Here is a 56,119-nt window from a genome sequence, read left to right on the forward strand (position 1 = left end):
GCGCCCATCTTCGGCGTGGCCGACTACGGCCTGGTCGGCGACCTGTTTACGGTCGTGCCCGAACTGACCAACGCGCTGTAAGCGCAAGGTGTCTGACACCCTGCGGGAGTCAGACACCGACATCTCACTCGGCGACGGTCGGATATTCAGGTGTCAGGCTCCGAAGGTGCCTGACACCCCCTTGCGTCTTACGTACCTCCGAAGGTGTCTGACACCCTGCGGGAGTCAGACACCGACATCTCACTCGGCGACGGTCGGATTCGGTGTCAGGCTCCGAAGGTGCCTGACACCCCCTTGCGTCTTACGTACCTCCGAAGGTGTCTGACACCCTACGGGAGTCAGACACCGACATGTCATCCGGCGGCGGTCGCACCGACGCATCGCCGCGAGTCGGCGTTACGGCCGGCGCCAGATTCCGGCATTACCCAGCGAAGTTCAACACCCAAGCCCGGCGCCTTGCCGCGATGCCGGGGCGTGGCGCCGCTTGCCGGCCCTGCGGGTTGCGCCGTTGCGTCACCTGCCGCGTTCGGCTTTCGCCCGCCACGAGACCGCCAAGGGTTTAAGATTGGCGAAGGAGAGCACCGCCACCGCGAATTCATCCAGGAGACACAATGCCCTACGTCACACCGTTGCAGGATTTCCGATTCAACCTGAAGTGGCTGGCCGGCCTGGATGAGGTTCTGGCATTGCCCGGCTTCGAAGAGGTTACGCCCGACCTGGTCGATGCCATCCTGGACGAGAACGCGCGCTTTGTCGAGCAGGCCATCGTGCCGCTGAACGTCGCCGGGGACACGCAGCCGCCGCGGTGGGACAACGGGCAGGTGTCCACGACGCCCGGTTTCCGCCAGGGGTTCGCCGATTACGCGGCCAGCGGCTGGCAAGGGTTGCAGCATCCCGCGCAATGGGGCGGGCAGGGGCTGCCCAAGCTGGTGGCCACGCCGCCCAGCGAGAACATCCAGGCGGCCAGTCTGGCGTTTTCACTGTGCCCCATGCTTACCGATGGCGTGATCGAAGCCCTGCTGACGGTGGGTTCCGACGCCCAGCGCCAGACCTATGTGCCCAATCTCATCGCCGGCAAATGGACCGGCACCATGAACCTGACCGAGCCGCAGGCTGGATCCGACCTGGCGTTGGTAACCACCCGCGCGGTGCCGCAAAGCGATGGCACGTACCGGCTCAATGGCCAGAAAATCTTCATCACGTACGGCGAACATGACCTGGCGGAGAACATCGTCCACCTGGTGCTGGCGCGCACGCCCGACGCCCCGCCCGGAGTCAAGGGCATATCGCTGTTCATCGTGCCCAAATTCCTGGTCAACAAAGACGGCAGCCTCGGCCCGCGCAACGACGTCTGGTGTGCTTCGCTGGAGCACAAGCTGGGCATACACGGCAGCCCCACGGCCGTGCTGCTGTACGGATCGGGGCACGGCGAAGCGGGCGAGGGCGCGGTGGGCTACCTGGTCGGCGAACAGAACCGCGGCCTGGAATATATGTTCATCATGATGAATGCCGCACGCTTCGGCGTGGGGCAACAGGGCATTGCGGTGTCCGAGCGGGCCTACCAGCATGCCCTGGCCTACGCACAAGAGCGCGTGCAGGGGCGGGCCATCGAGGGTTCGGCCGGACCGGTGCCCATCGCACGGCATCCGGATGTGCAACGCATGCTGCTTACCATGCGCGGCCTGACCGAGGCGGCGCGCGCCGTGTCGTTCGTGGCGGCCGCCGCGCACGATAAAGGCGTGCATCACCCCGATGCCGAAGTGCGGGCGCGCAACCGCGCGTTCTACGAATACCTCGTGCCGGTCGTCAAGGGTTTTTCAACCGAGTCCGCCGTCGAGGTGGCCTCGCTGGGCGTGCAGGTGCATGGCGGCATGGGGTATATCGAAGAAACCGGCGCCGCGCAGTATTACCGTGATTCCCGGATCCTGCCGATCTACGAAGGCACCACAGCCATCCAGGCCAATGACCTGGTGGGGCGCAAGACGCTTCGGGATGGCGGGGCCACGGCTTACGCCATCATTGCGGCCATGCGCGAGACGCTCAAGGCGCTGGATGCCGCGGTTGGCCGGGCGCCGGCCACCGGGCGCGACAGCCTGGGGCTGCTGCGTGTGAACTTCGACCAGGCCATACAGGCCTACGAAGGCGCGGTGGCCTTCATCCTGGAGCACGCGCAGTCCAACATACGCGCGGTGTACGCGGGCAGCGTGCCCTACCTGATGCTGGCCGGCGTGGTGCATGGCGGATGGCAGATGGCGCGGGCGGCACTGGTGTGCCAGCAGCAACTGGCCGACGGCAGCAGCGACCCGTTTTACCGTTCCAAGCTCGCGACCGCGCTGTTCTACGGTGCACAGATCCTTCCGCGAGCCCAGGCGCTGTCGGCCGCCGTGCAAGCGGGGCACATCGCGGACGCGTGCGCGGCGCAGGCCGATATTACTTAATGTAATTAAGCAATGTCGCTTACGTATTTCCAGTAATACTGGTTTGGTGTAAGAATCGTCTGAATCGATCCCGGGTTCCGGGGTCGCCTTTTGCAGTCCACCGGTGCAAGTGGCCGGTGACACCAACCCCGCACGGAGACTTCCATGAGCCAACTTCGCCTGGGCGATACCGCCCCTGATTTCGAGCAAAAATCCTCGATTGGTCCGATTCGTTTTTATGAATACCTGGGCGACAGCTGGGGCGTGCTGTTTTCGCACCCCGCGGATTTCACCCCCGTATGCACCACCGAGCTGGGCTATACCGCCAAGCTTGCCGACGAATTCGCCAAGCGCAACGTGAAGGTGCTTGCGCTGTCGGTGGACGGCGTCGACTCGCATACCCAATGGATTGACGACATCAACGACACGCAATCCACGACGGTGAATTTTCCCATCATTGCCGACGAAGACCGCAAGGTGTCCGAGCTGTACGACATGATTCACCCCAACGCCAGCGCCACGGCCACCGTGCGCTCGGTGTTTGTCATCGACCCCGCCAAGAAGGTGCGCCTGATCATCACGTACCCGGCCAGCACGGGGCGCAACTTCAATGAAATCCTGCGCGTCATCGATTCGCTGCAACTGACCGACAGCCACAGTGTCGCGACCCCGGTGAACTGGGAAGACGGCGATGACGTCATCATCGTGCCTTCGCTGAAGGACGAAGAAGTCATCAAGCAGAAGTTCCCGAAGGGCTACAAGGCCGTGCGCCCGTACCTGCGCATTACGCCACAGCCGAATAAGTAAATTACCCGGGCGCGGACGGCCTACTCGCCGCTCGCGCCAGGTGCCGCTTGCCGCGCCCTTCAGGCGCGGTTTTTTTTGGGGTGCCGGTTGGCGCCTTATGCCCACAAGCGATGAGCAACCAAAAAATGATTCGTTCTATTTAGGCCTTGCAGCCCGCAAACTTGCCTGCATTGCACATAAATATGGGAATGCCGCAGCATGTTTGCCAAAAAGAACGCCTGGATCGCACTGGCTACGCTGGCCGCCGCTTTTGTGCTGGGCTTGCCTGCGCAGGCGCAATCTTCTCTGACGCTGCTGAATGTCTCGTACGATCCCACGCGCGAGTTGTACCGCGAAGTGGATGCGGCATTCGCCAAGGCGTACAAAGAAAAATCCGGCGTCGATGTCCGTATCCGCCAGTCGCATGGGGGATCGGGCAAGCAGGCCAGGTCGGTCATCGACGGCCTGGATGCCGACGTGGTGACGCTGGCGCTGGCCTACGACATCGATGCCATCGCTGCCCGCGGGCTGCTGCCTTCGGATTGGCAAAGCCGCCTGCCGCGCAACAGCTCGCCCTATACGTCGACCATCGTATTTCTGGTGCGCAAAGGCAATCCCAAGCAGATTCACGATTGGGGCGACCTGGTCAAGGACGGGGTGGAAGTGATCACGCCCAACCCCAAGACCTCGGGTGGAGCCCGCTGGAACTATCTGGCCGCGTGGGCCTATGCGCTGCAGCGCGGCAATGGCAGCGAGGCGGAGGCGAAGGCGTTCGTGGCCGAGCTGTTCCGTCACGTGCCAGTGCTGGACACCGGCGCGCGCGGCGCCACCACCACGTTTGTGGAGCGTGGCGTGGGAGACGTACTGCTCGCCTGGGAAAACGAGGCGTTCCTGGCACAGAAAGAACTGGGCCCGGACAAGTTCGACATTGTCGTGCCGTCGCTGTCCATTCTTGCCGAGCCCCCCGTGGCCATCGTGGACCAGAACGTCGATCGCAAAGGCACTCGCGAACTGGCCCAGGCCTATCTGGAATTCCTGTATACGCCGCAAGCGCAGGAAATCATCGCGCGCAACTACTACCGTCCGAGCGACGCACAGGTCGCGTCGCGCTTTGCCGGGCAGTTTCCGCAAGTGAAACTGGTGACCATCGACGATGCGATCTTCGGCGGCTGGCAGAAGGCGCAACAGACGCACTTTAACGATGGCGGGACGTTCGACCAGATCTACCAGCCCAAATAACCGCATGGCAGATATGGCGACCATGAGCAACGGCACCTTTGCGGCAGGGGCGGCGCCCCTTGCCCGTCGACATAAACGGCCAGGCGTCCTGCCGGGCTTCGGGCTTTCGATGGGATATGCGGTGCTGTACTTGAGCCTGCTCGTGTTGATTCCGCTGGCATCGTTGCCGCTCAAGAGCGCGGGCCTGGGCTGGGACGGCTTCTGGGCTACGGTTACCGCGCCGCGGGTCGTGGCTTCGTATCGTCTTACGTTCGGCGCGGCCTTGCTGGCGGCGCTGGTGAACCTGGTGTTCGGCCTGCTGGTGGCGTGGGTGTTGGTGCGCTACCGGTTTCCGGGCAAGAAGATCGTCGATGCGCTGGTGGACCTGCCATTTGCGTTGCCTACTGCGGTGGCCGGCATCGCCCTGACGGCCCTGTATGCGAAGAATGGCTGGCTGGGCGGGCCGCTGGAATCGTGGCTGGGCATCAAGGTGGCTTTCACGCCGGTGGGTATCGTCGTAGCCCTAATCTTTATCGGCATCCCGTTCGTGGTGCGCACTGTGCAGCCTGTGCTCGAAGACGTGGAGCGCGAACTCGAAGAGGCCGCCTCCAGCCTGGGGGCAAGCCGCTGGCAGGTGATACGCCGTGTGCTGCTGCCCACGCTGATGCCGGCGATGCTGACGGGTTTCGCCCTGGCGTTCGCGCGGGCCGTGGGCGAGTACGGGTCAGTGGTGTTCATCGCCGGCAACCGTCCCATGGTTTCGGAAATCACGCCGCTGCTTATCATCGCGAAACTCGAGCAGTTCGACTATGCCGGGGCTGCCGCGATCGCGACCGTGATGCTGGTGTTTTCCTTCGCGCTGCTGCTGCTGATCAACTTGCTGCAGGGATGGCAGGCGCGCCGCGGCGGGAGGCCGGCATGAACACGCTTATGTCTGCAGGCCCGGGCCTGCCCGACCACCTGACCGAGCCGCGCTGGGTGCGCGGCGTGGTGCTGGCGTTGGCGCTGGGCTTTCTGGCCCTGTTCCTGCTGGCGCCGTTGGCGGCGGTGTTTGCAGAGGCTTTCAAGAAAGGCTGGGAGCTGTACCTGGCTGCCATCACCGAGCCCGATGCCTGGAGCGCGATCAAGCTGACTCTGTGGGTGGCGGCGGTGGCGCTGCCGGTAAACCTGGTGTTCGGCGTCGCCGCGGCCTGGGCGATCACCAAGTTCCAGTTTCGGGGCAAGCAGTTCCTGATCACGCTGATAGACCTGCCGTTTTCCGTGTCGCCGGTCGTGGCGGGGCTGGTGTTCGTGTTGTTGTTCGGAGCACAGGGTTGGCTGGGCGACTGGCTGCAACAACACGATCTGAAGATCGTGTACGCCGTGTCCGGCGTGGTGCTGGCCACGTTGTTCGTGACGTTTCCGTTCATCGCGCGCGAACTGATTCCGCTGATGCAGGCGCAGGGCAGCGAGGAAGAACAGGCCGCGCTGACGCTGGGCGCGGGCGGCTGGCAGATTTTCTGGCGCGTCACGCTGCCGAATATCAAGTGGGGCCTGTTGTATGGGGCGATCCTGTGCAATGCGCGTGCCATGGGCGAGTTCGGCGCGGTATCGGTGGTATCCGGCCACATACGCGGCCTGACCAACACGATGACGCTGCACGTCGAGATTCTTTACAACGAATACCAGTTCTCCGCGGCTTTTGCGGTGGCGTCGCTGCTGGCCCTGCTGGCGCTGGTGACGCTGCTGATCAAGAACCTGGTGGAGTGGCGCAGCGCCCGGCCGGATATGGCCGATGCGCCGCTCGAAGCGGGCGCCGTGCCCGCGCCGCTGGCCCGGCCCGCGGCCGCATGAGGGAGTTGCTTCGCATGAGTATCGAAGTCAGGAATCTGTCGCGTCGCTTCGGCGATTTCCGTGCGCTGGATGATGTGTCGCTGCATATCGAAACCGGTGAACTGGTTGCCTTGCTCGGCCCGTCGGGATGTGGCAAGACCACCTTGCTGCGCATCATCGCCGGCCTGGAAACCGCCGACAGCGGCAGCGTATTGTTTGGCGGCGAAGATGCCACCGGCGTGGATGTGCGGCATCGGCAAGTGGGTTTCGTGTTCCAGCACTATGCGCTGTTCAGGCACCTGACAGTATTCGAGAACGTGGCCTTCGGCCTGCGCGTGAAACCGCGGGCCACCCGCCCGTCCGAGGCACAGATACGCGCCAAGGTGCATGAGTTGCTGGGCCTGGTGCAGCTTGACTGGCTGTCCGACCGGTATCCCGCGCAGCTGTCGGGCGGGCAGCGCCAGCGCATTGCCCTGGCGCGTGCGCTGGCGGTGGAGCCGCGCGTGCTGCTGCTGGACGAGCCGTTCGGCGCGCTCGACGCCAAGGTGCGCAAAGAGCTGCGCCGCTGGCTGCGGCGCCTGCATGATGAATTGCACGTGGCCAGCGTGTTCGTGACGCATGATCAGGAAGAGGCGCTGGAGGTGGCCGACCGGGTAGTGTTGATGAACGCCGGCCGCATCGAGCAGGTGGGCACGCCTCGCGAGGTCTGGGAATCGCCAGCCACGCCGTTCGTGTACGGATTCCTGGGAGACGTCAATCAATTCAACGGCCACGCCAGCCACGGCGTCTGGCGCGCCCACGGCATTGAGCTGCCGGCGCCGCACCTGATGCAGCCCGAGCATTGCCCGGCCGTCGCCTATGTGCGGCCGCACGAGATCGATCTGGCGCGCGACGGCGGGCCTGGCCGGGGGATTCCGGTGCGTCTGCAGCATGCCTACCTGGCCGGCCCGAGCGCGCATCTCGAGCTGGAGCGCGAGGACATGCAGGCCGTTATCGAAGCGCAGGTGCCCGAGCACCTGTACCGTGAACTCAACCTGAAAGAAGGCGAACGCCTGCTGGCCCGGCCCCGCCGCGCACGCATATTCGCCGCACAGCCATGACGACATCCGACACGTCTATGACACCCGCCCTGGCAAAGCGATGGGACGCGCTGCGCTCGCGCCTGGCCGACATTGCCCGAGAATACCCTGATGCGGCACTGGCCTCGTCGCTGGCCGCCGAAGATATGCTGCTCACGCACGCCATCTACGACAGCGGAATCGCACTGGAGGTTTTCACCCTGGATACGGGCCGCCTGCATGCCGAGACGCTGGGCATGCTTGATGTGGTGCACGCCCGCTACGGGCGGGCGGTCACGGTGTACCGCCCTGACGAGTCGGCCGTGCAGGCCCACGTGCAGGCGCACGGCGCCTATGCGTTCTACGAAAGCGTCGAACTGCGCAAGGCATGCTGCCAGATCCGCAAGGTAGAACCCCTGACGCGCGCGCTGGCCGGCCGTGGCGCCTGGATAACGGGGCAGCGCAGGGCGCAGGCCGCCACGCGCGGCGAACTGCCCGAGCAAGAACACGACGCGGTGTTCGGGCTGCAAAAGTTCAACCCCCTGGCGGCATGGAGCGAGGACGATGTCTGGCAGGCCATCCGCGCGCTGGGCATTGCCTACAACCCCCTGCACGACCAGGGCTATCCGTCGATAGGGTGCGAACCCTGTACGCGAGCCGTCCGCCCGGGCGAAGACGTGCGCGCGGGGCGGTGGTGGTGGGAATCATCCAGCTCTAAAGAATGCGGCCTGCACGCAGGCAATCGCGTCATCCCCGTGGCCGTCGAGCCCACGCACGCAGCTTCTGTGTAAAGGAAGGAATATGTCTGTTGTGATCAATCGCAGCCACCTGGATTGGCTCGAATCCGAAGCGATCTACATTCTGCGCGAAGTGGCAGCCGAGTGCAGCAAGCCCGTCCTGCTGTTTTCGGGCGGCAAGGATTCGGTGGTATTGCTGCGGCTTGCCGAGAAGGCGTTTCGTCCGGGCAGGTTTCCATTTCCGCTCATGCATATCGACACCGGCCACAACTACGACGAAGTGATCGCGTTTCGCGACCGGCGCGCGGCAGAGCTGGGCGAAACCCTTCTGGTGCGCAGCGTCGAGGACTCGATCCGGCGCGGCAGCGTGGTGCTGCGGCGCGCGACCGATTCGCGCAACGCCGCGCAGGCCGTCACGCTGCTGGAAGCCATCGAAGAATTCGGCTTCGATGCCTGCATAGGCGGCGCGCGCCGCGACGAAGAGAAAGCGCGCGCCAAGGAGCGGATCTTTTCGTTTCGCGATGAGTTCGGGCAATGGGATCCGAAGGCCCAGCGCCCGGAACTGTGGAACCTCTTCAATACCCGGGTTCACCAGGGCGAGAACATGCGCGTGTTCCCGATCTCGAACTGGACAGAGCTCGACGTATGGCAGTACATCCAGCGCGAGCAGCTTGCGTTGCCGTCCATTTACTACAGCCATCGCCGCGAGGTGGTGCGCCGCAACGGGCTGCTGGTGCCGGTGACGCCGCTCACGCCGCCGCGCGATGGCGAGCGGGTCGAGAGCCTGGCGGTGCGGTTCCGCACCGTGGGCGACATCTCGTGCACCTGCCCCGTCGCATCCGACGCGGCCGACCCCGCGGCCATCATCGCCGAGACCGCCGTCAGCGACATCACCGAGCGCGGCGCCACCCGCATGGATGACCAGACTTCCGAAGCCTCGATGGAGCGCCGCAAGAAAGAAGGCTATTTCTGAACTGACTGAGCATCGGACTTATCACCATGAATGCTGTGAATGATTCTTTTCTTTCAGGCGCCGATAACGGCGTGTTGCGCCTGATCACCGCCGGCTCGGTCGATGACGGCAAATCCACCCTGATCGGCCGCCTGCTGTATGACAGCAAGGGCGTGTTTGCCGACCAGCTCGATGCGATCTCGCGCGCGAAATACAAACGCGTGGCGGGCGACGGCATCGACTTCGCCCTGTTGACCGACGGCCTGGAAGCCGAGCGCGAGCAGGGCATCACTATCGATGTCGCATACCGCTATTTTTCGACCCCGCTGCGCAAGTTCATCGTGGCCGACGCGCCGGGCCATGAGCAATACACGCGCAACATGGTCACCGGCGCTTCGACCGCCGATGCGGCCATCATCCTGATCGACGCCACCCGGGCCGCCGACGGCAAGCTGCTGCCGCAGACCAAGCGGCACAGCACCATCGCGCGCCTGCTCGGCATCCGGCACATTATCGTGGCGGTGAACAAGATGGACCTGCTGGACTGGGACAGCGCCGTGTTCGCACGGATCAGCGACGCCTATGCAGAACTTGCGCGGCGTCTGGATATCTCGCGGTTCCATGTGCTGCCGCTGTCGGCGCTGGAAGGCGACAACGTCGTCCACGCGTCGCCGCGCACACCCTGGTATGACGGGCCGCCGCTGCTCAGCCTGCTGGAGCAACTGGGGGTGGAAGATTCCGCGGCGGCCGGGCCGTTGCGCTTTCCGGTGCAGTGGGTGGCCCGCCATGGCGGCGACGGTCCCGACGATTTCCGGGGATACGCCGGCCGCGTGGCCAGCGGGACATTGCGGCCCGGTGACGAGATCGTTGTGCAGCCCTCGGGCGTCACGGCGCGCGTACAGGAAGTCCTGGCCTTCGACCGCAGCGTCGCTGCGGCGGTGGCGGGCGATTCCGTCACCGTGGTGCTCGACCGCGACGTGGACGTGTCGCGCGGCGATGTGCTGTCGCACGCCGATGCCCCTGCGCGGGTGGCGCGGGCGTTCGAGGCGGAACTGTGCTGGCTGGATGGGCAGGCATTGAATCCCGCGCGCAGGTACCTGCTCAAGCACGGCACCCGCCTGACCTCGGCAAAGGTCCGCGAAGTGCTGTCGCAGCGAGATATCCATGAGCTGCAGGAAGTCGCCAACGCAACCGGCATGCTGACCATGAACGACATCGGCCGCGTCACGCTGGTGACGCGTGAGGCGCTGGCATTGGACAGCTATGCGGACGCCCCGGCCACCGGCGCCTTTATCCTGATCGACGAGGCCACGCACCAGACCGCCGCGGCAGGCATGGTGCGGTAGGGCGGCGCTGTTGTTTTTCGGCTAAACCCAACAGCCATGCGGGTTTACGGGGATTTAACCGGGGCCGGATCGATTTCCCCGGACGGGCGGCGCGTCTTGCGGTAAAGTGAGACGTCGCTTTTTCAGGGCATGGGGCTTGCCGGAAGTACTGGTTTTTTGTACAGTACTTTCATGCAACGCGCCAATCACGCTTTTTTCGCCGGTTCTGGGTCCCCGGCTGCCGCCCCCGCCGCCTCGCGCGGCCGGGGAGCGGTTACTAATGTGGCGCATCGGTTTCTTCAAACAGAGCGCACGCCCGCCGATGACGGCTGGGCCGCCACCCACCTGCCGCCCGATAACCTGGAAGGCCAGGGCGACGCCACCCCCGATGTCACCGGCCAGGCCGGCTGCGCTACCGGCGCCGCCCCCGCGCGTCATATTCCCATCGCAGCGGAACCGCCCGTCCTGAAGACTTCGGTGCAGGCCGAGCAGGCGCGCAAGCTGCTGTCACGCAACGATTCACCCGACATCCCCTTCGACGTGGCCGTCAACCCGTATCGGGGCTGCGAACACGGCTGTGTCTATTGCTATGCGCGCCCCACCCATGCCTATCTGGGCTATTCGCCCGGGCTGGACTTCGAAACCCGCCTGATCGCCAAGGCCAATGCGGTGGATGTGCTGCGGGCCGAACTGTCCCGGCCGGGCTACCGCGTGTCGCCTATCAACATCGGTTCGGCCACCGACGTTTATCAGCCCATCGAACGCCAGTGGCAGTTGACGCGCGGCGTGCTCGAATTGCTGCTGCAAACGGGCCACCCGGCCACGCTGGTCACCAAGAACGCCCTGGTCGAACGCGACCTCGATTTGCTGCGGGCGCTGGCCGAACGGCGCCTGGTGACGGTCTACGTCAGCATCACCACGCTCGACACCGACATGGCGCGCACGCTCGAGCCGCGTGCGTCCGCGCCGTGGCGGCGCGTACAAGCCGTGCGCACCCTGGCCAATGCCGGTGTGCCGGTGGGCGTCCTGGTGGCACCCGTCATTCCGTTCATCAACGACGAATCCCTCGAACACATTCTGCAAGAAGCCAGCCAGGCGGGCGCCTGTTATGCCAGCTATACGGTATTGCGGCTGCCCTGGGAAGTGCGGGCCGTGTTCGAAGAATGGCTGCAGGCCCATTTTCCCGATCGCGCCCAGCGCGTCCTGCATCGCATCGAAGATCTGCGCAATGGCCGGCGCAATGATCCCAATTTCGGCACCCGCATGCGCGGCACCGGCCTGTGGGCCGATCTGCTGCGCCAGCGCTTCGGCCTGGCCGTGCGCAAGCACGGGCTCAACACTACCAGGCCGCAGTTGGCCACGCATTTGTTCCAGCCGCCCGTCGCCGCGGCCCTGACGGGCGCTGCCCGCGGGCAGGGGGGCGCACGGCCCGGCCATGCGCTGTCGCAGTTATCGCTATTCTGAACGGAGCTCTCATGACCACCGCTACGCTTGTCACCGATTCTCTTGCGACGCTGCCGCCCTCACGGCTGTCGGCCTGGGCGCCGCGCAGGCTGGCGCGCCGTGCCGCCGGCGCGCTGCGCCTGGCTTCCAAATGGCCGTTCTCGGCAAGCGGGCCGCGCACCGGCCACCCGGCAGCCCTGACGCCTTCCCCTGCGATGGCCCGGCCGGCCGGCGTGGTGGCGCCGGTGCCTGCCGCCGGGCCTGCGGCAGGCGCCTTCGGGGTGCACGGCGCCGGCGTGCGCAGTGCCGACGCGCGCGGCCAGCAAGCCGCCCATAGCCAATCGCTGGGTACGGCGGCGCAGGCTGCCTCGGCGGGCGTCCCGGTTCGCCAGATGGTAACGGACGTGCTGTTGGTTGCCATGTGGGCGGCGTTGATACCCGGCCTGATGTGGCTGGGCGCTGCCGCCGGGTTCTGAGGCGCCGACGCGCTCAGCTCGATCCCAGCAGAACCACGCCCGCCAGGATGGCCGCGCAGCCGGCCAGCCGCCCCAAGCTGACTTTTTCGCGCAGCAGGAACCACCCCGCCAGCGTGCCCAGCATCATCGACATTTCCCGCGCCGGGGCAACCAGGCTAAGCGGCGCGCCGTTGCGCAGGGCGTACAGTACCAATATGTACCCCAACGGTGAAAGCGCGCCCACGGCGATAGCCAGGTGCCAGTGTCCGCGCATGGCCTGCCAGTTTTCGGCGCGTCGCTGCAGAATGTGCGGCGCGATGATCAGCGTGCGCGCCACACAGGTCAGCCAGTCGAACAGCACCGGCATGATGAGCAGCACCTTGACGCCATAGGCGTCCACCACCGTATAGGCGGCAATGAACACGCCGATCAGCACGCCCCATCGCACGCCGGTCCAGGCCTGAGGTTGGCGAAACAGCGACAGGCGGCCCTGCGTCGCGATCAACAGTACGCCGCCCACCACGCACAGCATGCCGGCAATGCCGGTGGCGGTCGCCGTTTCGCCCAGCAACAGGAAGGCCCCGGTGGTAGACAGCAGCGGGCCGGTGCCGCGGGCGATAGGGTAGACCACCGACAGGTCCGCAACCTGGTAGCCGCGCTGCAGGCAAAGGCTGTAGGCCAGGTGCAGCGCGCCGGACGCGAGTATGCACAGCACCACGGGCCAGGTCCATGTGATGCCTTCGTCCACCAATATCCACGTCACCCAGGGGGCGTATAACAGTACGGCGCACAGGCCGTACGAAAATACGAACACGGGGCCGACCATGGCCGCCCGTTTTGCCAGCAGGTTCCAGGTGGCGTGCGCCATCGCCGCCAGGATGACTAACAACAGGGACGTGGACGACATGGCAGGCGGCGGCCGGGGAAGGTTACGGGTTTGTTACAGTGCGCGCGAGGGCTAAGGGTACCCCGATTCGCCAGGCAGCGAATGCTCGGTTTTTATTGTAGAATGCTGGGTTTACCAAACCTCATCCTCTACTTTGCGCACACCACGAATGGCCGTCGCGGCCGACAGTAGCGTCATAACGACGCAAAGCACAACGCAAAGCACGATGGTCTCGGAGTTCATATGAACCTCATCGCTATCCTGGAACAGGAAGAAATCAAGCGCCTGACCGGCGACAAGACCCTGCCCGAATTCGCCCCTGGCGATACCGTGGTGGTCAGCGTCAACGTTGTCGAAGGCACCCGCAAGCGCGTACAGGCCTATGAAGGCGTGGTCATTGCCAAGCGCAACCGCGGCCTGAATTCTTCGTTCATCGTGCGCAAGATCTCGTCGGGCGAAGCCGTCGAGCGTACGTTCCAACTGTATTCGCCCCAGATCGCCAACATCGAAGTCAAGCGTCGCGGCGACGTGCGCCGCGCCAAGCTGTACTACCTGCGCAGCCGTTCGGGCAAGTCGGCCCGCATCAAGGAAAAGCTCGTCATCAAGCAAGCCAAGTCGGCTGCCTGATGACGCTGGCGCGGCCCCGGCTTTGCCGGTACGGCCGCGCTGGTCAGCGATCCGGGTTAAAAAGGCACCTGCACAGGTGCCTTTTTCACGTTAGCAGCAGGTATGTCTGACCCTACCACTCGCCCCCGGCGGCCTCCGGCCGGCCCTTCGTTCGACCCCGCAGCGCAACCCTGGCAAACCGCCGACGCCGAGCTGGCCCCTGTGCCGCCGGCTTTGCTCGCGCCCGACCTGTTGCGCAAAGCGCTTAGCCAGCCGGGCCCATGGCCGCAAGACGCCCTGGGTTCCACCGAGCATCGTCATCCGGGCCGCGAGGGCGCGCCTGTGCTGGCGGCCGTGCTGATCCCGCTGGTAATGCGCGAGGCGGGCGTCAGCGTCATGCTTACCCAGCGTACCGCGCACTTGTACGATCACGCCGGGCAGGTCAGTTTTCCGGGCGGGCGCATCGAAACCTTCGATGCATCGCCCGTGGCGGCGGCGCTGCGCGAAGCCGAGGAAGAAACGGGCTTGCCCATCGACCACGTGGAAGTGCTGGGCAGCATGCAGAACTACCTGACCGCCACGGGTTTTTCGATTACCCCTGTGCTGTCGCTGGTGCGGCCCGGCTTTACGCTGGCGCCCGACTCATTCGAAGTGGCCGAAGTTTTTGAAGTGCCGCTGTCGTTTCTGATGAACCCGGCGAATCATCGCCTGTATCGCGCGCCGTTGCCCGACGGCCGCGAGCGGCAATACTACGCAATGCCCTGGCAGGGGCACTTTATCTGGGGCGCCACGGCGGGCATGCTGCGCAACCTGTATCACCTGGTGCGGCAGCGGCTCGCGTCAGAACGCTGACGCGGCAGCGCGCGGGTAACGGCCCGGCTGGTCAGTAGCGTTGCTGCGCGGCTTCGCTTTCTTCGAGAATGCGGCAGTACAAGGCGTAACGCCCGGCATCGACGGCGCCCGCCTTCAGCGCCGCCACCACCCCGCACCCCGGTTCGTGGCGGTGCGAACAGTTGTAGAAGCGGCAGTGCTCGATGTGTGGCGCGAACTCCGGAAAGCCACGCAGGATGTCGGCGCCGGACAGATGCTGCAGGCCGAAAGCCTGGAAGCCGGGCGAATCGATCAGATCGCCGCCGGGCGGCGGCAAGTGATACAGCCGGGTGCTGGTGGTGGTGTGCCGCCCCATGTCGAGCGCGGTGGAATGTTCGCGCGTGGCCGCGTCGGCGTGGGGCGCCAGTGCGTTGAGCAGGGTGGATTTGCCCATGCCGCTTTGGCCAAGCAGCAGGGTGGTGCGCCCGGCCAGGCGCGCGGCGAGCTGCGAGCGGACGGTGGCCGTGTCGTGCGCACTGAGTTCGATGACCGGCACGCCCAGGGCGCGCACCGGCGCAAGCCTGGCTCGCGCTTCTTCGACCCCGGCCGTCAGGTCGACTTTATTGAGCACCACCAGAGGTTCGATGCCTGCGCTCCAGGCGCCGGCCAGCGCGCGTCCGGCCAGGTCGTCGGAAAAAGTGGGTTCCACCGCCACCACGATCAGCAACTGGTCGACGTTGGCGGCAAACTGCTTGGACCGGGTTTCGTCCGATCGGTACAACAGGTTGGTGCGAGGCAGGATGGCGTCGATGGCGCCTTCGTCGCGGCCCTGCGGGCTGATGCGAACCCGGTCGCCCACGGCCGCCCCGGCTTTTTTGCCGCGCGGGTAGCATTGCCGCTGCGATCCGTCGGGAAACTCGACCACATAATGGCGGCCATGCGCCGAGACGATGCGTCCTTCCAGCAGGGCTGCGGCGGAACTCATGCGGCCTGCATCAGGTGGCGGATGCGCACGGCGGCGGGCGGGTGGCTGTCGTAGAAGGCGGAATGCACGGGATCCGGCGTCAGGGTGGCGGCGTTGTCATCGTACAGTTTGACCAGCGCCGACACCAGCTTGCCGGCCGAGCTTTGCGCGGCTGCATAGCGGTCGGCTTCGAATTCGTCGCGACGCGAATACCAGCTGGCGACCGGCGTCAACATGAACGTGAATACCGGCGTGACCAGGAAGAACAGCAACAGCGCCATGGCGTCATTGCGGCCATCCAGGCGCGGCAGAACGCCCAGGCCCTCGTAGAACCAGGGCTGCTGCGACAGCCAGCCCAGCAGCGCGAAGAACAGCAGGGCGGCGGCAAAGCTGAACACAATGCGCTTGATGATGTGGCGCTTGGCAAAGTGGCCCAGTTCGTGCGCCAGCACCGCCTCGATTTCGTCGGCGTTCAGGCGCGCCAGCAGCGTGTCGAAGAACACAATGCGGCGCGAGCGGCCGAAGCCGGTGAAATAAGCGTTGCCGTGGGCCGAGCGGCGGGATCCGTCCATGACGAACAGCCCGTTGAGCGCGAAACCGCAACGCTGGGCCAGTTGCTTGATGCGGCCGGCCAGTTCGGGGTCGGACAGCGGCGTGAACCGGTTGAACAGCGGGGCAATGAAACTGGGGTAGATGAACAGCAGCAACAGGTTGAAGGCTGTCCAGAGGCCCCATGCCCATACCCACCAGAGGCTGCCGGCCTCGGCCATCAGCCACAGGATGGCCGCCGCGAGCGGCGTGCCGAGCACCAGCGCGACCGCCAGGCCCTTGAACAGGTCGGCCGCGAACAGGCCCGGCGTCATGCGGTTGAAGCCGAACCGGGCCTCGAGCCGGAATTGCCGCCACAAGGTGAAGGGCAGGCCCAGCAGCCCCAGCAGCAAGGCCACGCTGCCCAACAGGAGCAGTTGTCGCAGCAGGTCGTGCGTGGTGACCTGGGCCACCAGCATGTCGATCGCCTGCAGGCCCCCCAGGAGCGTCAGCCCCACCAGCAGCGCGGCATCGTATACCCGTTCGAACATGCCCAGCCGCACACGTGCCACCGTGTAGTCGGCCGCCCTTTGGTGGCTCGCCAGCCCGATGCGGGGCGCGAATTCCGGCGGGACCTGGCCGCGGTGCCGCGCCACGTGGCGGATCTGGCGCGATGCAAGCCACAGCCGCACGCCGATATCGGCAAGCAGGAAGGCGACAAAAAGGAAAGTAAGCGTAGTCAATGGCACGGCGGGGCAGGGGGTATGAGAAAATGCAGTGTTTTAAAGGCAAATTATATGGCTGCGAACGAAAACCGCCTGGTCTGGCTCGATATGGAGATGACCGGGCTCGATCCCACCAAAGAGCGCATCATCGAGGTTGCGGTAGTGGTCACCGAGCCCGATCTCAGCGTGGTGGCCGAAGGCCCCGTGCTGGTGGTGCATCAGCCCGAAATCCTGCTCGAGGCGATGGACAACTGGAACAAGTCCACCCACGGCAAGAGCGGCCTTATCGACAAGGTGCGCGCTTCCACGCTGACCGAGGCGCAGGCCGAGCAGATACTGCTCGATTTTCTGTCGCAGCACGTGCCGGCGGGCAAGTCGCCGCTGTGCGGCAACACCATCAGCCAGGACCGGCGTTTCATGTACGCCTACATGCCCAACCTGGAACGCTTCTTCCATTACCGCAACCTGGATGTCAGCACGCTGAAGGAACTGGCGCGCCGCTGGGCGCCCGCGGTATACAAGGGGTTCGAGAAAAAGAGCCGCCACGAAGCGCTGGCCGACATCTACGAATCCATTGAAGAAATGAAGTACTACCGCGAGCACCTTCTCAAGGTGTAGCGGCCGCGCCGCGCCGCTCGGGGCCTGCATCCGGCCGGCCGCCGAAGCGGCTGTATACGCTGGGCGCCAGCGGCGTGTAGCGTTCATTGTCGCGCCCCGCCACGGCGTCCAGATGACGCTCGGACGCGTCGAACAGTTTCCAATACAGCCGCCCGCACAACTGCCGGGCGGCGTGCCCGGGCCATTGCTCCGGCAGCATGGGAACCGGCAGCTGCGGATCGTGCAGCACGATGCGGCGCCACGTGTGCAGCAACAGCATGCGGGCGGCAAAGGCGTCGGCAGGCTCCAGCGCGCCTTCCAGTAGCGCTTCCAAAGGCCCGAATTGCTGCAAGAAGTGGCGGTACTGGCCGGCCAGTTCATCCAGGTTCCAGCATTGCGGCGCCAGACTGGCGATAGGCAGGCCGGCGGGGCCGGCCTGGTCGCGCCCGGACAGCACCAGCGCCTTATCGGCGATGCCGAGTTTTTCCAGAATGTCGTGCGCCGTGTGGGCGTCGGCGCGAGGGTGGGCGAACAGCCCGGGCGCGATCATGCCGAAACCTTCCCAGTCCAGCTCGCGGCGCAGTTCGGTGCGCTCGGCCAGGCCGCTGTTGCCCAGGCGCGGCAGCGCCACCAGCGTCCATTCGCCGTTCCAGTCGGCCGCCGGCCCGACGTAGATGCGCTGCGAAGCATGCTCGGTATGGCGCAACCCCTGGTCCGACAATTGATACAGGCTGCGCCGCCCATGGCGCTCGGCCTGCAGCCACCCCTGCGCCACCAGGCGGAAGACGCTGGTGCGCAGCAGGCGTTCGTTGATGCCCAAAGGCTCCAATAGTTCGATGATGCTTCCCAGCCAGATGGCGCCGCCGTGGCAGGCCAGCGCATCGCCCAGCAGACTGACGCACAGCGACTTGGCGCGGGGCGGATCGTCCGTGAGCAGGTGGGCGACGTAGCGCGCCAGGGAAGACGAGGTGGGCGGGGAGTCAGCCATCGGTTGTGCGTATGACATTGCGCAATATGATACACATATCTAATGTGATACAAAAATAGGTTTGACAATTGAATTTGTGTATTAAATAATCGTCTCATGCTTGGCCATGCCTATGGCTGGCGCGCGCCGTCGCAGCGGCGCCGACCCACAGGAGACGATCATGTACGCTCAACTGGTTGATACCGGCGTAAAGCAGGTTCGCAGCCTTGACCAGCTTTCTGCCCAGGAACAGGCATTCCAGCGCCGCATCGACGAAGGGGTGCGCATCGAGCCGCAAGACTGGATGCCCGAGGCGTACCGCAAGACGCTCATTCGCCAGATATCACAGCATGCGCATTCCGAGATCGTGGGCATGCTGCCCGAGGGCAACTGGATCACCCGCGCGCCGTCGCTCAAGCGCAAGGCCATTCTGCTGGCCAAGGTGCAGGACGAGTGCGGCCATGGGCTGTACCTGTACAGCGCGGCCGAAACCCTGGGGGCGTCCCGCGACGAATTGGTCGACGATCTGCACGCCGGGCGCGCCAAGTATTCCAGCATCTTCAATTACCCCACGCTGAGCTGGGCCGACATCGGCATGATCGGCTGGCTGGTCGACGGCTCGGCCATCATCAACCAGATTCCGCTGTGCCGCTGTTCATATGGCCCGTATGCGCGCGCCATGGTGCGCGTCTGTAAAGAAGAGTCTTTCCACCAGCGCCAGGGCTACGACCTGCTGATCCAGATGTGCCGCCATGGCACGCCCGAGCAGAAGCAGATGTGCCAGGATGCCCTGAACCGCTGGTGGTGGCCGGCGCTGATGATGTTCGGCCCCTCCGATGCCGAGTCGACAAACAGCGCGCAGTCGATGGCGTGGAAAATCAAGCTGTTTTCCAACGACGAGCTGCGCCAGAAGATGGTGGACCAGACCGTGCCGCAGGCGGAATACCTGGGCCTGAAGGTTCCCGATCCCGACTTGAAATGGAACGCGGAACGCGGCCATTACGATTTCGGCGAAATCGACTGGAACGAGTTCTACGCCGTGATCAAGGGCCATGGCCCGTGCAATCGCGAACGCCTGGCGGCGCGCAAGAAGGCCCACGAAGCAGGCGCCTGGGTGCGCGACGGCCTGGCCGCCTATGCCGAGAAGCACGAGCGCCGCAAGGTAGCCTGACCCGCGCCGCGCGACGGGCAACATTGTTTTCGGGCCGGGCCTGCCGGCCAGTCAGTGAAGGACACGCATCATGAGCAAGGAATGGCCGCTGTGGGAAGTCTTCATCCGCAGCCAGCACGGCTTGGCCCATAAGCATGTGGGCAGCCTGCATGCCCCGGACGCAGAAATGGCGATGAACCACGCGCGCGACGTATACACGCGGCGCAACGAAGGGCTGAGCATCTGGGTGGTGCGGGCCTGCGACATCGTGGCCAGCAGCCCGGGCGACAAGGAACCCCTGTTCGATCCGGCCAACAACAAGGTGTACCGGCATCCGACGTTTTTCCCCATGCCCGACGAAATCAAGCATATGTAGGGCGGCTACATGGACAAGCCTTTTTTCGAGTTCCTGCTGCGCATGGGCGATACCACGCTGGTGCTGTCGCAGCGCCTGTCCGAATGGTGCGGCCATGGCCCGGCCCTGGAAGAAGACCTGGCGCTGACAAACACCGCGCTCGACCTGCTCGGACAGGCGCGCATGTGGCTGACCCTGGCCGGCGAAGTCGAAGGCGCGGGCCGCGACGAGGACGCGCTGGCGTACTGGCGGCACGCGCACGAGTTCCGCAATGCAACGCTGGTCGAGCGCCCCAACGGGCACTACGGCGACACGATGGCGCGGCAGTTCTTCTTCGATGTGTGGCATTACTTCGCGCTCGGGCAGCTGAGCCGCTCGAGCGACGAACGGGTGGCGGCCATTGCGGGCAAGTCGCTGAAAGAGGTCACGTACCACGTGCGCCGGTCTTCCGACCTGGTGGTGCGGCTGGGCGACGGCACCGCAGAAAGCCATGCGCGCATGCAAGAAGCCGTGGACGACGCATGGCGCTACACGGGCGAACTGTTCCTGGACGACGCGGTCGATCGCGACCTGGCCGCGCGCGGCATAGGGTGTGAACTGGCCTCCTTGCGCGCACCGTGGCTGGCCCATGTGCGCGAAGTGCTGGACGAAGCCACCTTGTCCATGCCCGACCCGTCCGAATCCGGTCACGCCGCGCTGCAGGGCGGCCGCCAGGGCCGGCACACCGAAGCCTTGAGCTATCTGCTGGCCGAGATGCAGTCCGTGCCGCGCGCCCATCCGGGGGCCGTGTGGTGAGCGCTGCCGCCAGCGCCGCTGCGACCCCGCGCCAGATCATGGCGTGGTTGCAGAGCGTGCCCGACCCCGAGATCCCCGTGCTGTCGGTGGTGGACCTGGGGGTGGTGCGCAACGTCGCCTGGGACGGCGCAACTTGCGTGGTGACGATCACGCCTACGTATTCCGGCTGCCCCGCCATGCGCGAAATCGCCCATGACATCGAGCGCACGTTGGCCGGGCATGGTGTGGCGCCGGTGCGTATCGAGACCCGGCTGGCGCCCGCCTGGACAACCGACTGGATAACCGAACGCGGCCGCCAGGCGCTGCGGCAGTATGGCATCGCGGCGCCGGCGGAACGCGCCATCGACGTGTCCGGCATCAGCCGCCGCCTGCCGCAGCCCACCGTGGCCTGCCCGCACTGCGGCTCGACCCGCACGCGCCTGGTCAGTCATTTCGGATCGACTTCATGCAAGGCCCTGTATCGCTGCGCGGCGTGCCGGGAGCCGTTCGACTATTTCAAGACACACTGAGCAGGGCAGCATCACGCCATGAGCCAGACATTGTTCCATCCCTTGAAGGTCGCATCGGTTGCGCGCAACACGCGCGATGCGGTGGTGGTGACCTTCGACCTGCCCGATGACCTGCGCGCGCAGTTCGCCTTCCGTCCCGGCCAGTACCTGACGTTGCGCACCGAGCTCGACGGCCAGGAACTGCGCCGCTCGTACTCCATCTGTTCGGCGCCCGGCGACGGCATCTTGCGCGTGGCGATCAAGAAAGTCGACGAGGGGGTGTTTTCCAGCTGGGCCAATCACGAGCTGCAGGTCGGACAGACGCTCGAAGCAATGCCGCCGGCCGGCAGCTTTACCGTGGATTTCGCTGCGGAAAATCGGCGCCACTATGTGGCGTTCGCGGTCGGCAGTGGCATCACGCCGGTGTTTTCGCTGGTGAAAACCGCTCTGGCCACCGAGCCGCACAGCCGTTTCACGCTGTTTTTCGGCAATCGCGCGTCGTCGTCGGTGCTGTTTCGCGAAGAGATCGAAGACCTGAAGAACCTTTACATGGAACGGTTTTCGCTGGTGTACATCATGAGCCGCGAAAGCCAGGATATCGAGCTGTTCAACGGCCGCCTGGATGGCGACAAGGTGGACGAACTGTTGTCTTCCTGGCTGCGGGTCGACGAGATCGATTACGCCTTTGTCTGCGGCCCCCAGACCATGACCGAAAGCGTGGTGCAGCGCCTTCAGGACCGGGGCATACCCAAGTCGCACATCAAGTTCGAACTGTTTGGCGCGCCGCGCGGGCCGCGCGCGCTGCGCACCGGGCGCGATCAGCCGCCCGCTCCCGGCAAGGGGCAATGCGAGGTCACGGTGGTGCAGGACGGCCACCGGCGCAGCTTCTTTATCGACAAGAACAAGGACAGCGTGCTCGATTCGGCGCTGGCCCAGGGCATCGAACTGCCTTACTCATGCAAAGGCGGCGTCTGTTCAACCTGCCGGTGCAAGGTAATCGAAGGCGAAGTGGACATGGATGCCAACTTCGCGCTCGAAGATTATGAAGTGGCGCGCGGTTTCGTGCTCAGCTGCCAGAGCTACCCGGTCACAGACCGGCTGGTGCTGGACTTCGATCAGGAAACCTGAGCCGCCTGGCCCACACCCTACATTCAAGCCATACTCACACGGAGACTGCCTGTGTCATCAGAATTCTTTGAACGCCACAAGCCCTTGCTGGAGCGCGCGCTGGCCGCTGCCGCCGACAGGGGCTACTGGAGCCCGTTTGCCGAGTCGCCCAGCCCGCGCCACTATGGCGAGACGGCCGCCGAGCAAGGGCAGGCGGCTTTCCAGGCGCTGCGCGGCAAGGCTTTTGCAATCGAGCTGAGCGGCGCGCAAGGCGCCGTGGGCGGCGAGCAGTCGCCTTACGGCTTTGCGCTGGACATCGCGTATCCGCGCGTGCCGCCGGCCACGCTGGTGCGCAACGCCAGCCGGGCTCTGGAGCAATGGCGGCGCGCCGGCGCGCAGGCGTGGGTGGGTGTGTCGCTCGAGATCCTGACCCGGCTGAACCGGCGCAGCTTCGAAATCGCCCATGCCGTGCAGCACACCACCGGCCAGGCCTTCATGATGGCGTTTCAGGCGGGCGGGCCGCACGCGCAGGACCGCGGCGTCGAAGCAGTGGCCTATGCCTGGCAGGAAATGTCGCGCATCCCCGGCGTGGTGACCTGGGAAAAGCCGCAGGGCAAGCACGATCCCATCAAGATGGAAAAGCGCTTCACCATCGTGCCGCGCGGCGTCGCGCTGGTGATCGGCTGCTGCACATTCCCGACCTGGAATGGCTATCCGGGGCTGTTTGCCAGCCTGGCCACCGGCAATACCGTCATCGTCAAACCGCACCCGGGCGCAATATTGCCCCTGGCGATCACCGTGCAGGTGGCCCGCCAGGTACTGGCCGAGGCGGGCTTCGATCCGGACATCGTGCAGCTGGCCGCGCATGCCGCCGATGACGACACGGCCCGGCAGCTGGCGCAAGATCCCGCCGTAAAGATCATCGACTTCACCGGCAGCAATGCCAACGGCGACTGGCTGGAGCAAAACGCCCGGCAGGCGCAGGTGTACACCGAAAAGGCGGGCGTCAACCAGGTGATCATCGATTCCACCGACGATCTCAAAGGCATGGCGCGCAACCTGGCGATATCGCTGGCGCTGTATTCGGGCCAGATGTGCACGGCGCCGCAGAACATCTACGTGCCCCGCGGCGGCATCCGGACGGCCGACGGCCACGTCGGTTTCGACGATGTGGCCGCGGCGCTGGGCGACGCTTTGCGCAAGGTGTGCGGCGATCCGGCCAAGGCAGTCGAGCTCACCGGGGCCCTGCAGAACGAAGGAATCGCCGCGCGCATCGAGCAGGCGCGCTCGCTGGGGCTGCCGGTCGTGGCCGACAGCCAGCCGTTGGCACACCCGCAATTCGAAGGCGCCCGGACCCGCTCGCCCCTGCTGCTGCGCGCCGACGCGGACAACGCGGCGATCTGGAAGGAATGGTTTGGCCCGATAGCCTTTGTGGTGGCCACCGACAGCACCGCGCACAGCATCGACCTGGCGCGTGACAGCGTGGTCCGGCATGGCGCACTGTCGCTGGCAGCGTACACGTCTGACGACGACGTGGCGCGTCAAGTACAGAATGCCGCCGAGTTGGCGGGCGTGGCCCTGTCGATGAACCTGACCGGCCCCGTGTTCGTGAACCAGACCGCCGCCTTCAGCGATTTCCACGGCACCGGCGCCAACCCTGCCGCCAATGCGGCGCTGTCGGATTCGGCGTTCGTGGCCAACCGTTTCCGCGTCGTGCAGACGCGCCGCCATATCTGACCGGAAGCCTGCCATGACTTACGAAAGCATATTGTTCGAACTTTCGGGCGGCATTGCGCGGCTGACGCTCAACCGCCCCGACAAACTCAACAGCTTCACTGCCGCCATGCACGGCGAGGTGGCCGATGCGCTGGCGCGCGTCGAAGCCGAGGGTGCGCGGGTGCTGGTGATCACCGGCGCCGGGCGCGGCTTCTGCGCCGGCCAGGACCTGAACGAGCGGCAGGTAAGCAACGGCGTGCCGCCAGACCTGGGCGAGACCGTCGATAAGTACTACGCGCCGCTGGTGCGCCGGCTGCAGGCGTTGCCCATGCCCGTGCTGGTTGGCGTCAACGGCGTGGCGGCAGGGGCGGGCGCCAATCTGGCGCTGGCTGGCGACATCGTCATCGCCAAGGAATCCGCGAGCTTCATCCAGTCGTTCTGCAAGCTGGGCCTGATTCCCGACACTGGCGGCACTTATGCGTTGCCGCGCCTGGTGGGGCGCGCGCGCGCCATGGGGCTGGCGCTGCTGGGCGACAAGCTTTCCGCGCGCCAGGCGCAGGATTGGGGGCTGATCTGGCAGTGCGTGCCCGATGACGAGTTCAACGCCACACTGGAGCGGCTGGCCGCGCATTTCGCGGCGGCGCCCACGCGCGGCCTGGCCGGCGCCAAGCAGGCGCTCAATGCCAGCCTGCAGAACGACTTGTCTACCCAGCTGGACCTCGAACGCGACCTGATGCGCGAGCTGGGCCGCAGCGCCGACTATGCGGAAGGCGTGGCTGCCTTCCTGGGCAAGCGCGAACCGCAATTCAAGGGGCGCTGATGAGCACGTCTTTACCGGACACCGACATCCCCGCCGATCCGCGGGAACTCGCGCAGGCGGTGGGCGCCACGATGTATGCGGCCGACGCTGCGTCGCAAGGCCTGGGCATGGAAGTGGTCGAGATCGGCCCGGGCTATGCGCAATTGACCATGCGCGTGCGGCCCGACATGCTGAACGGACACAAGACGTGCCACGGCGGGTTCATCTTTGCGCTGGCCGACAGCGCGTTCGCATTTGCGTGCAATTCGCGCAATGTCAGCACGGTGGCCTCGGGTTGCAATATCGATTACCTGGCTCCGGGCCTTGCGGGCGACCTGCTCACCGCCGTGGCGCAGGAGCGTTCGCTGGCAGGCCGCACCGGCGTCTATGACGTGACCATCACCAACCAGGAAGGCCGGCAAGTGGCGCTCTTCCGGGGACGCTCGTACCGCATCAAGGGGCAGATCGTCGGCACGCCTTCCGATACGTGAGCGCAGTATTTTCTGTGTAGCCAGACTCAATACGATAAAGCGGCCAGGCGCCGCCAAGCATAACCAGGAGACGTTTCATGTCCATCACCGACAGCAGGCCCGGGCTGGATCCCATCGAACATGCCAGCCGCGACGAAATCGAAGCATTGCAGCTCGAACGCCTGAAATGGACGCTGGCGCATGCCTACCGCAATGTGCCCCATTACCAGCGAGCCTTCGATGCCGCCGGCGTGCATCCGGACGACATGAAGCAGCTCTCCGACATCAGCAAGTTTCCGTTCACCACCAAGCAGGACCTGCGCGATAACTATCCCTATGCAATGTTTGCCGTGCCGCGCGAAAAGGTGGTGCGTGTCCATGCGTCCAGCGGCACGACGGGCAAGCCCACGGTGGTGGGCTATACGGCCCGCGACATCGAGAACTGGTCGGGGCTGGTGGCGCGCTCGATCCGCGCGGCCGGCGGCAAGCCCGGCGACATCGTGCACGTGGCCTATGGCTACGGCCTGTTCACGGGCGGGCTGGGCGCGCATTACGGCGCCGAGCGCCTGGGCTGCACGGTGGTGCCGATGTCTGGCGGGCAGACCGAAAAGCAGGTGCAGCTGATCAACGATTTCCGGCCTGACATCATCATGGTCACGCCATCGTATTTCTGCAACATCATCGAAGAGCAGCGTCGCCAGGGCATCGATCCGCGCCAGAGTTCGCTGCGCATCGGCATTTTCGGCGCCGAGCCCTGGACCGGCCAGATGCGCCAGGACATCGAATCCGAGGCCGGGCTCGACGCGGTCGACATCTATGGGCTTTCCGAAGTCATGGGGCCGGGTGTGGCCAGCGAATGCGTCGAAACCAAAGATGGCCCGGTGGTGTGGGAAGACCACTTCTACGCCGAGATCGTCAACCCCGATACCGGCGAGCCGGTGGCCGATGGCGAGCCGGGCGAACTGGTGTTCACGTCGCTTACCAAAGAGGCGATGCCCGTCATCCGCTATCGCACCCGCGACCTGACGCGCCTGCTGCCGCCCACGTCGCGCAGCATGCGGCGCATCGGCAAGATCACCGGCCGCAGCGACGACATGCTGATCGTGCGCGGCGTGAATCTGTTTCCGACGCAGGTAGAAGAGCAGGTGCTCAAGATCGCGCAGCTGGCGCCGCACTATCAGCTGGTGCTTACGCGCGAGGGACACCTGGACCAGCTGGAGATCCTGACCGAAGTGCGCGATGAGTTCGCGCACCTGGGCGAATCCGAGCGCGAGGCGCTGGCCGGGCAGCTTCAGCACGCCGTAAAGTCTTATATCGGCGTGACGGCCCGCGTGCGCGTTGCCGCCGGAGGTTTCGTCGAGCGCACGCTGACGGGCAAGGCCCGCCGGGTGATCGACAAGCGTCCGCGCTGAGCGCTCAGGCGGGCCGTATGGTCAATGCGGCCGCAGCCGGCGCAGCCTGTTCCAGCCCCAGCATGTCGGCCAGGCTGCGCTCCGAAGGTTCCTGCACGAGCCGGATATGCGCTTCCAGGTCGCGCAGGTGCGTGTCCATTTCGGCAATGGCCTGAGCCACGCGCCCCTGTTCCAGGTGGTCGAGCACGCGCGCGTGCTCGTCGTGCTCGCAGGCGGCGTTGCCCGGCGGCTGGAAAATGGCAACGACGAGCGAGCAACGCGATATGGTTTCTCTCAGGTAGCGCGCCAGCAGCGGGTTGCCCGAGAGTTCGCCCAGTTTCAGGTGGAATGCGCTGGCAAGGGGCGCCCAGTGAGTTTGCGGCGCATGATGCATGGCGCGATGCTCATCGCGCAATTGCCGTCGCAGCATCGCGTAGTCGGCCCGGCAGGCCGACCGCGCCACCAGAGGCAGAATCGCCGCCTCGAGAGCGCGCCGCGCCTCGAACAGCTGGCCCACTTCTTCGCGCGTGGGCAGGGCCACCGATGCGCCGCGGTTGGGCCGCAATTCCACGACATGGTCATGCGCGAGGCGCTGCAATGCCTTCTGCACGATGCTGCGGCCCACGCCGAACAGTTCGCACAATGCCACCTCGGGAAGCTTCGTCCCGGGGCGCAGGCGTTGGCTCATGACGCCGTCTATCACCGATTGATAAATGTGCGCCTCGGCGTGGTCGGCGCGGCGCGGCTGCTTGGAGGACTTGGCAGTCATGGTCGTGAGTCCAGCGCGCGTCGTCACACCGCGGCTTGCGCCGAGGTTCCCAGAGCTGCCGTGGTTCGTCCTGCCGCGCACGCCAGGCGGATCAGCGCCAGGTCGCTGCCGGCCGGACCCAGTAGCGAGATGCCCGCCGGCATGCCGTCGGATCCGATATAGGGGATATTCACCTGGGGCAGCCCCGCCAGCCCGGCGATCGCCGTAATGCGGAAGGTGCTGGCGCGTATGGCGTCAACCGAGGCCGGGTCCGCGTCGCGTGCAATCGCGATACTGGAAGCGGAGGGCAGGATGCCTATCCTGTCTGCACCAAGCAGGCCGCGCACCTCGTCGCGCAGCACCGCCTGCATGGCATAGGCCTGTGCGGCATCGCCTTGCGTGACGCGGGACGCCGCGTCCCAGCGGCCCTGTATGGCGCGGTCGAACACGGGGCGGGCGCTCGCGATCCAGTCGCGATGTGTCTGCCAGGCATCGTGGGCGGATGCCGTGATGTAGGTCTGCCGCCAGGTATCCAGGTGGTGCGACGATGCCGGGGCGCGTTCAACGCGCAGCCCGGCGTCGCGTTCCAGCGCTTGGGCGACTTTGTGCGCGAGCGGCGCAAAAACGGCGTCCGCCTGCGCCAGTGCGTCGGTCAGCAGTACAGCGCCGCGCCACGTTCTGCCGGCTTCGTCGTTCAGCAGGACGCTTCCCACACGCTCGAAAACGTGGGCATCGGCGGCCATCCACGTCATCGTATCGAACCGCGGCGACAACGGCACGACGCCGGCGGCGCTGAGGCGGCCGTGCGTGGTGCGCAGGCCCCACAGGCCGCAGTAACTGGACGGAACGCGCGTCGACCCGCCGGTGTCGGTGCCCAGGGCGAAATCCACCAGGCGCGCGGCGGCCGCGGCGGCAGAGCCGCTGGACGATCCTCCCGTCACGCGGTCGGGCGCGCGCGTGTTCAGCGGCGTGCCGTAATGCATATTGGCGCCATGAATACTGTAGGCCAGTTCGTCGGTCAAGGTTTTGCCGTGCAGGGTCGCGCCCGCTGCAAGCAACCGGGCCACCAGCGCGCTGTGCCCGGCGGCCGGCGCGTGGGTGTCGAGCCAGGCCGGGTTGCCGGCGCCCGTGCAGTAGCCCGCCACGTCGAACAAGTCCTTGGCGGCGAAGTTCAGGCCGTCGAGCGCGCCGCTGTCGGTGGGAGAAACGGTGAAGTGGCCGTGCGGCACCCAGGCGCCGACGGTGTCAGAAAAAGGCAGGGAGTTGGAGCTGGAAGTCATGGCAGGGTTTCCGCAATGGTGAGCGCGTCGACATGGGCGCAGATGGCGCCCGGCGTAGTGAACCAGACATGGCCGCCGTCGCGCTGGCGGGCGATATGAGCCAACGCGCGGCGCAAGTGGCGCAGCCGGTATGGCTGGCCCACCAGGTAGGGGTGCAGGGCGATACCCATCACCAGCGGCTGCCTGTGCGATTGCTCGAGCATCTCATCGAAGTTGTCGATGATGAGCTGGGCGAAGTCCTTTCCGTCCAGCTGGCGGGCCACGATCATGGGGATATCGTTGACTTCCTGCGGGTACGGCACAGCCCATAGCGGCTGTCCGCCGCGCGTGCGCAGACGCGTGGGCTGGTCATCGTGGCACCAGTTGAGCGTGTAGCGGTAGCCGGTTTCGGCCAGCAGGTCGCAAGTCAGCGTCGATTCTGCGATCCATGGCGACAGCCAGCCGGCAGGCCGCATTCCGGTAAACGCGGCGAGGCGGTCTGCGCAGTGGGCCAGCAGTGCGCGTTCGGTTGCTTCGTCATAGGCGGCCTGGTGTTCGGCATTGGTGTGGCCGTGCGCGATCAGTTCATCGCCGCGCGCCATGAACGCGCGGATCAGTTCCGGACAGTGATCGAGTATTGCCGTATTGGCAATGACGCCGGCCGGCAGGCCCAGGGATTCAAACAGTTCCAGGCAGCGCCAGGCGCCGACACGATTGCCGTATTCGCGCCAGGCGTAATTGAGCACGTCGGGTTCGCCGAAGCTAGCGCCCAGCCGCGCGCCCAGGCCGCCGCCAAACGCGAAATGCTCCAGGTTGAAACCCAGGTATACCGCCAGGCGCGCACGGCCCGGCCAGTGATAGTCGGGCCGTGCATGGATCGCGGAATAGTCGAAACGTCCGTGGGTGGGCGGCGGCACGAAGGCATGCGAGGCTTGCCGGGTTGCCGTCATAGCGTGGCCAACCCCGCCCTGGCCAGCAGCCATTCGGCGCTGTCGTTCCAGACGTCCATCTCGGTGATCAGGCCATCGCACACCACGTAGCGATCGATATAGCGATTGCCTTCAAAGGGCGTGCCGTCCAGCCATTCGCCATACAGGGTGCCGCGGTTGTACACCACCGAGCGCGCGGGCGTGGCGCCAGCCACGACATCAGTGGATTCAAAGCGCTTTTTGACCCACGCATAACGCGAGCGGTTGAATGCCGCGCATTCGGCGGGATCACGCATTTCGCGTCCGCCCGTAAAGCGGATACGCAACTGCGGGCTGACGTATCGCCGCGCGCCGTCGGGGTCCGGCTTCATCAACGTGGTCAGGTAAGTGTCGACGATCCCGGCGGGGTCGAAGCCGTCGCCCTCGACGGGTTGTCCTGGTGCGTCATGCATGGTTTTCTCCCATGTTTGCGTCATTGTGGTGCATGGCTGCTGTGGCAATGAAGGGCCGGCGTGCAGTGTGTCGTTGCGTGGCTGCCGCGGTGGCCCCGGTTCCTCGAATCGTCGTCAATAGATGCGGCCGGATTGACGACAAAACCTATTGAGCATTGAAGCAAACAACATGCCAGTTTGTCGGCAAAAAGTCTGAAGTTGGCATAGGTCTTGCTTGAAGCAGGGCAGGGTCTGCAAAGGCCTTCTACACAAACTGCCCTACAGGAGAGCGCCATGTCCAGATTCCGCCGCACCTTCTTCAGTGCTGTATTTTCAGTGGCCTGCACGAGCCTGGCCGCTGCGGCGCAGGCGGCCGAGCCTATCAAGATCGGCTTGATCACTGCGTTGTCGGGTCAGTCCGCCCTGGCAGGCGAGGCTATCAGCCGAGGCCTGCAGGTGGCCATCGACGAGATCAACGCCGCGGGAGGCTTGCTGAACGGGCGCCCCGTGGAACTGGTGCGCCGTGACGACGAGGCCAGCCCCGCCAAGGGCGTGGTGGCCGCGCGCGAACTGATCCACAAAGAAAAGGTCGCGGTGATCTTCGGCGGGCTCGACACGCCGGTATCGCTGGCGATCGTGCCGCTGGTCAACCAGGCCAAGGTGCCCTTCATGGGCCCTTGGGCAGCCGGCACACCCATCACCAAGAACGGTGCACAGCCCAACTACGTATTCCGTGTTTCGGCGGTGGACGAAATCGTCGACGCGGCGATGGTCGACTACGCCGAGAAGACCTTCGGCGCGACGAAGTATGGCCTGATCATGGTCAACAACCCCTGGGGCGAGTCGAACCAGAAAGGCTTGGTGGCCGCGCTTGCCGCCAAGGGCATGAAGCCGGTGGGCAGCGAGAAATTCGACGGCAACGAGGTTGACGTGGTGCCCCAGCTAAGCCGCCTGAAGACCGCCGGCGCGGACGTGCTGATGATGGTGGGCAACGTCGGTCCGTCGGCCCAGGTGGTGAAGTCGCTGGATCGCATGGGGTGGAAAGTGCCCGTGGTTTCGCATTGGGGGCCCGCGGGCGGCCGCTTCACCGAACTGGCCGGCCCCAATGCGAAGGACGTGCATTTCGTGCAGACGTACAGCTTCTTCGGCGAGCAATCGCCCGTGGGCCGGAAAGTGATCGATGCGCTCAAGGCCAAGTACTCCAACGTCAAGGGCCCGGAAGACATCACGCCGGCCGTGGGCGTGGCCAACGCCTATGACGCCATGCACTTGACGGCGCTGGCCATTCAGAATGCCGGCTCGACCGATGGCGACGCCATCCGCCAGGGCTTTTACAAGATCGACAACTACGATGGCCTGATCAAGCAGTACAAGAAGCCATTCGCGGCCGATAGTCACGACGCCATCACTGCCCAGGACTACGTGTGGGCCCAGTTCATCGATGACCGCATCTTGCCCGTCGGGCTGGTGAAGTAAGCGCCGGGGAGCGGATGATGCAATTGCTGGCGGCGTTGATCAGCGGACTGGGCCTGGGCAGCATGTACGGCCTGATGGCCCTGGGCTTTCATATCACCCATTCAGTATCGGGAACGGTGAACTTTGCCCAGGGCAGTTCGATGATGTTGGGGGCGGTGCTGTGCTTCACGTTTGCGCAGACGCTGGGCTGGGGCCTGGCGCCCGCCATCGTGCTGGCGCTGCTGTGCTGCGCGTTGTACGGGCTGCTGGTGGAGTTCCTGGCGGTGCGGCCGTTCGCGTCGCGCGGTTCCAATGCCTGGCTGATGTCTACCGTGGCGCTGGGCATCGTGCTCGACAACGTGGTCATGCACACCTTCGGCAAGGAGCCGCGCAGCCTGCCTTCCCCCCTGGCGGTGACGCCTATCGAGGTATCGGGGCTGGGCCTGGGCGTGTATCCGCTGCAGTTGCTTATTCCACTGGTGGGCCTGGCCCTGGCCGCGGCGCTGCATCTGGTTGCGCGCCGCACGCGCTGGGGCATCGCGCTGCTGGCCGTGGTGCAGAACCGTGACGCCGCGCGCTTGATGGGCATCCCGATCAGGCGCGCCGTGGCGGCCACGTATGCCGTGTCCACGCTGCTTGCCGGCATCGCGGGCATGCTGATCGCGCCGCTGTTCAACGTGACCGCCGACATGGGCACGCTGTTCGGGCTGAAGGCCTTTGCCGTGGCCATCCTGGGCGGCATATCCAGCGCCTGGGGCGTCATGATCGCGGGCCTGATCTTCGGCGTGGCGGAAGCCCTGATCACCGTCACGCTGGGCTCGGGATACACACACATCATTACGTTCACCCTGGTGATCGCGGTACTGGCCATGCGGCCCAACGGCCTGTTCGGACGGGCAGAGGTCAAGAAAGTATGAGCTCCAAGTCTTTGATGTTCAGCGGCGCGATCGCCGTCCTGGTGCTGGCGCTGGCGTTTACGCTGAACAGCTACTACGTTTTCGTGCTGGCCAATGTGGTGCTGATCGCCATGGTCGGCATCGGCCTGAATGTACTGCTGGGGCTTACCGGCCAGGTGTCGTTCGGGCATGTGGGCTTTTATGCGGTAGGCGCCTATGCCGTCGCCGTGCTGACCACCAAGGCAGGCTGGAGCTTCTGGCCTGCCTGGGCCGCGGGCGCCTTGCTCGCGGCTGCCCTGGGCACGCTGCTGGCCCTTCCGGCGCTGCGCGTGAAGGGGCCTTACCTGGCGATGATCACCATCGCCTTCAGTTTTATCGTGCAGCACGCGATCGTCGAGATGCCCGAGTTGACTGGCGGGCAGAGCGGCATCATGGGCATCCTGCCGCCGCAGATCAGCGCCGCATGGACCGCCGAGCAGACGGTGACGGTGCTGGCGGTGGCGGCCGCCTTGGTGTTGCTGGCGGGCTATGCGCTGCTGGCGCGCGGCCCCTGGGGCGCCGCCATGCGGGCCATCAACGACAGCGGCACGGCCGCCCAGTCCATCGGTTTGAACCAGCTGGTGATCAAGACCGTCGCGTTCACGCTGTCGGCCGCCGCCGCCGGGCTGGCCGGCGGCCTGTTCGCCGCGCTGTCGGGGTTTGTCACGGCCGATACCTTCAGCTTCATGCAGTCCATCCTGTTTGTGCTGGTGGTGATCATCGGGGGCGCGGGCACGGTGGCGGGGCCGATCATCGGCGCCGTTATCGTGGGCGTGCTGCCCGAACTGCTGGCATCGCTGGAAGACTACCGCCTGCTGTTCTTCGGCGCCTTGCTGCTGCTGGTGCTGTGGGTGGCGCCCGACGGCGTGGTGGGACTGTGGCGGCAGGTATTCGGCAAATCGGCATCGGCCGGCGCCGATGCCAGCGTGCGCGTCACCGCGCAGCCCGAGCTGCCTCGCCGCGACCGCGCTTCGCTGGCCGCGCGCGGCCTGGGCATCACCTTCGGCGGCGTGCATGCAGTCAGCGACCTGAGCATGGATATGCCCGCGGGCAAAGTCACCAGCCTGATCGGCCCCAACGGGGCGGGCAAGACCACCGCCCTGAACATGCTCAGCGGCTTCTACCGGCCCTCGTCGGGCAAGGTCGCGCTGGCCGCGCGCAAACTTGACGGCCTTGCGGCATTCCGTATCGCGCGCGCCGGGCTGGCCCGCACTTACCAGACCTCGCAGCTGTTCGGTTCTTTGAGCGTGGAGGACAACGTGGTGCTGGCCATGGGGCGCGGTCGGCTGGGCGGGCTCTTTTCGGCTGGTCGCTTTCATGGCAAGGCGGCGCGCGAGCAGGCGCGCGCGCTGCTGGCGTTCTGCGGTTATCAAGGCTCGCCCACTGCGAACGCAGCCGGATTGGCGCACGTCGACCGGCGGTTGGTGGAGATTACCCGCGCGCTGGCCACCGATCCGGACATGCTGTTGCTTGACGAGCCCGCCGCCGGATTGTCGCGTGAAGACAAAAGCATGCTGGGCGCGCTGCTGCGCCGGATTGCCGACGCGGGCATAGGCGTTGTGCTGGTCGAGCATGACATGACCCTGGTGATGTCGATTTCCGACCAGCTGGTCGTGCTGGACGCCGGGCGCCGGCTGGCCGTGGGCACGCCTGCGCAAGTGCAGAACGATCCGGCAGTCCGGCAGGCCTATCTGGGCGAGTCGCTGGATATGCCGGCTCGCCAGCCGGGCGGGGCGCGGGCCGGCGCCGAACTGCTGGGCGTGGACAGCCTTGTGGCCGGCTATGGCGCCGAGCCGGTGCTGCACGGCATTACGCTGCAGGTGCGCAGCGGCGAAATGGTGGCCTTGCTTGGCGCCAATGGCGCCGGCAAATCGACCCTGATGCGTACGCTGGCCGGTCTGCATCGCAGCCAGTCGGGCGCCATGCATGTGGACGGGCATCCGCTCGAAGGCCTGCCCGCCGAGCAGGTGGTGGGGCTGGGTCTGGTGCTGGTGCCCGAAGGCCGGCAGGTCTTTCCCGAACTCTCGGTGCTGGACAACATCCGCCTGGGCGCCTTCCGCGCCCCCGACGATCGCGAAGCGCGCGTCGAAGCGATGCTGGACCGCTTTCCGCGGCTGCGCGAACGCCTGCATCAGCGCGCTGGACTGCTGTCGGGCGGCGAACAACAGATGCTGGCCGTGGCGCGCGGCCTGATGAGCCGGCCTCGCGTGCTGCTGCTCGACGAGCCGTCGCTGGGCCTGGCGCCCAAGGTGATAGCCGAGTTGTTTGCGTCGCTGGACCGCCTGCGTGACGAGCACATGACGATCCTGCTGGTGGACCAGATGGCCGGACTGGCCCTGGCGCTGGCCGACCGGGCCTACGTCATGGAAGGCGGCCATGTGGTGGCGCAGGGCACGGCCGCCGACATCGCCGCCAACGACGAGCTTGCCGAGGCCTACCTGGGCGGCCATGCTTGAGTTTGTGCGCGTCGCCGGCCGCACCTTGCCGGCTGCGAAGCTATCCGCCCAGCAGGTCGTAAGAATCGAGCAGCGCGTAGACGATTTCGGGGTTGCGCTCCAGGCCGCGCCGTATGGCCGCCGGCACGGTCTGGCGCGTTTTCTGGCATAGCCCCGGCTGGTCGGCAATTTCGATGCGCAGGCCGCGCACGGTGCGCACTTCATTCGGCCCGGGAGCCACGGTGACCGACATGCCCAGCTGCGCATGCATCAGTTGCTGCATGCGCCGCAGGTCTTCCAGGCTGGCAAGCGTTTCCAGCCGCGCCACCAGCCGCTTTTCTTCTTCGCGGGTCAGGCGCAGCACGCGGACATCGCTGCCGGGCGTGGCCAGCAGCGTGTCGCGGTCGCACTTGCAGGCCCCCGGCGGGCATTCCTGGCGGATGGGAAATGGAACATTCATCTCGCCAGCAACGGTATCACATGCGGCAGCCTATTTGGCGTACACCAGGTCGCGCAGGCCGAGCGACAGGCCTGGCCAGTAGGTAATGACCATCAGGCAGGCCATCACTACCAGCACGAACGGAATCAGCGGCTTGATCAGGCGTTCGAGCGGCAGCTTTGCCACCGCACACGCCGCGAACAGGTTCACCCCGAACGGCGGGGTGATCATGCCCAGAGCCAGGTTCACCACCATGATCACGCCAAAGTGAACCGGGTCCACGCCGAACTGCATCGCCACCGGCAGCAGCAACGGCGCCAGCACCACCACCGAGGCCGAGGTTTCGATGAACATGCCGATGACGAACAGGGCGGCGTTGATGCCCAGCAGGAAAGCCGTCTTGTCGTGGAACAGTTGCGCCAGCCAGTGGCCCAGGGCATCCGGTACGCCCGCCCGGTTCAACAGGAAGCTGAACACGCCGGCATTGGCGATGATGAACATGATGACCGACGTCGATATCACCGATCGATGCAGGGTCTCGGACAACGTGCGCCAGCCGAGCCGGCGGTAGACAAACTTGCCGACCACCACCGCATACATCACGGCCACCACCGAGGCTTCGGTGGGTGTGAAGACGCCGCCGTAGATGCCGCCCAGGATGATTACCGGCATCAAGAGCGCCAGCCACGCGCGCTTGAATGCCGGCCAAAGCGGCAGGCGGCCCTCGCCATCGAGCTTGCCCAGGCCGTGGCGCTTGGCGTACAGCCAGACATACAGCATCAATGCGCCGCCGATCAGGATGCCGGGCACGACGCCGGCAATGAACAGTTCGCCGGTCGATGTGTCGGTGGACACGGCAAACAGGATCATGGGAATCGATGGCGGGATGACAACGCCCAGTTCGGCGGCGCTGGCCTGCAGCGATGCGGCAAAGGGCACCGGGTAGCCGTGGCGTATCATCGCGGGGATCAGGATGGCGCCCACGGCGAACGTGGTGGCCACGCTGGAGCCGGCCACCGCGGCGAAGATCATGCAGGTCAGCACGCAGGTGCATGCCAGCCCGCCCTGCACGCCGCCCACCACGCTCTTGGCGAACTCGACCATGCGATCCGAGATGCCGCCGGCTTCCATCAAGTTGCCGGCCAGGATAAAGAAGGGCACCGCCACCAGCGGGTACTTGTCCAGCGCCGCGTACAGCTGCTGGGCGACTACCAGCCAGGGCAGTCCGGCCAGCGATACGCCCGTCAGGCTGGCCAGGCCGATGGCGATCGCCACGGGCACCGACAGCCCGAAGAAGATCAGCATCGTAAGAATCATCAATTGAGACATGGCAAGCTGCCTATAGTGTCGTCCGTGTGTAGCCGGCGCTGTCAGGGCGGCGGCCGCGGTTGGGGCATCAGCCTTGCGCGTCGTTGCGCACCAGGTCGGGCTCGTCGGCGCCCAGCAGCCAGCGTGTCAGCACCGCGATGGCCGCCAGCGAGCAGCCCACAGGGATCGCGACGTAGATCCAGGAAATCGAGATATCCAGGCTGGGCACGTTCTGGAAACGCACCCGGTAGGTCATATGCCCGCCGATCCAGGCGATGAACGCGAGGAATGCCAGGCATGTCACCGCGATCAAATGCTCCAGCGCACGCTGCATGCGGCCCTGCAGGCGGTTGTGCAGCAATTCGACGCTGATCATGGCGCCCCGCCGGAAAGCCAGCGAAATGCCCAGCAATACCGTCCAGATCAAGAGCGCGCGCGTCAGCACCTCGCTCCAGTCGGCGGGCGATTGCAGGATGAAACGGGCAATGACCTGATAGAAAGCAGCCATGGCGGCGGCCACGAGCAGGATCTGGGCGACGATCGACACGCCCTTGAAAAGAAGGCGTTCGGCGAGACGGAGCAGGCGCATGGTGAGTTCCGGAATACGCAGACGGGGGTGGAGCGGGGCGGGGGCCGGCGGCGGGCGGCGCGGCCATCCTTGCATGGCGGCCGGGGCGGTGCACGCCGGATCGGCGTCCCGCCAGGCCGGGCCGGGCGCCGCGGCCTGGACCAGGGGGCTGCCCGGGCCAGCGGTGGCCCAGGCAGGCCCGCCCGGGGGCTTACTTGGTGTCGCGGATAGCCTCGATCAGCTTCTTGTCGTATTTCTTGTAGTACTCGGCATAGGCCGGCTCGACCGCCGCGGCGAATGCATCGCGATCGACCTCCACGGTGACTTCCATGCCTTCTTTGCGCAGCTGCTCGACGCCGGTTTTCTCGATGTTGTCGACGTAATCGCGCATGGCCTGCGCCGACAGCTTGCCCGCCTGAGTGAATGCCGCCTTGTCGCTGTCGGACAAGCCTTCGTACACACTGGCCGACATCAGCACCAGCGCCGGGCCGTACACGTGGCCGGTCAGGGACAGGTGCTTCTGAATCTGCGACAGCTTGGCCGATGTGATCACCGACAGCGGGTTTTCCTGGCCGTCGATGGTGCCTTGCTGCAGCGCCGTGGCGACTTCGGGCCACGCCATGGGGGTGGGCAGAATGCCGATCTGGCGGAAGGCCGCAATATGGATGGGGTTTTCGGTCGTGCGGATTTTCAGGCCCTTGGCGTCGGCGGGGGTTTTTACCGCGCGCACGTTGTTGGTCAGGTGGCGAAAGCCTTGCTCGCCCCAGGCCAGCGCCACGATGCCGCGATCGGGAAACTTGGCCAGCATGTCCTGGCCGATCTGGCTGTCGAGCACCTTGCGGGCGTGGTCCAGGTCGCGCAGCAGGAACGGGATGTCGAAAACGCCGGTCTCGGGCACGAAGTTCAGCGTGGCGCCGGTAGAAACAATAGCCAGGTCGATCGTGCCGATCTGCAGGCCTTCGATGACTTCACGTTCGCCGCCCAGCGCACTGTTGGGGAACTGCTGCACCTTGAACTTGCCGTTGGTCGTGCCTTCGATGGACTTGGCAAAGGCCTCGGCGCCCGCGCCGTAGTGCGACGACGTCGACAGCGCATAGGCCATCTTGAGGGTATTCTGGGCGGCTGCGGGCAGGGCGGCGGTAGCCGCGCACGCAGCCACCAGGGTGGCGGCTAGCCAGTTCTTACGCATAGTGTCTTCTCCGTGAACAAATCTGGATATTGGCGGTCGCATGTTACGCCCAGGGCGCATCATAGCGGCATTCCCCTTACAAACCGACCATTGGTTACCATTGCAAAATGATGGATTTCCCTGATTTTTCCGCCCGCACGCCCGCCGCCGGCCTGGTGGCCGCGCTGCGGCAGGGCGCCCGCATGATGATGCGCGACGCCCGGGCGGGCGAGCTGCGCCTGCTGGTGCTGGCCCTGGTGGTGGCGGTTGCTGCGGTCACCAGCGTGGGGTTCCTGGCCGACCGCGTCGGCCGTGCGCTTGACCGCGACGCCGCGCAGATGCTGGGCGCCGATCTGGTGCTTGATGCGGACGAACCCATCGCCGCAATGTTTGCCGACCAGGCCCGTGAGCGCGGGCTCCAGGTGTCGCGCACCCTGCAGTTCCCGTCGATGGCCAGCGCGGGCGACGCGGCGCAGCTCGTGTCGCTGAAGGCGGTCGAACCCGGGTATCCGCTGCGCGGCAGCCTGCGCGTATCCGGCGCATTCCACGAAGCAGGCGAGCCTACGCGCGATATCCCGGCGCCGGGCACGGTATGGGCAGATTCCCAATTGCTGGCCCTGCTCGATATCGCCGTGGGCGACACCATCGGGCTGGGCGACAGCCACTTGCGGGTGGCGCGCGTCATCACCTACGAACCCGATCGAGGCATGCAGTTCGTCAATGTGGCGCCGCGGGTCATGATGCGCGCCGACGACCTGCCGGCCACGGGGCTGGTGGCTCCGGGCAGCCGCATCGGCCATGCCCTGCTGGTGGCGGGCGAGCCCGCGGCCGTGGCCGATTATTCCGCGTGGCTGCAGCAGAACCTGCAGCGCGGCCAGAAGCTCGCCACGCTGGAATCGGGCCGCCCGGAAGTGCAGCGCACGCTCGATCGCGCGCAGCGCTTCCTGTCGCTGGTGGCCTTGCTGGCCGTGCTGATTTCTGCGGTGGCGGTGGCCCTGGCGGCCGGCCGCTTCATGCTGCGGCACCGCGACGGCATTGCGGTCATGCGGTGTCTGGGCGCGCAGCAGGCGCAGATCACGCGCATGCTGGTGCTCGAGTTCACGCTGGTAGGCGCGTTTGCCTCTGCGGCCGGCTGCCTGTTGGGGTATGCCGTGCACCAGGGCCTGGTGGCGGTGCTGGGCGGCCTTATCGACACCAGCCTGCCTGCGCCATCGGCCGTGCCGGCCCTGCAGGGCCTGGTCACAGGGGTGCTGCTGTTGCTGGGCTTTGCGCTGCCTTCGCTGGCGCAACTGCGCCACGTGCCGCCCGCGCGGGTGCTGCGGCGCGATGCCGATACCTTGCGCGCCCGCAGCGCGGTGGGATATGCCTTCGGAGCCGCCGGCTTCGCCCTGCTGATATGGTGGTTTGCCGGCAATGCCCGCCTGGGGGCCGTGGTGGCCGGCGGATTCCTTGCGGCCTTTGCCGCATTTGCGCTGGTGGCGTGGCTCTGCGTGCTGGGCCTGGCTCGCTTGCGCCGACTGGCCGCCGGCATGCCCACGCTGCGTTTTGCCCTCGCCGGGGTCGTGCGCCGCCGCGCGGCCACCATCACCCAGGTATGCGCACTGGCAATCGGCCTGATGGCCTTGCTGCTGCTTGCCATGACCCGCACCGACCTGGTGTCGGGGTGGCAGCGTACGCTGCCGCCGGACGCGCCCAACCGTTTCCTGATCAATATCCAGCCGGACCAGCGCCAGCCGGTGCTTGATTTCCTGGCCGGGCATGGTCTGCGCGACGTGGCGCTGTGGCCCATGGTGCGAGGCCGCCTGGTCGCCATCAACGGCCGTACGGTCGGGCCGGACGACTACGACGAGCCGCGCGCCAAGCGCCTGGTCAACCGCGAGTTCAACCTTTCTTATGGCGAGTCGCTGCCCGCAGGCAATCGCGTCGAACAGGGGCGTTGGCTGCGGCCCGACGTGCCCGAAGTGTCGCTCGAGAGCGGCCTGGCCCGGTCGCTGCGCCTGAATGCCGGCGACGAGCTCACGTTCGATATTGCCGGCGAGCCGGTGCGGGTGGCCGTGGCGGGCACGCGCAGCGTCGACTGGGATTCCATGCAGGTCAACTTCTTTGCCGTGCTGTCCCCGGCGGCGCTGCAGGGCATGCCGCAGAGCTGGATCACGTCGTTTCATCTGCCGGCCAGTCTGGCCGAGATGCCGCGTGAACTGCTGCGCCAGTTTCCCAACCTTACCGTGTTCGATGTGGGCGCCATTCTGAACCAGCTGCAGAACGTGCTGCAGCAGGTGACCCAGGCGGTGCAGGTGCTGTTCATATTTGCGCTGGCCGCCGGCGTGCTGGTGCTGGCTGCGGCCCTGACCGCCACGCGCGACGAGCGCGTGCGCGAGGCCGCCGTGCTGCGCGCCCTGGGGGCGACCCGCGCCCAGCTCGCGCGCGCCCAGCGTCTGGAAGTGCTGGCGGTGGGGGCGCTGGCGGGGCTGCTGGCGGCAGCCGGATCGGCGGCCGTGGCCTGGGCCCTGTCCACCTATGTATTCGATTTCCGCATTACCTTCAGCGCCTGGCCGTGGCTGGCCGGAGCGGGCGGCGGCATGGCCGCTGCGTGGGGCGGCGCCGCGCTGGCCCTGCGCGGCGTGCTGCGCGCGCCCGCGTTGCTGACTCTTCGAGAAACCTGATGACTGCTACCCGTGTTCAACCCAAGGTGGAATCCCTGCAAACCTCGACGACGCTGTTCGAATCGCTGGGCGGCGAGCCGGCCGTGCGCGCCCTGGTCGACCGTTTCTACGACCTGATGGACATCGAGTCCGATCTGGCCGAATTGCGCGCCACGCATGGCCCGAGCCTGGATTCCGCGCGCGAAAAACTGTTCCTGTTTCTGTGCGGATACTTTGGCGGGCCCAACTATTACATCGAGCGCTACGGGCATCCGCGCCTGCGGGCGCGCCACCTGCCGTTTTCCATCGGCCGGCTCGAGCGCGACCAGTGGGTGGCCTGCATGGGCCGCGCCATGCAGGACCAGGGGCTCGAGCCCGAACTGATCGACCGCCTGCTCGAGGCGTTTTACGGCGTGGCCGACTGGATGCGCAATCGTGACGACTGAGCGCGGCATCGACGCCGCCTCTGGCGCGCGGCGCATGGCGTGGGCGTCGCCGCCGCGCGGCGCCATGCTGGCCGACGCCCGCCTGGGCGACGCCGACGCCCGCTGGCTGGACCCCATCTGGTACGGCCAGCAAGCCAGCCCGGTGCAGGCGGGGGGGCGTCAATCGGCGTGGTTTGTGCACCAGGCCGACTGGCAGGGCGTATTGCGTCTGTACCGGCGCGGCGGCCTGGTGGCGCGGGTCAGCAACGACGCCTACCTTTGGCAGGGCGAATCGCGCACCCGCAGCTTCCGCGAATTCCGGCTGCTGGCCTGGATGCGTGAACAAGGCCTGAACGTGCCGGCGCCGCTGGCGGCCGGCTACTGGCGCCACGGCCTTTCCTACCGGGCGGCCATCCTGGTCGAGCGCATCGCGCAGGTCCGGCCCCTGGCGCATGTGCTCGACGAGCCCGTCTGGGATGCCGCCGCCACCGCCATCGCGGCCATGCACCGGCTGGGTGTATGGCATGCCGATCTCAACGCGTACAACATCCTGCTCGACCCCCGGGGCAGCGCCTGGCTGATCGATTTCGACCGGGGCCGGTCCGGCGGGGTGTCGGCCGGCGCCCGCCGCGCCAACCTGTTGCGGCTGCGGCGCTCGTTGCAGAAAGTCGGCGGCGAGGCCGGCCTGGCGTTCTGGGCCCGGCTGGACCAGGCCTATCGGGCCTGCCTGGACTGACGCACGGCCAGAGCCCGAGGCCGGGTTTCAATACACCCGCCAGCATGCAAGGGCGGGGCGTGGCGCCGGCCTGCCCGCGTCCGGGGCGCTGGCGCCGCAAAAAGGGCGGCTTCTGCGGCTTTTCCTGGCCAACCCCACCTAAAAAGGCTTTATCATTTTGCCCTTTGGCTAATTTTTGCACTGACTGTGGCAAGGGGCTCGCGATGATATTCAAGGCGGGAATGCGGTTGGCGCTCGGGGCGGCGCTGATGGCAGTGGCGGCGGGTGCCTGGGCGCAGGACCAGGTCGTCAACGTTTACAACTGGGCCGAGTACACGGCCCCCGACACCATACCGGGTTTCGAGCGTGAAACCGGCATCAAGGTGCGCTACGACGTCTACGACACCAACGACACTTTGCAGGCCAAGCTGCTGACCGGCAAATCGGGCTACGACGTGGTCGTGCCCTCCACGCACTATGCGTCGCGCCAGATCAAGGCCGGGCTTTTCCAGAAGCTCGACAAATCCAAGATTCCCAACTGGAAACACCTTGATCCCGACCTCATGGCGCTGGTGGCTTCGGTGGACCCGGGCAACGAGCACGTCATTCCCTGGGGGTACGGCACCAACGGCCTGGGCTACAACGTCACCAAGGTCAAGGAGATCATGGGCGAAGACGTTGACCTGGCCAACTGGGACATGCTGTTCAAGCCCGAAAACGCCGCCAAGCTGAAAGACTGCGGCATTTCGATGCTGGACGAGGCCGCTCAGGTGTTCCCGGCGGTGCTCAAGTACCTGGGCAAAGACCCCAACAGCGACAATCCCGACGACTACAAGGCCGCGCTGGCCCTGCTCAAGCAGATCCGCCCGTACATCCGGCAGTTCAGCTCGTCCGGCTATATCGACGAGCTCGCCGTCGGCGACCTTTGCATGGTGTACGGCTTTTCGGGCGACGTGATGATTTCGCGCAAGCGCGCCCAAGAGGCAAAGCGCCCCTACGAAATCAATTATTTCATTCCGAAGGGCGGCGCGCCTGCTTGGTTCGATGTCATGGCCATCCCCAAGGACGCGCCGAATCCGGACGCCGCGCACGCGTTCATCAACTACATCGAAACGCCGCAGGTGCACGCGGCCATCACCAACACCATGTTCTATCCCAACGCCAACAAGGCCGCGCGCGAGTTCGTGGTGAAAGACGTGGCCGACAACCCCATGATCTACCCCCCGGCTGATGTCGCCAAATCTCTCTACGTGATCCAGGCTCAGCCCCTGAACATCCAGCGCCTGCAGACCCGCATGTGGGCCGAACTGAAGTCCGGACGATAAGCATCATGAGCGACAGCCGTTACGCGGCGCAGCATTCCCCGGACCCCGACGAATTCGTGCGGGTGTCCGACCTGGTCAAGATCTACGGCGACGTGGTTGCCGTGCAGTCGGTCAACCTGGCCGTCAGGCGCAACGAGATCTTCGCCTTGCTGGGCAGCTCGGGCTGCGGCAAGTCGACCCTGTTGCGGATGCTGGCGGGTTTCGAGGAAGTCACCTCGGGCCAGATCCTGCTCGATGGCGAAGACATCACCACCGTGCCGCCGTACCGGCGGCCGGTGAACATGATGTTCCAGTCGTACGCGCTGTTTCCCCACATGACGGTCGAGGCCAACGTGGCCTTCGGGCTCAAACAGGAAGGCGTGCCGCGGGCCGAGATTCACGATCGCGTGTTCGAGGCGCTGGACCTGGTCCAGATGGCGGGCTATTCGCGCCGCAAGCCCCACCAGCTCTCGGGCGGCCAGCAACAGCGCGTGGCGCTGGCGCGCAGCCTGGTCAAGCGTCCCAAGCTGCTGCTGCTGGACGAACCCATGTCGGCGCTGGACAAGCAGATCCGCCAGAAAACGCAGATCGAACTCACCAAGATCCTGCAGCAGGTGGGTGTGACCTGCATCATGGTCACGCACGACCAGGAAGAAGCCATGACCATGGCGCATCGCCTGGCCGTCATGACCGAAGGCCAGATCGTGCAATGCGGCACGCCGCAAGAAGTCTACGCGTTTCCGAGTTCGCGCTTCGTGGCCGGGTTCATCGGTTCGGCGAACCTGCTCACGGGCACGATCGTCATCGACGAACCCGACCACGTCGCCATCGAATGCGCCGAACTCACGCGCCCGCTGTACGTCAGCCATGGCGTCAGCGAGCCGCTGGGCATGGAAGTGCACGTCTCCATCCGGCCGGAACGGCTGGTTGTGTCGCGCACGCAGCCGCCGGGCGACTACAACTGGGCGCACGGCATGGTCAGCCACATGGCCTGGATGGGCAGCTACGCGCTCTACCAGGTGCGCCTCGATTCCGGCAAGGTCGTCGAGGCCAGCGTGCCCAGCCTGCAACTGGCCCAGATCGACGCGCCCGGCATCGATGAAGAAATCTTCGTCAGCTGGGACGCCGACAGCGCGGTGGTGTTGCCGTCATGAAGCCGTTGGCGTTGCGTGGCTGGATGCCGTCGGGCCGCACGCTGGCGGTCGTGCCGCCGTTTGTCTGGCTGTCGCTGTTCCTGCTGGTGCCGTTCCTGCTGGTGCTCAAGATCAGCTTTGCCGAACTCGAGTTCGGCATTCCGCCCTACACGGCCCTGGCCGAATTCAAAGACGAGGCGGTGCAGTTCAGCCTGCACCTGCGCGGCTACATACTGCTGTTCACCGACAGCCTGTACGTGGCCACTTATTTGAACTCGCTGAAAATGGCGGCCATCACCACCGCCTGCTGCGCACTGATCGGCTACCCCATCGCCTACTACATCGCGCGCTCGTCGCCGTCCGTGCGCAACCTGCTGCTGCTGGCGGTGATCCTGCCTTTCTGGACGTCGCTGCTCTTGCGGGTATATGCCTGGGTGGGCATCCTGCGCAACGACGGCCTGCTCAATAAGCTGCTCATGGGCCTGGGCGTGATCTCCAGTCCGCTCGAGATCTACCGCACCGACCTTGCCGTGTATATCGGGCTGGTCTATGCCTACCTGCCGTTCTTCATCCTGCCGTTGTACGCCAACCTGGTCAAACTCGACCTGCGCCTGCTCGAGGCCGCCTACGACCTGGGCGCACGGCCCTGGCGGACCTTCTGGCACGTCACGCTGCCGCTTTCCCGCCCGGGCGTGATCGCCGGCGCCATGCTGGTGTTCATTCCGTCGGTGGGCGAATACGTCATTCCCGAAATGCTGGGCGGGGCCGACACCCTGATGATGGGCCGGGTCATGTGGAACGAGTTCTTCAATAACGCAGATTGGCCCATGGCATCGGCGGTGACCTGCATCATGGTCCTGCTGCTGCTGGTGCCGCTGGCGCTGTTCCAGTACAGCCAGGCGCGCCAGCAGGAAACCGCGCAACGGGGGCGCACATGAAAGGGCCGAACAAAACCGGGCGCGCCCTGACGCTGGGGCTGGGCTTTTTCTTCCTGTACGCGCCCATCATCAGCCTGATGGTGTTCTCGTTCAATGATTCGCCGCTGGTTACCACATGGAGCGGTTTTTCGCTGCGCTGGTACAGTTCGCTGTTGAACGACGACGCGCTGCTGCGGGCCGCCTGGCTGTCATTCAAGATCGCCACGCTGACCGCCACGGCGGCCGTCATCATCGGCACCTGGGCGGGCTACGTGCTAGTGCGCATGGGGCGGTTCCGGGGGTTCACGCTGTACCTGGGCATGCTGAGCGCGCCGCTGGTCATTCCCGAGGTGGTGTTGGGTATTTCCCTGCTGCTCATGTTCGTCGAACTGCGCGGCCTGTTCGGCTGGCCGGCCGAGAACGGCATGTTCACCATCTGGGTGGGCCATGTGACACTGTGCATGGCTTTTGTGGCGGTCATTATCCAGGCGCGTGTGCGCGACCTGGACCGCTCGCTCGAAGAGGCGGCGCTCGATCTTGGCGCGACCCCGCTTACCGTGTTTTTCCGCATTACGCTGCCGCTTATCGCGCCGGCGCTGGCGTCGGCGTGGCTGCTGTCGTTCACACTGTCGCTCGATGACGTGGTGGTAGCTTCGTTCCTGTCGGGGCCGGGCTCGACCACGCTGCCCATGGAAGTCTTTTCGCGGGTGCGCCTGGGGCTCAAGCCAGAGGTCAACGCGCTGGCCACCCTGTTCATTCTGGGCGTGGGCATCTGCGTCATCCTGGTCAACCGCCTGCAATTGCGCAAGGCATCGGAATCGAAATGAAGCACCAAGCAACCTTGTATGGCCTGGCCAAGTGCAGCACCTGCGTCAAGGCCCGCGAATGGCTGTCGACGCATGGCGTATCGCACGAATTTATCGACTACCGCGACCATCCCGTGCCTGCCGCCACGCTGCGGACGTGGGCCGAGCAGCTGGGCGGCTGGGAAAAACTGGTCAATCGCAGCTCCATGACCTGGCGCGGGCTGGCCGACGATCGCAAATCTGCGCAAACCGATGCCGACTGGACCCGCCTCATCGCCGACTACCCGGCACTGGTGCGCCGTCCCGTCACCGTCACGCCCGATGGCGTGGTGACTGTAGGCTTTTCCGAAAAGCGCTACGGCGAGCGCTTCGCCTGACCATGGGGGCGACCCGGCGCCCCAGGCTGCAGGCAAATCCGGCGCCCGGTCCGGCGCTGCCCGACAGTTTCTTCGACCGCGACCCTTGCCAGCTGGCGCGCGAGCTCCTGGGCAAGGTGATCCGGAGGCGGCTCGACGGCCTTTGGCTGTCGGCCCGCATCATCGAAACCGAAGCGTATTACCTGCACGAGAAGGGCAGCCACGCGTCGCTGGGATACACCCACAAGCGGCGCGCGCTCTTCATGGATGGCGGCACCATCTACATGTACTACGCGCGCGGCGGCGATTCGCTGAACTTCAGCGCGGGCGGGCCGGGCAATGCCGTGTTGATCAAGTCCGCGCACCCCTGGGTGGACGAAGTTTCGGGCCCGCAGGCCCTGGCCCGCATGCAGGAACTCAACCCTGACGCGCGCGGCCAGCCACGGCCGCCGGCGCGCCTGTGCGCGGGCCAGACCTTGCTGTGCCGGGCCCTGGGCCTCAAAGTGCCGGACTGGGACGCGCAACGTTTCGACCCGCAGCGCTTCTTTGTGCAGGACGTGGGGCAGTCGCCCGAGCGCATCGTGTGCACGACGCGCCTGGGCATACCGCCAGGGCGCGACGAACACCTGCGCTATCGGTTCGTGGATGCGGCCTACGCCGCGTTCTGCACGCGCAATCCGTTGCGGCGCGGGCAACAGGCCGGCCGAGACTACGACTGGATGGATCGCTACGGCGCCGTCGTGGACTGAGCCGCCACCTTGCCGTATTCGCGTTGCATGCGCGCGAGCCAATGCGCATATTTGCGGTGCATGCGGCGGCGGTTCAGCCGCTTGCTCCAGGCATAAAGCGGAACAAGGGGCAGCACCCCGAAGCCGTCGATCAGGTACATGCCAGCCTTGCCGTCGGCATTGCGGCCCAGCGCGATGTTCTTGGCCGACATGTCATTGATCACCACATGCGCCTCGATCAACGCCTCAAAAAACTCATCGAGCCGCTGCACCATGGCGCCAGTCACGCCTTCGCGTGCAAACACCTGCGCAAGTGTGGGGGCGATCCGGCCGTCTTCGGCGGTGATCTTTTCAACGAGTTGCCCCAGGCCCATCGACGTCTGCGCCACGCCCACCACGCGCGCCAGCGGCGCCGTGCCCGACCCGGGCATGCCCGCGCTGGCGCTGACATATTCCGAAAGCTCATCCAGGTAGACGCGGCAGGCGCCCGCACGCTGGAATTGCTTGTAGAAACGCTTGAGCGGCCTGCGCGCCAGGTACGCGGCGTAGTTTTCGGTGTTGATCACCTTGACCAGCAGCGACGGCACATGCGGGTGCTGGAAGACGCAGCGGTCAGCCCCCTTGGCCAGCATCTGCGCGCCGGCCAGATCCAGCGGGCCGAATACAGAAGCGTAGCTGCCGTCGGGCACGGCCTGCGCGTTGGATGGTTCGTGTTGCACAATGAGGTAGCGGCGGTTCTCGGATACCGTGCGATTGTCGAAGCTACGCCATATTTGCGCAACTGGGCCGATGCTACGGCCTTTTGCGGCGCGCGGCCGGGTTCAGGCCCACCGGCCGGGGCAGAACCGTTCCGCCATCTCTGGCCCGCCGCGGCCGGTCACCATGTCGGCCAGCACCTCGCCGACGGCGGGCGCAATCTGGAACCCGCCGCCAGAGAATCCAAACGCGTGTAGCACGCCTGGCGTATTGGGGCTGAAGCCGATGACGGGATTCTTGTCCGGGAAGTATCCTTCAATGCCCGACCAGCAGCGTATGACCTGGGCGCAGGCCAGCGCGGGCAAAATGTCGGGCGCCGTGCGTCCCAGTGCGGCAAGGGCTGCGCGGCCGGGGCGCGAGCGGTCGCCCGGCAGGCCCGTGCCGTATCCGCCACCCATGACCACATTACCGCGCACGACCTGTCTGGCATAGAAGCCGCCCCCCTCGACGCCCAGCGATACGCTTATCAACGGCGTCAGGGGCTCGGTGACCAGCATGGTGGGGTAGTTGACCTGCATCGGCAGCACGTCGCCGAACCAGCCCGCCACGACGGCGCCCCAGGCGCCCGCCGCATTGATTACCGTGGCCGCCTGTATCTGCCGCCCGTCTGCGGCGGTCAGCAGAAAGTCAGCGCCGCGCGTGTCGACGTTTTCGACGGCGCAGTTTTCCAGAAGATGCGCGCCGGCATGCGCCGCCGCGCGGGCAAAGGCGGGCGACACCAGGCGGGGGTTGGCCTGCCCGTCGTCCGGGCAAAGCGAGCCGCCCGCGATGCCGTCGCCCAGCGACGGGAAGCGGCGGCGCAATGCGGCGCCTTCGATAATTTCCAGGCCCAGGCCGAATTCGCGCACTTTCTCGCCGTAGGCCGCCAGTTTTTCCAGGTCCGCCCGAGATCGGGCCAGCTTCAGGTGCCCCGAGCGCACGTATTCGGCATCGGTGCCTATGAGCTCGGGCAGCCGGCTCCAGATGCGGTGGGCGCGTTGCGCGAGGTGCAGCTGTTCGGGGGGGCGGCCCTGGCGGCGCACGCCGCCGAAATTGACCCCGCTGGCGCGGGCGCCGCAATGGCCTCGCTCTATCAGCGCAACGGGCAGGCCGGCATGGCGCAGCGCCAGCGCGGCGCTGGCGCCTACCAGCCCGCCGCCGATGATGGCGACTTCAACATGCAAAGGCTTCATGGCGCGCTGCTGCCCACGCAGCTCAGGGTAATGGGTTTGACCGGCGCCTGGCTGCGCAGGCGGCCGATCTGCGACAGCGGCAGTTCGCGGCAGTGCGCCAGCAGCTCGGCGGCGCCGGCCTGGCACATGCGCCCCTGGCACAGGCCCATTCCCACGCGCGTCAGCGCCTTCAGCCGGTTGAGATCGTCTATCGCGTAATCGCGCGCAGCCGCGCGCAAAGCGCCGGCCCGGATTTCCTCGCATCGGCACACGATGACGTCATCCGTGCAGGCCGCCCCGGCCGACGGCGCGGCGAAGGCCTGGTCCAGGCCGCCGCGAAAGCGCGACCATCGGGCCTGCCGGCGCGCCAGCGTGCGCACGCGCGCCCTGTCTATGTCGATGCCCTGGTCAGCCAGCATGGCCAGCGCCGCGCGCTCGCCGGCGATTTCGGCCACGATCGCACCGCCGATGCCCGCGCCGTCGCCCGCCAGGTATACGCCCGGCACGGAGCTGCGGCCGTCGGCGTCGCGCCGGGGCAGCCAGGCGCGCTGCACGGCGTCGAAATCGAAAGCGCAGTCCAGCAGGTCGGCCAATTGCGTTTCAGACCGCAGGCCGTGCCCCACAGCCAGTGCGTCGCAGGCGATGTCGTGCGGCGCGCCCGCGATGATGGCTTGCACGCCTTCGACCCGTCCTCCGCCCAGCGCGGCCCGGATTACGGCGTCGCGATACACGGGCACGCCGTGCGCGCGCAGCCACGACAGGTAATACAGTCCCTTGGCCAGCGTACCGGGCTGATTCAGCATGGCCGGCAACGCGCGTGCCTGCGGCCCGAATGATGCGCTGTCCAGCACGGCCTGTACCTGTCCGCCCGCACGCGCATATTGATAGGCAACGAGGTAGAGCAGGGGGCCGGTTCCGGCAAACACGATGCGCGGGCCGATCAGGCAGCGCTGGCTCTTCAGGGCGATTTGTGCGCCGCCCAGCGAGAACACGCCTGGCAGGGTCCAGCCGTCGAAAGGCAGCACGCGGTCGGTGGCGCCGGTGGCCAGCAGCAAGTGTGTATAGCTCAGTTCATCGGGGCAGCCGTCCTGGATGAGATCGAGCCGGCCGTGCGCCGCATTCCATACCGTGGTGGCGGCGCGGTAATCGGCATGGGCCATGAGTTCGGCGCCCGCGGCATGGACGGACCGTGCCCGCTTCCATTCAAAGCCATAGCGCTCCTTGGCGCTGGCCCGCGCCACGGCGCCCTGGCGGTAAATCTGGCCGCCAGGCAGGGCCGCTTCGTCGACCACGGTGGGCCGTATGCCGTATCTCAATAACGTCTGCGCCGCGCGCACCCCTGCGGGGCCCGCGCCCACGATCACCATGCCTGGCGCACCGGCGTGCGCGAACTGTTGCGTGCCGGGCTGGTTCATCGGCATGGGAGTACTCCTGGCATGGCGCTGACCAGCGCCATGCCGTCCGTGGCCAGCGTGGTGCAGGCGCGCAGGCGCCGCCCGTCAGCCGTTTGCACCCAGCAGTCCTGGCATGCCCCCATCAGGCAGAAGCCCGCGCGCGGGGCGCCCTCGCCGAGTGTCAGGCGCAGGTGGTCGGCGGCGTTCAGCAGCGCGGTCAGCACGGTGTCTCCCGCGTGCGCTTGCAGGGGCGCGCCATTCCATGTCAGCTGCAATAGGGGCTCGGCGCAAGGGCTTGCGCGGCGCATCAGGGGCTTCATGCTGAGGGTGGGGCAGGCTGCAGTTGCGACAAGGTCTTGTCCGGCAGAATGACGTCGGCGTCATAGCGTAGTTCAAGCAAGGCCGGCATGGCATGCTTTTGCGCGAACGCGATGGCGGCATCGTAGGCGGGCTGAAAGTCCGCGCTGTGCGCGACGGCTGCGCCGTAGCCGCCGTAGCTGCGCGCCAGCTGCGCAAAATCGGGGTTGACCAGTTCGGTGCCCAGGGCCCGGCCGGGGTAGGCGCGTTCCTGGTGCAGGCGTATGGTGCCGTACAGGCCGTTGTTGAACACCAGAATGACGATGCCGGTCCGATACTGCACCGCGGTGGCGAGTTCCTGCATGGTCATCTGGAAGCAACCGTCTCCCGCAAAGCACACCACTGTTGCGTCGCGGTCGTGCAGTTTGGCGGCAATGGCGGCCGGCAAACCGTAGCCCATGGCGCCAACGGCCGGCGCGAGCTGGCTGCCCAGACCCTTGAAGGCAATGTGCCGATGGGCGTACAGCGCGTAATTGCCGGCGCCCACGGTGACGCATGAGCGCGCAGGCAGGCTGCGGGCCACATGGCGCGCGGCCGCGTTCAGATCCAGGGGGCCCGGTGTGGGCGGCAGTTCGAGGCCGGGGGCGGCAGCGGCCGCGATGGTGCGGCGGGGGCGCCAGCCCGGCGTGGGGACCAGCCCGCGCGCGGCTTCGGCAAAGCCTTCTATGCTGGCCACGATGCCCAGGTCAGGCACGCATAGCCGCCCGATTTCGTTGGCGTCGGGATGAATGTGTACCAGCGCCTGGCGTGGCCGGGGCGTGGCCAGCCATTCATAGTTGATGGTGGTGGGCTCGCACAGGCGCGTGCCCAGCGCCACCACCAGGTCGCTTGCCAGCACAAACTCTTTCTGGTGCGCAGGCATGCTGGCGCTGACCTGGCCCGTGAACAGCGGATGGTCATTGTCGAACAGCTCCAGGCGCCGCCAGGCGGTGGCCACGGGCAGGCCGAAGCGTTCGGCGAAGCCGCGTACGGCGTCCCGCGCGGCGTCCGACCAGCGCGACCCGCCCAGCAGCAGCAGCGGCCGCCGGGCGGCTTCGATCTGCGCTTGCAGGCGCCGCATATCCGCCTCGACGGGCCGCGCATGGGGAACGGCGGGCAGGGCCGCCAGGGCAGCCGAGGTGGTGCGCGCCAGCATGTCCTCCGGCAACGCCAGCACGACGGGGCCGGGGCGGCCGCCGGTGGCGATGGCCCAGGCCCGGGCAAGGTATTCGGGAATGCGGTCGGCGCGCTCGATCTGCGCCGTCCATTTGGCCAGCGGCGCATACATGGCGCGGTAGTCCACTTCCTGGAAGCACTGGCGATCTGATGTGTCGCCGCCTACCTGCCCGATGAACAGGATCATGGGCGAGGAGTCCTCGCGGGCGGTGTGCACGCCAATCGCCGCGTTGGTGGCGCCGGGGCCTCGCGATACAAAGCAGATCCCGGGCTGGCCGGTCAGCTTGCCGTGCGCTTCGGCCATGTAGGCCGCGCCGCCTTCCTGACGGCAGACCACGGTTTCGATGGCGTCGCGGTGCGTATGCAGCGCGTCGATGCACGGCAGGAAGCTCTCGCCCGGCACCATGAATACACGCTGTACTCCATAGGCGCGCAGCTGGGCCACGAGCACCTCTCCGCCGCTTCTCAAGGACGTATCGGTCATGGCGTTTCGGATTCAAGCGCGCGTTGCACGAGCGCGGCGCCGTAGTCGCGCAGGGCGGCGGCCTGGCTGACCTTGCCGCCCAGCAGGTCGGCGCGCAAGGCGGCCGCGTCGCGTTCGCCGGGTGTGCCGTAGCCGCCGCCCCCCGGGGTTTCCAGGCGCACCGATTGCCCGGCAGGCAGCGGATGGCCGGAAATTTTATTGGGCAGGCGCAGTTCATCGGCGCGGCCGGGGTTCTGCACGACGTACGATGTGCGTCCCGGCTGCCCGCCGTTCAAGCCCGCTGCGCCGAACAGGGCGGCATCGCAGCGCACCGAGCAGGTCAGTCGATCGTCCAGCGAACGGATCTGGCGCGCGATGCCCATGCCGCCGCGATGGCGGCCCGCGCCACCGCTGTCTTCGACCAGGGCGTACTCTTCGACCAGCAACGGGTATTCGATTTCGAGCGCTTCGGCGGGAAGGTTGGACGTGTTGGTCACGTGCACCTGGATGCCGTCCATGCCATCGCCCTGCGCGCGCCCGCCGGCGCCGCCGCCCAGCGTTTCCAGGTAAACAAACGTGCCTTTGCCATCGCGCAGCGGCCCGGAAAACAGCATTGAGGGCATCACGTCATTGCATGACGCCATGGCTTTGCCAGCGGGCAGCAACTGGCCCAGCGCGCCTATCACGGTGCCGGCCACGCGCTGCGCGGTGGTGACGCGGGCGCCTACCGCGGCGGGAAAACGGGGGTTGGTGATCGTGCCTTCGGGGGCGGTGATGACAATGGGCTGGAACATGCCGTTATTGGGCATGAGTTCGGGGTCCAGCATGGCTTTGACGGCAAAATACACACTGGCATGAAGTGCGCTCTGCGGCAGGTTGAATGCCCCGCGCGCCTGTTTGCCGGTGCCGGTGAAATCAACATGAAGCTGGCCGTCGCGCGCCTGCACCGTGGCCTGGATGACGACCGGGTCGCCTCCCATGCCGTCGTCGTCCATGCGTTCGGTGAACGTCGCCGTCCCGTCGGGCAGTTGCGCGATGTGGTTGCGCAGGCGTCGTTCGGTGTATTGCAGGATCCCTTCGATGGCGCTCAGCACGGCTTGCAGGCCCGACTGCTGCACCAGTTCCAGAATGAGACGCGCGCCTTTTTCGTTGGTGGCGATCTGCGCGCGTATGTCGTGCATGCGGTTGTCGGGCTCGCGCGTGTTGTGCGCGATCATTTCCAGCAGGTCCATGTCGAGCTCGCCTTCGCGCACGATGCGCATGGCAGGCAGGCGCAGGCCTTCTTCCCAGACGGTCTTCAGGTGGTGCGATGTCGAACCCGGCACCGCGCCGCCCACGTCGGTATGGTGGCCGATGTTGGCGGCGAAGAAGCGTAGCTGCCCCTCATGGAACACCGGGGTCACCACCGTGATGTCCGGCGCATGCGTGCCTCCCGCCAGATAGGCGTCGTTGCACAGAAAGGCATCGCCGGGGCGGATGCCCGCGTGGCCGTAGCGCCGCAGGACGGCTTCGATGCCGCCCGACAGCGATCCCAGGTGCACCGGCACGTGGGCCGCCTGCGAGACCAGGCGGCCTGCTGCGTCGAACAGCGCGACCGAGCAGTCTTTGCGTTCTTTGATGTTGCTCGAAAAGGACGAGCGGATCAGCGTGTTGCCCATTTCTTCGGTAATGGACAGCAGGCGGTTGCTGAACACTTCCATTTCGATGGGATCGAATACATCCGCGTCGCCGCGGGATATCGGTGCGGTGGCCATGGACTACGCCTTACAGATTGAGGTTCACGATGAGGTTGCCGTATTGGTCGGCGCGTGCCTGCTGACCGGGCAGCACCACGGTGGTCGAGCTCATTTCCTCGATCACGGCCGGCCCGGCCACCGGCACGTCCACGGGCAACAGCGCACGGCGGTAAATCGGCGTATCTGCCCAGCCGCCGGTCTCGAAATAGACCGCGCGGCGTTCTTTGATGGCGCAGGCCAGGCTCGTTCCTCCGGCCACGCGCGCCATGGGGGCCCGCGGCACCAGCCCCACCGCCCGCACGCGCAGGTTGACGATCTCGACGGTGCGTCCGGCGGCGTCGTAGCCGTATTCGCGTATGTGCGCCGCGCCGAACGCAGCTACGAACTCTTCCAGCGCCATGAGCGTCATGCCATCCAGCGGCACCGGAATCTCGAAATTCTGCCCTTCGTATCGGGCCTCGAGCACGGCGGTCAGGCGCTGCGCCGGCTCGGCCACTCCTTCGTCGCTCAGCCAGGCGCGCGCCTTGGCTGCCAGCCCCGACAGCGCATCCTGCACAACCGCCCATCCACCGGGCGTGGCGTGCGCCATAAGCGTTTGCACGAAATCCATCGAAATGTCCGAAAGCAGGATGCCGCGCGCACACATCGTGCCGGGCTCTTGCGGAATGAGCAGCGTGCCGATGCCGCAATCGCGTGCCAGTTCCGCGGCATGCAAGCCACCGGCTCCGCCGAAGGCGCACAGCGCGAACTTGCGGATGTCGTATCCGCGTTCGGTAGATACCGCGCGCACGGCGCGGGCCATGTTCGAGTTGGCAATGCGCAGAATGCCGTATGCGGCTTCTTCCACGCTGAGTCCCAACGGGTCGGCGACCTGCGCCTGCATGGCCGCCCGCGCCGCGTCGGCATGAATCGCCATGCGACCTTCGAGCAGCGTCACGGGGTTGAGCCGGCCGAGCACTACGTGGGCATCGGTAATCGTGACCACCGTGCCGCCACGGTTATACGCAATGGGACCGGGCACCGCGCCCGCGCTTTGCGGACCCACCTTCAAGGCGCCGGCGTCATCGATGCGGGCGATGCTGCCGCCGCCGGCGCCGATGACGTGGATATCCACCATCTGGGTCTTGACCGGGTAGTCGGCCACCAGCCGGCTCGACGTGAACAGCGGTTGCAGGTCTGCCACCAGCGATACGTCGGTGCTGGTGCCACCGACGTCAAAGGTGATCAGATTGGGAAAACCTGCGGCGCGGCCGAGCTCCGCGGCGCCGATTACGCCGGCCGCCGGGCCCGATACGCAGGTGCGCACCGGCGCCGACAATACGGAATCCACCGACATGAGGCCGCCATTGGAATGCACGGTGGCGGGCTCGGCGCCCACCCCCATGTTCTTCACCGAGCTCACCAGGTTGCGCATATACCCGGACATGCGCGGGCCCACATACGCATTCAGCACGGTGGTGGACATGCGCTCGTACTCGCGGAATTCGGGCAGGATGCCGCTGGATACGCTCAAGTACACACCCGGCAGGTGCTCGGCCAGTATGTCGCGGGTGCGGCGCTCGTGCGCGTCATTGCGATAGCTGTGCATAAAGCAGATCGACACCGACTCGATCTGCGCGGCCGCCAGCTGGCGCGCGACGGCAAGCACTTCGTCTTCATCGAGCGGCTGCAGCACCGATCCGTCGGCCGCTATCCGTTCGGTAATTTCAAAACGCCATTCACGCGGCACCAGCGGAGCCGGCTTGACGATGTTGTAGTCGTACAGGTGGGGCCGCGTCTGACGGCCGATTTCAAGCACGTCGCGAAAGCCGCGCGTGGTCACCAGCGCGCTGCGCGAACCCCGGCGCTC

General features: G+C 66.2%; 54 protein-coding genes (1 of these 54 cut by a window edge). 35 read left to right on the plus strand and 19 right to left on the minus strand.

Annotated elements, in window-relative coordinates; all coding sequences use genetic code 11:
* The first annotated feature begins 611 nt into the window (after positions 1-611).
* The 11 genes from CAL18_RS05370 to CAL18_RS05420 all read left to right on the plus strand — a co-directional run bounded on the left by CAL18_RS05370 (position 612) and on the right by CAL18_RS05420 (position 12,224).
* On the plus strand, positions 612-2,438 hold the full coding sequence (locus CAL18_RS05370; RefSeq protein ID WP_094796233.1) for an acyl-CoA dehydrogenase: 1,827 nt from the start codon (positions 612-614) through the stop codon (positions 2,436-2,438).
* Between the two features lie 144 nt (positions 2,439-2,582).
* The gene (locus tag CAL18_RS05375) at positions 2,583-3,224 is read left to right on the plus strand and encodes a peroxiredoxin (RefSeq protein ID WP_026639351.1); all 642 of its coding nucleotides are present in this window, start codon (positions 2,583-2,585) and stop codon (positions 3,222-3,224) included.
* A gap of 198 nt (positions 3,225-3,422) precedes the next feature.
* Positions 3,423-4,442, plus strand: a complete 1,020-nt coding sequence (locus CAL18_RS05380; protein ID WP_094817479.1) for a sulfate ABC transporter substrate-binding protein — start codon at positions 3,423-3,425, stop codon at positions 4,440-4,442.
* A gap of 22 nt (positions 4,443-4,464) precedes the next feature.
* Positions 4,465-5,343, plus strand: a complete 879-nt coding sequence (gene cysT, locus CAL18_RS05385) for a sulfate ABC transporter permease subunit CysT (protein ID WP_094796408.1) — start codon at positions 4,465-4,467, stop codon at positions 5,341-5,343.
* An 8-nt stretch (positions 5,344-5,351) separates the two neighbouring features.
* On the plus strand, positions 5,352-6,254 hold the full coding sequence (cysW, locus tag CAL18_RS05390; protein ID WP_094817501.1) for a sulfate ABC transporter permease subunit CysW: 903 nt from the start codon (positions 5,352-5,354) through the stop codon (positions 6,252-6,254).
* Between the two features lie 14 nt (positions 6,255-6,268).
* Complete coding sequence (locus CAL18_RS05395; RefSeq protein WP_026639355.1) at positions 6,269-7,333, plus strand: sulfate/molybdate ABC transporter ATP-binding protein; 1,065 nt, start codon at positions 6,269-6,271, stop codon at positions 7,331-7,333.
* Positions 7,330-8,082: a phosphoadenylyl-sulfate reductase gene (locus CAL18_RS05400; RefSeq protein ID WP_094817480.1), complete on the plus strand. Its 753-nt coding sequence runs from the start codon at positions 7,330-7,332 to the stop codon at positions 8,080-8,082. Before CAL18_RS05395 ends, CAL18_RS05400 begins: the two co-directional genes overlap by 4 nt.
* A gap of 10 nt (positions 8,083-8,092) precedes the next feature.
* A complete protein-coding gene (gene cysD, locus CAL18_RS05405; protein ID WP_094817481.1) occupies positions 8,093-9,001 on the plus strand; it encodes a sulfate adenylyltransferase subunit CysD in 909 nt (302 codons plus the stop codon).
* A gap of 26 nt (positions 9,002-9,027) precedes the next feature.
* Positions 9,028-10,326 carry a sulfate adenylyltransferase subunit 1 gene (locus tag CAL18_RS05410; protein ID WP_026639358.1) on the plus strand — a complete coding sequence of 433 codons (1,299 nt, stop codon included), beginning with the start codon at positions 9,028-9,030 and terminating at the stop codon, positions 10,324-10,326.
* Between the two features lie 171 nt (positions 10,327-10,497).
* A complete protein-coding gene (locus CAL18_RS05415) occupies positions 10,498-11,769 on the plus strand; it encodes a PA0069 family radical SAM protein (protein ID WP_094817482.1) in 1,272 nt (423 codons plus the stop codon).
* 11 nt (positions 11,770-11,780) lie between these two features.
* A complete protein-coding gene (locus tag CAL18_RS05420; protein ID WP_094817483.1) occupies positions 11,781-12,224 on the plus strand; it encodes a hypothetical protein in 444 nt (147 codons plus the stop codon).
* A 13-nt stretch (positions 12,225-12,237) separates the two neighbouring features.
* Here the strand turns inward: CAL18_RS05420 and CAL18_RS05425 are convergent, their stop codons facing one another.
* Positions 12,238-13,110, minus strand: a complete 873-nt coding sequence (locus CAL18_RS05425) for a DMT family transporter (RefSeq protein WP_094817484.1) — start codon at positions 13,108-13,110, stop codon at positions 12,238-12,240.
* 222 nt (positions 13,111-13,332) lie between these two features.
* On the opposite strand from CAL18_RS05425, the gene rplS reads away from it, so the two are divergent.
* The gene (gene rplS / locus CAL18_RS05430; RefSeq protein WP_026639361.1) at positions 13,333-13,716 is read left to right on the plus strand and encodes a 50S ribosomal protein L19; all 384 of its coding nucleotides are present in this window, start codon (positions 13,333-13,335) and stop codon (positions 13,714-13,716) included.
* A 102-nt stretch (positions 13,717-13,818) separates the two neighbouring features.
* Positions 13,819-14,547, plus strand: a complete 729-nt coding sequence (locus CAL18_RS05435; protein ID WP_026639362.1) for a CoA pyrophosphatase — start codon at positions 13,819-13,821, stop codon at positions 14,545-14,547.
* A gap of 31 nt (positions 14,548-14,578) precedes the next feature.
* On the opposite strand, the gene rsgA is transcribed toward CAL18_RS05435, so the two are convergent.
* Positions 14,579-15,490, minus strand: a complete 912-nt coding sequence (gene rsgA, locus CAL18_RS05440) for a ribosome small subunit-dependent GTPase A (RefSeq protein WP_094817485.1) — start codon at positions 15,488-15,490, stop codon at positions 14,579-14,581.
* On the minus strand, positions 15,487-16,746 hold the full coding sequence (locus tag CAL18_RS05445; RefSeq protein WP_026639364.1) for a M48 family metallopeptidase: 1,260 nt from the start codon (positions 16,744-16,746) through the stop codon (positions 15,487-15,489). Before CAL18_RS05445 ends, rsgA begins: the two co-directional genes overlap by 4 nt.
* A gap of 48 nt (positions 16,747-16,794) precedes the next feature.
* On the opposite strand from CAL18_RS05445, the gene orn reads away from it, so the two are divergent.
* Positions 16,795-17,340 carry an oligoribonuclease gene (gene orn / locus CAL18_RS05450; protein ID WP_026639365.1) on the plus strand — a complete coding sequence of 182 codons (546 nt, stop codon included), beginning with the start codon at positions 16,795-16,797 and terminating at the stop codon, positions 17,338-17,340.
* Here the strand turns inward: orn and paaX are convergent.
* Positions 17,330-18,307, minus strand: a complete 978-nt coding sequence (gene paaX / locus CAL18_RS05455; protein ID WP_094817486.1) for a phenylacetic acid degradation operon negative regulatory protein PaaX — start codon at positions 18,305-18,307, stop codon at positions 17,330-17,332. The two genes, orn and paaX, sit on opposite strands and share 11 nt — an antisense overlap.
* A gap of 160 nt (positions 18,308-18,467) precedes the next feature.
* On the opposite strand from paaX, the gene paaA reads away from it, so the two are divergent.
* The 9 genes from paaA (at position 18,468) to paaK (ending at position 26,578) form a co-directional block, all read left to right on the plus strand.
* The gene (gene paaA, locus CAL18_RS05460) at positions 18,468-19,457 is read left to right on the plus strand and encodes a 1,2-phenylacetyl-CoA epoxidase subunit PaaA (protein ID WP_026639366.1); all 990 of its coding nucleotides are present in this window, start codon (positions 18,468-18,470) and stop codon (positions 19,455-19,457) included.
* Between the two features lie 70 nt (positions 19,458-19,527).
* Positions 19,528-19,812, plus strand: coding sequence for a 1,2-phenylacetyl-CoA epoxidase subunit PaaB (gene paaB, locus CAL18_RS05465; protein WP_026639367.1), 285 nt, complete (start codon positions 19,528-19,530; stop codon positions 19,810-19,812).
* Between the two features lie 9 nt (positions 19,813-19,821).
* Entirely contained in the window at positions 19,822-20,586 is a 765-nt protein-coding gene (gene paaC, locus CAL18_RS05470) for a 1,2-phenylacetyl-CoA epoxidase subunit PaaC (RefSeq protein WP_094796238.1), read from the plus strand.
* A 38-nt stretch (positions 20,587-20,624) separates the two neighbouring features.
* On the plus strand, positions 20,625-21,095 hold the full coding sequence (paaD, locus tag CAL18_RS05475; RefSeq protein WP_094817502.1) for a 1,2-phenylacetyl-CoA epoxidase subunit PaaD: 471 nt from the start codon (positions 20,625-20,627) through the stop codon (positions 21,093-21,095).
* An 18-nt stretch (positions 21,096-21,113) separates the two neighbouring features.
* Complete coding sequence (gene paaE / locus CAL18_RS05480) at positions 21,114-22,202, plus strand: 1,2-phenylacetyl-CoA epoxidase subunit PaaE (RefSeq protein ID WP_026639370.1); 1,089 nt, start codon at positions 21,114-21,116, stop codon at positions 22,200-22,202.
* 51 nt (positions 22,203-22,253) lie between these two features.
* Positions 22,254-23,918: a phenylacetic acid degradation protein PaaN gene (paaN, locus tag CAL18_RS05485; protein WP_094817487.1), complete on the plus strand. Its 1,665-nt coding sequence runs from the start codon at positions 22,254-22,256 to the stop codon at positions 23,916-23,918.
* Positions 23,919-23,931: 13 nt separating this feature from the next.
* Positions 23,932-24,717: a 2-(1,2-epoxy-1,2-dihydrophenyl)acetyl-CoA isomerase PaaG gene (paaG, locus tag CAL18_RS05490; protein ID WP_094796240.1), complete on the plus strand. Its 786-nt coding sequence runs from the start codon at positions 23,932-23,934 to the stop codon at positions 24,715-24,717.
* Positions 24,717-25,187 (plus strand): hydroxyphenylacetyl-CoA thioesterase PaaI, encoded by a 471-nt coding sequence (gene paaI / locus CAL18_RS05495; RefSeq protein ID WP_026639373.1) that lies wholly within the window; start codon positions 24,717-24,719, stop codon positions 25,185-25,187. Before paaG ends, paaI begins: the two co-directional genes overlap by 1 nt.
* 77 nt (positions 25,188-25,264) lie before the next feature.
* A complete protein-coding gene (gene paaK, locus CAL18_RS05500) occupies positions 25,265-26,578 on the plus strand; it encodes a phenylacetate--CoA ligase PaaK (RefSeq protein WP_026639374.1) in 1,314 nt (437 codons plus the stop codon).
* 4 nt (positions 26,579-26,582) lie between these two features.
* Here the strand turns inward: paaK and CAL18_RS05505 are convergent, their stop codons facing one another.
* The 4 genes from CAL18_RS05505 to CAL18_RS05520 are packed head-to-tail and all read right to left on the minus strand — an operon-like array spanning position 26,583 to position 29,945.
* Positions 26,583-27,326, minus strand: a complete 744-nt coding sequence (locus CAL18_RS05505; RefSeq protein ID WP_094817488.1) for a GntR family transcriptional regulator — start codon at positions 27,324-27,326, stop codon at positions 26,583-26,585.
* Positions 27,327-27,349: 23 nt separating this feature from the next.
* Positions 27,350-28,585 carry an amidase gene (locus tag CAL18_RS05510; protein WP_094817489.1) on the minus strand — a complete coding sequence of 412 codons (1,236 nt, stop codon included), beginning with the start codon at positions 28,583-28,585 and terminating at the stop codon, positions 27,350-27,352.
* Positions 28,582-29,514: a polysaccharide deacetylase family protein gene (locus CAL18_RS05515; RefSeq protein ID WP_094817490.1), complete on the minus strand. Its 933-nt coding sequence runs from the start codon at positions 29,512-29,514 to the stop codon at positions 28,582-28,584. Before CAL18_RS05515 ends, CAL18_RS05510 begins: the two co-directional genes overlap by 4 nt.
* Positions 29,511-29,945, minus strand: coding sequence for a nuclear transport factor 2 family protein (locus CAL18_RS05520; RefSeq protein ID WP_094817491.1), 435 nt, complete (start codon positions 29,943-29,945; stop codon positions 29,511-29,513). Before CAL18_RS05520 ends, CAL18_RS05515 begins: the two co-directional genes overlap by 4 nt.
* A gap of 273 nt (positions 29,946-30,218) precedes the next feature.
* On the opposite strand from CAL18_RS05520, the gene CAL18_RS05525 reads away from it, so the two are divergent.
* From CAL18_RS05525 to CAL18_RS05535, 3 genes are read left to right on the plus strand one after another with little or no spacing between them, the layout of a single operon-like run.
* Complete coding sequence (locus CAL18_RS05525) at positions 30,219-31,400, plus strand: ABC transporter substrate-binding protein (RefSeq protein ID WP_026639377.1); 1,182 nt, start codon at positions 30,219-30,221, stop codon at positions 31,398-31,400.
* Positions 31,401-31,417: 17 nt separating this feature from the next.
* Positions 31,418-32,296 (plus strand): branched-chain amino acid ABC transporter permease, encoded by an 879-nt coding sequence (locus CAL18_RS05530; RefSeq protein WP_026639378.1) that lies wholly within the window; start codon positions 31,418-31,420, stop codon positions 32,294-32,296.
* Positions 32,293-34,770: a branched-chain amino acid ABC transporter ATP-binding protein/permease gene (locus tag CAL18_RS05535; protein ID WP_094817492.1), complete on the plus strand. Its 2,478-nt coding sequence runs from the start codon at positions 32,293-32,295 to the stop codon at positions 34,768-34,770. The genes CAL18_RS05530 and CAL18_RS05535 overlap by 4 nt, the downstream gene beginning before the upstream one ends.
* A gap of 40 nt (positions 34,771-34,810) precedes the next feature.
* On the opposite strand, the gene CAL18_RS05540 is transcribed toward CAL18_RS05535, so the two are convergent.
* The 4 genes from CAL18_RS05540 to CAL18_RS05555 all read right to left on the minus strand — a co-directional run bounded on the left by CAL18_RS05540 (position 34,811) and on the right by CAL18_RS05555 (position 38,253).
* A complete protein-coding gene (locus CAL18_RS05540; protein WP_026639380.1) occupies positions 34,811-35,209 on the minus strand; it encodes a hypothetical protein in 399 nt (132 codons plus the stop codon).
* 30 nt (positions 35,210-35,239) lie between these two features.
* Positions 35,240-36,517: a TRAP transporter large permease gene (locus CAL18_RS05545; RefSeq protein ID WP_094817493.1), complete on the minus strand. Its 1,278-nt coding sequence runs from the start codon at positions 36,515-36,517 to the stop codon at positions 35,240-35,242.
* A 67-nt stretch (positions 36,518-36,584) separates the two neighbouring features.
* Positions 36,585-37,085, minus strand: a complete 501-nt coding sequence (locus CAL18_RS05550) for a TRAP transporter small permease (protein WP_094817494.1) — start codon at positions 37,083-37,085, stop codon at positions 36,585-36,587.
* Positions 37,086-37,275: 190 nt separating this feature from the next.
* Positions 37,276-38,253, minus strand: coding sequence for a TRAP transporter substrate-binding protein (locus tag CAL18_RS05555; protein ID WP_026639383.1), 978 nt, complete (start codon positions 38,251-38,253; stop codon positions 37,276-37,278).
* A gap of 107 nt (positions 38,254-38,360) precedes the next feature.
* On the opposite strand from CAL18_RS05555, the gene CAL18_RS05560 reads away from it, so the two are divergent.
* The 9 genes from CAL18_RS05560 to CAL18_RS05600 all read left to right on the plus strand — a co-directional run bounded on the left by CAL18_RS05560 (position 38,361) and on the right by CAL18_RS05600 (position 47,279).
* Positions 38,361-40,895: an ABC transporter permease gene (locus CAL18_RS05560; protein WP_094817495.1), complete on the plus strand. Its 2,535-nt coding sequence runs from the start codon at positions 38,361-38,363 to the stop codon at positions 40,893-40,895.
* A complete protein-coding gene (locus CAL18_RS05565) occupies positions 40,895-41,320 on the plus strand; it encodes a group II truncated hemoglobin (protein ID WP_094796248.1) in 426 nt (141 codons plus the stop codon). The genes CAL18_RS05560 and CAL18_RS05565 overlap by 1 nt, the downstream gene beginning before the upstream one ends.
* 34 nt (positions 41,321-41,354) lie before the next feature.
* On the plus strand, positions 41,355-42,035 hold the full coding sequence (locus tag CAL18_RS05570; RefSeq protein ID WP_094796411.1) for a 3-deoxy-D-manno-octulosonic acid kinase: 681 nt from the start codon (positions 41,355-41,357) through the stop codon (positions 42,033-42,035).
* A 203-nt stretch (positions 42,036-42,238) separates the two neighbouring features.
* Positions 42,239-43,339, plus strand: coding sequence for a polyamine ABC transporter substrate-binding protein (locus CAL18_RS05575; RefSeq protein WP_094796249.1), 1,101 nt, complete (start codon positions 42,239-42,241; stop codon positions 43,337-43,339).
* A gap of 5 nt (positions 43,340-43,344) precedes the next feature.
* The gene (locus CAL18_RS05580; protein ID WP_026639388.1) at positions 43,345-44,472 is read left to right on the plus strand and encodes an ABC transporter ATP-binding protein; all 1,128 of its coding nucleotides are present in this window, start codon (positions 43,345-43,347) and stop codon (positions 44,470-44,472) included.
* Positions 44,469-45,389, plus strand: coding sequence for an ABC transporter permease subunit (locus CAL18_RS05585; protein WP_170940291.1), 921 nt, complete (start codon positions 44,469-44,471; stop codon positions 45,387-45,389). Before CAL18_RS05580 ends, CAL18_RS05585 begins: the two co-directional genes overlap by 4 nt.
* Positions 45,386-46,195 (plus strand): ABC transporter permease subunit, encoded by an 810-nt coding sequence (locus tag CAL18_RS05590; protein ID WP_026639390.1) that lies wholly within the window; start codon positions 45,386-45,388, stop codon positions 46,193-46,195. Before CAL18_RS05585 ends, CAL18_RS05590 begins: the two co-directional genes overlap by 4 nt.
* A complete protein-coding gene (locus CAL18_RS05595) occupies positions 46,192-46,551 on the plus strand; it encodes a Spx/MgsR family RNA polymerase-binding regulatory protein (RefSeq protein WP_026639391.1) in 360 nt (119 codons plus the stop codon). Before CAL18_RS05590 ends, CAL18_RS05595 begins: the two co-directional genes overlap by 4 nt.
* 2 nt (positions 46,552-46,553) lie before the next feature.
* Positions 46,554-47,279 carry a DNA-3-methyladenine glycosylase gene (locus CAL18_RS05600; protein ID WP_094796250.1) on the plus strand — a complete coding sequence of 242 codons (726 nt, stop codon included), beginning with the start codon at positions 46,554-46,556 and terminating at the stop codon, positions 47,277-47,279.
* Here the strand turns inward: CAL18_RS05600 and CAL18_RS05605 are convergent.
* The 7 genes from CAL18_RS05605 to CAL18_RS05635 form a co-directional block, all read right to left on the minus strand.
* On the minus strand, positions 47,258-47,947 hold the full coding sequence (locus CAL18_RS05605) for a YrbL family protein (protein ID WP_051423732.1): 690 nt from the start codon (positions 47,945-47,947) through the stop codon (positions 47,258-47,260). The genes CAL18_RS05600 and CAL18_RS05605 overlap by 22 nt on opposite strands.
* Positions 47,948-48,079: 132 nt before the next feature.
* Positions 48,080-49,186, minus strand: a complete 1,107-nt coding sequence (locus CAL18_RS05610; RefSeq protein WP_026639394.1) for an NAD(P)/FAD-dependent oxidoreductase — start codon at positions 49,184-49,186, stop codon at positions 48,080-48,082.
* Complete coding sequence (locus CAL18_RS05615) at positions 49,183-50,586, minus strand: NAD(P)/FAD-dependent oxidoreductase (protein WP_249276256.1); 1,404 nt, start codon at positions 50,584-50,586, stop codon at positions 49,183-49,185. The genes CAL18_RS05610 and CAL18_RS05615 overlap by 4 nt, the downstream gene beginning before the upstream one ends.
* Entirely contained in the window at positions 50,577-50,879 is a 303-nt protein-coding gene (locus tag CAL18_RS05620; protein ID WP_212589924.1) for a (2Fe-2S)-binding protein, read from the minus strand. The genes CAL18_RS05615 and CAL18_RS05620 overlap by 10 nt, the downstream gene beginning before the upstream one ends.
* Complete coding sequence (locus CAL18_RS05625; RefSeq protein ID WP_026639397.1) at positions 50,876-52,555, minus strand: thiamine pyrophosphate-dependent enzyme; 1,680 nt, start codon at positions 52,553-52,555, stop codon at positions 50,876-50,878. The genes CAL18_RS05620 and CAL18_RS05625 overlap by 4 nt, the downstream gene beginning before the upstream one ends.
* Positions 52,552-54,288, minus strand: coding sequence for a hydantoinase B/oxoprolinase family protein (locus CAL18_RS05630; protein WP_094817496.1), 1,737 nt, complete (start codon positions 54,286-54,288; stop codon positions 52,552-52,554). The genes CAL18_RS05625 and CAL18_RS05630 overlap by 4 nt, the downstream gene beginning before the upstream one ends.
* Before the next feature lie 10 nt (positions 54,289-54,298).
* On the minus strand, positions 54,299-56,119 hold the 3' portion of the coding sequence (locus CAL18_RS05635) for a hydantoinase/oxoprolinase family protein (protein WP_094817497.1). 255 nt of this gene lie beyond the right edge of the window; the window shows 1,821 of its 2,076 coding nt (coding positions 256-2,076); its start codon lies off the right edge, out of view; it ends in the stop codon at positions 54,299-54,301.

Source organism: Bordetella genomosp. 7, assembly GCF_002261415.1.
GTDB lineage: Bacteria > Pseudomonadota > Gammaproteobacteria > Burkholderiales > Burkholderiaceae_B > Bordetella_A.

Coding starts and splice junctions, on each gene's coding strand:
- CAL18_RS05370 (WP_094796233.1), top strand. CDS start 612: ATGCCCTACGTCACACCGTTGCAGGATTTCCGATTCAACCTGAAGTGG.
- CAL18_RS05375 (WP_026639351.1), top strand. CDS start 2,583: ATGAGCCAACTTCGCCTGGGCGATACCGCCCCTGATTTCGAGCAAAAA.
- CAL18_RS05380 (WP_094817479.1), top strand. CDS start 3,423: ATGTTTGCCAAAAAGAACGCCTGGATCGCACTGGCTACGCTGGCCGCC.
- cysT (WP_094796408.1), top strand. CDS start 4,465: ATGAGCAACGGCACCTTTGCGGCAGGGGCGGCGCCCCTTGCCCGTCGA.
- cysW (WP_094817501.1), top strand. CDS start 5,352: ATGTCTGCAGGCCCGGGCCTGCCCGACCACCTGACCGAGCCGCGCTGG.
- CAL18_RS05395 (WP_026639355.1), top strand. CDS start 6,269: ATGAGTATCGAAGTCAGGAATCTGTCGCGTCGCTTCGGCGATTTCCGT.
- CAL18_RS05400 (WP_094817480.1), top strand. CDS start 7,330: ATGACGACATCCGACACGTCTATGACACCCGCCCTGGCAAAGCGATGG.
- cysD (WP_094817481.1), top strand. CDS start 8,093: ATGTCTGTTGTGATCAATCGCAGCCACCTGGATTGGCTCGAATCCGAA.
- CAL18_RS05410 (WP_026639358.1), top strand. CDS start 9,028: ATGAATGCTGTGAATGATTCTTTTCTTTCAGGCGCCGATAACGGCGTG.
- CAL18_RS05415 (WP_094817482.1), top strand. CDS start 10,498: ATGCAACGCGCCAATCACGCTTTTTTCGCCGGTTCTGGGTCCCCGGCT.
- CAL18_RS05420 (WP_094817483.1), top strand. CDS start 11,781: ATGACCACCGCTACGCTTGTCACCGATTCTCTTGCGACGCTGCCGCCC.
- CAL18_RS05425 (WP_094817484.1), bottom strand. CDS start 13,110: ATGTCGTCCACGTCCCTGTTGTTAGTCATCCTGGCGGCGATGGCGCAC.
- rplS (WP_026639361.1), top strand. CDS start 13,333: ATGAACCTCATCGCTATCCTGGAACAGGAAGAAATCAAGCGCCTGACC.
- CAL18_RS05435 (WP_026639362.1), top strand. CDS start 13,819: ATGTCTGACCCTACCACTCGCCCCCGGCGGCCTCCGGCCGGCCCTTCG.
- rsgA (WP_094817485.1), bottom strand. CDS start 15,490: ATGAGTTCCGCCGCAGCCCTGCTGGAAGGACGCATCGTCTCGGCGCAT.
- orn (WP_026639365.1), top strand. CDS start 16,795: ATGGCTGCGAACGAAAACCGCCTGGTCTGGCTCGATATGGAGATGACC.
- paaX (WP_094817486.1), bottom strand. CDS start 18,307: ATGGCTGACTCCCCGCCCACCTCGTCTTCCCTGGCGCGCTACGTCGCC.
- paaA (WP_026639366.1), top strand. CDS start 18,468: ATGTACGCTCAACTGGTTGATACCGGCGTAAAGCAGGTTCGCAGCCTT.
- paaB (WP_026639367.1), top strand. CDS start 19,528: ATGAGCAAGGAATGGCCGCTGTGGGAAGTCTTCATCCGCAGCCAGCAC.
- paaC (WP_094796238.1), top strand. CDS start 19,822: ATGGACAAGCCTTTTTTCGAGTTCCTGCTGCGCATGGGCGATACCACG.
- paaD (WP_094817502.1), top strand. CDS start 20,625: ATGGCGTGGTTGCAGAGCGTGCCCGACCCCGAGATCCCCGTGCTGTCG.
- paaE (WP_026639370.1), top strand. CDS start 21,114: ATGAGCCAGACATTGTTCCATCCCTTGAAGGTCGCATCGGTTGCGCGC.
- paaG (WP_094796240.1), top strand. CDS start 23,932: ATGACTTACGAAAGCATATTGTTCGAACTTTCGGGCGGCATTGCGCGG.
- paaI (WP_026639373.1), top strand. CDS start 24,717: ATGAGCACGTCTTTACCGGACACCGACATCCCCGCCGATCCGCGGGAA.
- paaK (WP_026639374.1), top strand. CDS start 25,265: ATGTCCATCACCGACAGCAGGCCCGGGCTGGATCCCATCGAACATGCC.
- CAL18_RS05505 (WP_094817488.1), bottom strand. CDS start 27,326: ATGACTGCCAAGTCCTCCAAGCAGCCGCGCCGCGCCGACCACGCCGAG.
- CAL18_RS05510 (WP_094817489.1), bottom strand. CDS start 28,585: ATGACTTCCAGCTCCAACTCCCTGCCTTTTTCTGACACCGTCGGCGCC.
- CAL18_RS05515 (WP_094817490.1), bottom strand. CDS start 29,514: ATGACGGCAACCCGGCAAGCCTCGCATGCCTTCGTGCCGCCGCCCACC.
- CAL18_RS05520 (WP_094817491.1), bottom strand. CDS start 29,945: ATGCATGACGCACCAGGACAACCCGTCGAGGGCGACGGCTTCGACCCC.
- CAL18_RS05525 (WP_026639377.1), top strand. CDS start 30,219: ATGTCCAGATTCCGCCGCACCTTCTTCAGTGCTGTATTTTCAGTGGCC.
- CAL18_RS05530 (WP_026639378.1), top strand. CDS start 31,418: ATGCAATTGCTGGCGGCGTTGATCAGCGGACTGGGCCTGGGCAGCATG.
- CAL18_RS05535 (WP_094817492.1), top strand. CDS start 32,293: ATGAGCTCCAAGTCTTTGATGTTCAGCGGCGCGATCGCCGTCCTGGTG.
- CAL18_RS05540 (WP_026639380.1), bottom strand. CDS start 35,209: ATGAATGTTCCATTTCCCATCCGCCAGGAATGCCCGCCGGGGGCCTGC.
- CAL18_RS05545 (WP_094817493.1), bottom strand. CDS start 36,517: ATGTCTCAATTGATGATTCTTACGATGCTGATCTTCTTCGGGCTGTCG.
- CAL18_RS05550 (WP_094817494.1), bottom strand. CDS start 37,085: ATGCGCCTGCTCCGTCTCGCCGAACGCCTTCTTTTCAAGGGCGTGTCG.
- CAL18_RS05555 (WP_026639383.1), bottom strand. CDS start 38,253: ATGCGTAAGAACTGGCTAGCCGCCACCCTGGTGGCTGCGTGCGCGGCT.
- CAL18_RS05560 (WP_094817495.1), top strand. CDS start 38,361: ATGATGGATTTCCCTGATTTTTCCGCCCGCACGCCCGCCGCCGGCCTG.
- CAL18_RS05565 (WP_094796248.1), top strand. CDS start 40,895: ATGACTGCTACCCGTGTTCAACCCAAGGTGGAATCCCTGCAAACCTCG.
- CAL18_RS05570 (WP_094796411.1), top strand. CDS start 41,355: ATGGCGTGGGCGTCGCCGCCGCGCGGCGCCATGCTGGCCGACGCCCGC.
- CAL18_RS05575 (WP_094796249.1), top strand. CDS start 42,239: ATGATATTCAAGGCGGGAATGCGGTTGGCGCTCGGGGCGGCGCTGATG.
- CAL18_RS05580 (WP_026639388.1), top strand. CDS start 43,345: ATGAGCGACAGCCGTTACGCGGCGCAGCATTCCCCGGACCCCGACGAA.
- CAL18_RS05585 (WP_170940291.1), top strand. CDS start 44,469: ATGAAGCCGTTGGCGTTGCGTGGCTGGATGCCGTCGGGCCGCACGCTG.
- CAL18_RS05590 (WP_026639390.1), top strand. CDS start 45,386: ATGAAAGGGCCGAACAAAACCGGGCGCGCCCTGACGCTGGGGCTGGGC.
- CAL18_RS05595 (WP_026639391.1), top strand. CDS start 46,192: ATGAAGCACCAAGCAACCTTGTATGGCCTGGCCAAGTGCAGCACCTGC.
- CAL18_RS05600 (WP_094796250.1), top strand. CDS start 46,554: ATGGGGGCGACCCGGCGCCCCAGGCTGCAGGCAAATCCGGCGCCCGGT.
- CAL18_RS05610 (WP_026639394.1), bottom strand. CDS start 49,186: ATGAAGCCTTTGCATGTTGAAGTCGCCATCATCGGCGGCGGGCTGGTA.
- CAL18_RS05615 (WP_249276256.1), bottom strand. CDS start 50,586: ATGCCGATGAACCAGCCCGGCACGCAACAGTTCGCGCACGCCGGTGCG.
- CAL18_RS05620 (WP_212589924.1), bottom strand. CDS start 50,879: ATGAAGCCCCTGATGCGCCGCGCAAGCCCTTGCGCCGAGCCCCTATTG.
- CAL18_RS05625 (WP_026639397.1), bottom strand. CDS start 52,555: ATGACCGATACGTCCTTGAGAAGCGGCGGAGAGGTGCTCGTGGCCCAG.
- CAL18_RS05630 (WP_094817496.1), bottom strand. CDS start 54,288: ATGGCCACCGCACCGATATCCCGCGGCGACGCGGATGTATTCGATCCC.